Source organism: Bradyrhizobium sp. CCBAU 21365, assembly GCF_015291305.1.
Taxonomy (GTDB): Bacteria; Pseudomonadota; Alphaproteobacteria; order Rhizobiales; family Xanthobacteraceae; genus Bradyrhizobium; species Bradyrhizobium elkanii.
In genome coordinates this window covers 4,732,613-4,786,356 of the sequence record NZ_CP030036.1, presented here as the reverse complement: position 1 = coordinate 4,786,356, position 53,744 = coordinate 4,732,613, and the positions used below count along the sequence as shown (strand labels likewise).

Annotated in this window: 62 protein-coding genes and 3 pseudogenes (2 of these 65 running past the window's edge); 26 read left to right on the top strand and 39 right to left on the bottom strand. The window is 64.2% G+C overall.

Features of this window, described 5'->3' with window-relative positions; translation table 11 throughout:
• The 7 genes and pseudogenes from XI02_RS21940 to XI02_RS46415 form a co-directional block, all read right to left on the bottom strand.
• Positions 1–683: the 5' portion of a phage portal protein gene (locus XI02_RS21940; protein WP_194483133.1), read on the bottom strand. The gene continues 529 nt to the left of window position 1, outside the view; only the first 683 of its 1,212 coding nucleotides appear in the window; it begins with the start codon at positions 681–683; its stop codon lies off the left edge, out of view.
• Positions 684–954: 271 nt separating this feature from the next.
• Complete coding sequence (locus XI02_RS21935) at positions 955–1,224, bottom strand: hypothetical protein (protein ID WP_246783594.1); 270 nt, start codon at positions 1,222–1,224, stop codon at positions 955–957.
• 45 nt (positions 1,225–1,269) lie between these two features.
• Positions 1,270–2,151 carry a hypothetical protein gene (locus XI02_RS21930; protein ID WP_194483131.1) on the bottom strand — a complete coding sequence of 294 codons (882 nt, stop codon included), beginning with the start codon at positions 2,149–2,151 and terminating at the stop codon, positions 1,270–1,272.
• Complete coding sequence (locus XI02_RS21925) at positions 2,151–2,492, bottom strand: hypothetical protein (protein WP_194483130.1); 342 nt, start codon at positions 2,490–2,492, stop codon at positions 2,151–2,153. The genes XI02_RS21930 and XI02_RS21925 overlap by 1 nt, the downstream gene beginning before the upstream one ends.
• On the bottom strand, positions 2,489–3,334 hold the full coding sequence (locus tag XI02_RS21920; protein ID WP_194483129.1) for a hypothetical protein: 846 nt from the start codon (positions 3,332–3,334) through the stop codon (positions 2,489–2,491). Before XI02_RS21920 ends, XI02_RS21925 begins: the two co-directional genes overlap by 4 nt.
• On the bottom strand, positions 3,331–3,582 hold the full coding sequence (locus tag XI02_RS21915) for a DUF6074 family protein (protein ID WP_194483128.1): 252 nt from the start codon (positions 3,580–3,582) through the stop codon (positions 3,331–3,333). The genes XI02_RS21920 and XI02_RS21915 overlap by 4 nt, the downstream gene beginning before the upstream one ends.
• 217 nt (positions 3,583–3,799) lie before the next feature.
• A pseudogene (locus XI02_RS46415) lies at positions 3,800–3,991 on the bottom strand (hypothetical protein); the annotation flags it as partial.
• Between the two features lie 365 nt (positions 3,992–4,356).
• Here XI02_RS46415 and XI02_RS21905 point away from each other — a divergent pair.
• Positions 4,357–5,730, top strand: coding sequence for a methyltransferase (locus tag XI02_RS21905; protein WP_172648000.1), 1,374 nt, complete (start codon positions 4,357–4,359; stop codon positions 5,728–5,730).
• Between the two features lie 763 nt (positions 5,731–6,493).
• On the top strand, positions 6,494–6,625 hold the full coding sequence (locus XI02_RS46015) for a hypothetical protein (RefSeq protein ID WP_256438746.1): 132 nt from the start codon (positions 6,494–6,496) through the stop codon (positions 6,623–6,625).
• 364 nt (positions 6,626–6,989) lie between these two features.
• Here the strand turns inward: XI02_RS46015 and XI02_RS21895 are convergent, their stop codons facing one another.
• The 6 genes from XI02_RS21895 to XI02_RS21870 all read right to left on the bottom strand — a co-directional run bounded on the left by XI02_RS21895 (position 6,990) and on the right by XI02_RS21870 (position 10,225).
• A complete protein-coding gene (locus XI02_RS21895; RefSeq protein ID WP_016846121.1) occupies positions 6,990–7,226 on the bottom strand; it encodes a hypothetical protein in 237 nt (78 codons plus the stop codon).
• Positions 7,227–7,371: 145 nt separating this feature from the next.
• A complete protein-coding gene (locus tag XI02_RS21890) occupies positions 7,372–8,277 on the bottom strand; it encodes a ribonuclease Z (RefSeq protein ID WP_172648001.1) in 906 nt (301 codons plus the stop codon).
• Between the two features lie 213 nt (positions 8,278–8,490).
• On the bottom strand, positions 8,491–8,685 hold the full coding sequence (locus XI02_RS21885; RefSeq protein WP_018271578.1) for a hypothetical protein: 195 nt from the start codon (positions 8,683–8,685) through the stop codon (positions 8,491–8,493).
• A gap of 52 nt (positions 8,686–8,737) precedes the next feature.
• Positions 8,738–9,676 (bottom strand): hypothetical protein, encoded by a 939-nt coding sequence (locus tag XI02_RS21880; protein WP_194483127.1) that lies wholly within the window; start codon positions 9,674–9,676, stop codon positions 8,738–8,740.
• A 35-nt stretch (positions 9,677–9,711) separates the two neighbouring features.
• On the bottom strand, positions 9,712–9,876 hold the full coding sequence (locus XI02_RS21875) for a hypothetical protein (RefSeq protein WP_016846117.1): 165 nt from the start codon (positions 9,874–9,876) through the stop codon (positions 9,712–9,714).
• 88 nt (positions 9,877–9,964) lie between these two features.
• Positions 9,965–10,225: a DUF3551 domain-containing protein gene (locus XI02_RS21870; protein ID WP_026192748.1), complete on the bottom strand. Its 261-nt coding sequence runs from the start codon at positions 10,223–10,225 to the stop codon at positions 9,965–9,967.
• A 333-nt stretch (positions 10,226–10,558) separates the two neighbouring features.
• On the opposite strand from XI02_RS21870, the gene XI02_RS21865 reads away from it, so the two are divergent.
• A complete protein-coding gene (locus XI02_RS21865) occupies positions 10,559–11,350 on the top strand; it encodes a hypothetical protein (protein WP_172648002.1) in 792 nt (263 codons plus the stop codon).
• Positions 11,351–11,506: 156 nt separating this feature from the next.
• Here the strand turns inward: XI02_RS21865 and XI02_RS21860 are convergent, their stop codons facing one another.
• Entirely contained in the window at positions 11,507–12,358 is an 852-nt protein-coding gene (locus XI02_RS21860) for a 3-hydroxybutyryl-CoA dehydrogenase (protein ID WP_018271573.1), read from the bottom strand.
• Positions 12,359–12,930: 572 nt separating this feature from the next.
• On the opposite strand from XI02_RS21860, the gene XI02_RS21855 reads away from it, so the two are divergent.
• The 7 genes from XI02_RS21855 (at position 12,931) to XI02_RS21825 (ending at position 17,135) form a co-directional block, all read left to right on the top strand.
• Positions 12,931–13,080 (top strand): hypothetical protein, encoded by a 150-nt coding sequence (locus XI02_RS21855; protein ID WP_172648003.1) that lies wholly within the window; start codon positions 12,931–12,933, stop codon positions 13,078–13,080.
• A 214-nt stretch (positions 13,081–13,294) separates the two neighbouring features.
• Positions 13,295–13,510: a hypothetical protein gene (locus XI02_RS21850; RefSeq protein ID WP_172648004.1), complete on the top strand. Its 216-nt coding sequence runs from the start codon at positions 13,295–13,297 to the stop codon at positions 13,508–13,510.
• Between the two features lie 128 nt (positions 13,511–13,638).
• Entirely contained in the window at positions 13,639–13,896 is a 258-nt protein-coding gene (locus XI02_RS21845; protein ID WP_016846113.1) for a hypothetical protein, read from the top strand.
• Between the two features lie 164 nt (positions 13,897–14,060).
• A complete protein-coding gene (locus XI02_RS21840) occupies positions 14,061–15,350 on the top strand; it encodes a hemolysin family protein (protein WP_172648005.1) in 1,290 nt (429 codons plus the stop codon).
• Between the two features lie 133 nt (positions 15,351–15,483).
• Positions 15,484–16,083, top strand: coding sequence for a formyltransferase family protein (locus tag XI02_RS21835; RefSeq protein WP_018271570.1), 600 nt, complete (start codon positions 15,484–15,486; stop codon positions 16,081–16,083).
• A 193-nt stretch (positions 16,084–16,276) separates the two neighbouring features.
• Positions 16,277–16,636: a hypothetical protein gene (locus XI02_RS21830; RefSeq protein ID WP_016846110.1), complete on the top strand. Its 360-nt coding sequence runs from the start codon at positions 16,277–16,279 to the stop codon at positions 16,634–16,636.
• Complete coding sequence (locus XI02_RS21825; RefSeq protein WP_018271569.1) at positions 16,581–17,135, top strand: hypothetical protein; 555 nt, start codon at positions 16,581–16,583, stop codon at positions 17,133–17,135. Before XI02_RS21830 ends, XI02_RS21825 begins: the two co-directional genes overlap by 56 nt.
• 90 nt (positions 17,136–17,225) lie before the next feature.
• Here XI02_RS21825 and XI02_RS21820 read toward each other — a convergent pair whose 3' ends face one another.
• The gene (locus XI02_RS21820) at positions 17,226–17,624 is read right to left on the bottom strand and encodes a RidA family protein (RefSeq protein ID WP_016846109.1); all 399 of its coding nucleotides are present in this window, start codon (positions 17,622–17,624) and stop codon (positions 17,226–17,228) included.
• Positions 17,625–17,767: 143 nt separating this feature from the next.
• Between XI02_RS21820 and XI02_RS21815 the strand changes: the two genes are divergently transcribed.
• Positions 17,768–18,643 carry a DMT family transporter gene (locus tag XI02_RS21815; RefSeq protein WP_172648006.1) on the top strand — a complete coding sequence of 292 codons (876 nt, stop codon included), beginning with the start codon at positions 17,768–17,770 and terminating at the stop codon, positions 18,641–18,643.
• 75 nt (positions 18,644–18,718) lie between these two features.
• On the opposite strand, the gene XI02_RS21810 is transcribed toward XI02_RS21815, so the two are convergent.
• Both XI02_RS21810 and cysK read right to left on the bottom strand, forming a co-directional pair.
• The gene (locus XI02_RS21810; protein WP_018271567.1) at positions 18,719–18,958 is read right to left on the bottom strand and encodes a BrnA antitoxin family protein; all 240 of its coding nucleotides are present in this window, start codon (positions 18,956–18,958) and stop codon (positions 18,719–18,721) included.
• An 18-nt stretch (positions 18,959–18,976) separates the two neighbouring features.
• A complete protein-coding gene (cysK, locus tag XI02_RS21805; RefSeq protein WP_018271566.1) occupies positions 18,977–19,951 on the bottom strand; it encodes a cysteine synthase A in 975 nt (324 codons plus the stop codon).
• A 226-nt stretch (positions 19,952–20,177) separates the two neighbouring features.
• Between cysK and XI02_RS21800 the strand changes: the two genes are divergently transcribed.
• Complete coding sequence (locus tag XI02_RS21800; RefSeq protein ID WP_026192745.1) at positions 20,178–20,393, top strand: hypothetical protein; 216 nt, start codon at positions 20,178–20,180, stop codon at positions 20,391–20,393.
• 9 nt (positions 20,394–20,402) lie between these two features.
• On the opposite strand, the gene tgt is transcribed toward XI02_RS21800, so the two are convergent.
• Entirely contained in the window at positions 20,403–21,536 is a 1,134-nt protein-coding gene (gene tgt, locus XI02_RS21795) for a tRNA guanosine(34) transglycosylase Tgt (RefSeq protein WP_172648007.1), read from the bottom strand.
• Positions 21,537–21,739: 203 nt separating this feature from the next.
• Between tgt and XI02_RS21790 the strand changes: the two genes are divergently transcribed.
• From XI02_RS21790 to XI02_RS21775, 4 genes are all read left to right on the top strand, one after another.
• Complete coding sequence (locus tag XI02_RS21790) at positions 21,740–22,912, top strand: patatin-like phospholipase family protein (protein WP_370143555.1); 1,173 nt, start codon at positions 21,740–21,742, stop codon at positions 22,910–22,912.
• A 96-nt stretch (positions 22,913–23,008) separates the two neighbouring features.
• The gene (locus tag XI02_RS21785; RefSeq protein WP_018271563.1) at positions 23,009–23,758 is read left to right on the top strand and encodes a TetR/AcrR family transcriptional regulator; all 750 of its coding nucleotides are present in this window, start codon (positions 23,009–23,011) and stop codon (positions 23,756–23,758) included.
• A 307-nt stretch (positions 23,759–24,065) separates the two neighbouring features.
• Positions 24,066–24,638, top strand: coding sequence for a PepSY domain-containing protein (locus tag XI02_RS21780; protein WP_018271562.1), 573 nt, complete (start codon positions 24,066–24,068; stop codon positions 24,636–24,638).
• Between the two features lie 268 nt (positions 24,639–24,906).
• A complete protein-coding gene (locus XI02_RS21775; protein WP_018271561.1) occupies positions 24,907–25,944 on the top strand; it encodes an aspartate-semialdehyde dehydrogenase in 1,038 nt (345 codons plus the stop codon).
• Positions 25,945–26,020: 76 nt separating this feature from the next.
• Here XI02_RS21775 and queA read toward each other — a convergent pair whose 3' ends face one another.
• From queA to coaD, 5 genes are all read right to left on the bottom strand, one after another.
• Positions 26,021–27,097, bottom strand: coding sequence for a tRNA preQ1(34) S-adenosylmethionine ribosyltransferase-isomerase QueA (gene queA / locus XI02_RS21770; RefSeq protein ID WP_172648008.1), 1,077 nt, complete (start codon positions 27,095–27,097; stop codon positions 26,021–26,023).
• 115 nt (positions 27,098–27,212) lie between these two features.
• The gene (locus XI02_RS21765; RefSeq protein ID WP_016846097.1) at positions 27,213–27,677 is read right to left on the bottom strand and encodes a peptidylprolyl isomerase; all 465 of its coding nucleotides are present in this window, start codon (positions 27,675–27,677) and stop codon (positions 27,213–27,215) included.
• Positions 27,653–28,093: a hypothetical protein gene (locus XI02_RS21760; RefSeq protein WP_172648009.1), complete on the bottom strand. Its 441-nt coding sequence runs from the start codon at positions 28,091–28,093 to the stop codon at positions 27,653–27,655. The genes XI02_RS21765 and XI02_RS21760 overlap by 25 nt, the downstream gene beginning before the upstream one ends.
• Before the next feature lie 6 nt (positions 28,094–28,099).
• Positions 28,100–28,663 (bottom strand): peptidylprolyl isomerase, encoded by a 564-nt coding sequence (locus XI02_RS21755; RefSeq protein WP_016846095.1) that lies wholly within the window; start codon positions 28,661–28,663, stop codon positions 28,100–28,102.
• 46 nt (positions 28,664–28,709) lie between these two features.
• Entirely contained in the window at positions 28,710–29,207 is a 498-nt protein-coding gene (gene coaD / locus XI02_RS21750; protein WP_016846094.1) for a pantetheine-phosphate adenylyltransferase, read from the bottom strand.
• Positions 29,208–29,474: 267 nt separating this feature from the next.
• Between coaD and XI02_RS21745 the strand changes: the two genes are divergently transcribed.
• From XI02_RS21745 to XI02_RS21735, 3 genes are all read left to right on the top strand, one after another.
• Positions 29,475–29,732 (top strand): hypothetical protein, encoded by a 258-nt coding sequence (locus tag XI02_RS21745; protein ID WP_016846093.1) that lies wholly within the window; start codon positions 29,475–29,477, stop codon positions 29,730–29,732.
• A gap of 167 nt (positions 29,733–29,899) precedes the next feature.
• Positions 29,900–31,798 (top strand): potassium transporter Kup, encoded by a 1,899-nt coding sequence (locus XI02_RS21740; protein WP_050994263.1) that lies wholly within the window; start codon positions 29,900–29,902, stop codon positions 31,796–31,798.
• A 20-nt stretch (positions 31,799–31,818) separates the two neighbouring features.
• A complete protein-coding gene (locus tag XI02_RS21735; protein ID WP_069278390.1) occupies positions 31,819–32,790 on the top strand; it encodes a phosphotransferase family protein in 972 nt (323 codons plus the stop codon).
• A 55-nt stretch (positions 32,791–32,845) separates the two neighbouring features.
• On the opposite strand, the gene gyrA is transcribed toward XI02_RS21735, so the two are convergent.
• The 3 genes and pseudogenes from gyrA to XI02_RS21720 form a co-directional block, all read right to left on the bottom strand.
• Entirely contained in the window at positions 32,846–35,572 is a 2,727-nt protein-coding gene (gene gyrA, locus XI02_RS21730) for a DNA gyrase subunit A (RefSeq protein WP_038381109.1), read from the bottom strand.
• Positions 35,573–35,796: 224 nt separating this feature from the next.
• Positions 35,797–36,194 (bottom strand): annotated as a pseudogene (locus tag XI02_RS21725) (DUF2306 domain-containing protein).
• A 258-nt stretch (positions 36,195–36,452) separates the two neighbouring features.
• Positions 36,453–36,944: a single-stranded DNA-binding protein gene (locus tag XI02_RS21720; protein WP_018271556.1), complete on the bottom strand. Its 492-nt coding sequence runs from the start codon at positions 36,942–36,944 to the stop codon at positions 36,453–36,455.
• A 447-nt stretch (positions 36,945–37,391) separates the two neighbouring features.
• On the opposite strand from XI02_RS21720, the gene XI02_RS21715 reads away from it, so the two are divergent.
• The 4 genes from XI02_RS21715 to XI02_RS21700 all read left to right on the top strand — a co-directional run bounded on the left by XI02_RS21715 (position 37,392) and on the right by XI02_RS21700 (position 42,804).
• Positions 37,392–38,138 carry an outer membrane protein gene (locus XI02_RS21715; RefSeq protein WP_018271555.1) on the top strand — a complete coding sequence of 249 codons (747 nt, stop codon included), beginning with the start codon at positions 37,392–37,394 and terminating at the stop codon, positions 38,136–38,138.
• Positions 38,139–38,394: 256 nt separating this feature from the next.
• Positions 38,395–39,054, top strand: coding sequence for an outer membrane protein (locus XI02_RS21710; RefSeq protein WP_172648010.1), 660 nt, complete (start codon positions 38,395–38,397; stop codon positions 39,052–39,054).
• A gap of 350 nt (positions 39,055–39,404) precedes the next feature.
• Positions 39,405–42,392, top strand: coding sequence for an excinuclease ABC subunit UvrA (gene uvrA, locus XI02_RS21705; RefSeq protein WP_172648011.1), 2,988 nt, complete (start codon positions 39,405–39,407; stop codon positions 42,390–42,392).
• A 10-nt stretch (positions 42,393–42,402) separates the two neighbouring features.
• Positions 42,403–42,804: a barstar family protein gene (locus XI02_RS21700; protein WP_172648012.1), complete on the top strand. Its 402-nt coding sequence runs from the start codon at positions 42,403–42,405 to the stop codon at positions 42,802–42,804.
• 82 nt (positions 42,805–42,886) lie between these two features.
• On the opposite strand, the gene XI02_RS21695 is transcribed toward XI02_RS21700, so the two are convergent.
• The 6 genes and pseudogenes from XI02_RS21695 to XI02_RS46405 all read right to left on the bottom strand — a co-directional run.
• Entirely contained in the window at positions 42,887–43,162 is a 276-nt protein-coding gene (locus XI02_RS21695) for a hypothetical protein (RefSeq protein ID WP_197971314.1), read from the bottom strand.
• A 227-nt stretch (positions 43,163–43,389) separates the two neighbouring features.
• A complete protein-coding gene (locus XI02_RS21690) occupies positions 43,390–43,722 on the bottom strand; it encodes a PRC-barrel domain-containing protein (protein ID WP_172648013.1) in 333 nt (110 codons plus the stop codon).
• Between the two features lie 276 nt (positions 43,723–43,998).
• Positions 43,999–44,937, bottom strand: a complete 939-nt coding sequence (locus XI02_RS21685) for a cytochrome D1 domain-containing protein (protein WP_172648014.1) — start codon at positions 44,935–44,937, stop codon at positions 43,999–44,001.
• 103 nt (positions 44,938–45,040) lie between these two features.
• Positions 45,041–45,580, bottom strand: a complete 540-nt coding sequence (locus tag XI02_RS21680) for an SRPBCC family protein (RefSeq protein ID WP_028340757.1) — start codon at positions 45,578–45,580, stop codon at positions 45,041–45,043.
• A 156-nt stretch (positions 45,581–45,736) separates the two neighbouring features.
• Positions 45,737–46,219 (bottom strand): AAA family ATPase, encoded by a 483-nt coding sequence (locus tag XI02_RS46410; protein WP_370168832.1) that lies wholly within the window; start codon positions 46,217–46,219, stop codon positions 45,737–45,739.
• A 78-nt stretch (positions 46,220–46,297) separates the two neighbouring features.
• Positions 46,298–46,393, bottom strand: a pseudogene (locus XI02_RS46405) (AAA family ATPase); the annotation flags it as partial.
• Positions 46,394–46,664: 271 nt separating this feature from the next.
• Between XI02_RS46405 and XI02_RS21670 the strand changes: the two are divergent.
• Positions 46,665–47,090: a PaaI family thioesterase gene (locus XI02_RS21670; protein ID WP_244980682.1), complete on the top strand. Its 426-nt coding sequence runs from the start codon at positions 46,665–46,667 to the stop codon at positions 47,088–47,090.
• A gap of 4 nt (positions 47,091–47,094) precedes the next feature.
• Entirely contained in the window at positions 47,095–47,418 is a 324-nt protein-coding gene (locus XI02_RS21665; RefSeq protein ID WP_172648016.1) for a hypothetical protein, read from the top strand.
• A gap of 295 nt (positions 47,419–47,713) precedes the next feature.
• On the opposite strand, the gene XI02_RS21660 is transcribed toward XI02_RS21665, so the two are convergent.
• The 5 genes from XI02_RS21660 to XI02_RS45435 all read right to left on the bottom strand — a co-directional run bounded on the left by XI02_RS21660 (position 47,714) and on the right by XI02_RS45435 (position 51,971).
• Complete coding sequence (locus XI02_RS21660) at positions 47,714–48,589, bottom strand: PCC domain-containing protein (RefSeq protein WP_172648017.1); 876 nt, start codon at positions 48,587–48,589, stop codon at positions 47,714–47,716.
• Between the two features lie 4 nt (positions 48,590–48,593).
• Entirely contained in the window at positions 48,594–50,234 is a 1,641-nt protein-coding gene (locus XI02_RS21655) for an acyl-CoA synthetase (protein WP_075968960.1), read from the bottom strand.
• Positions 50,235–50,444: 210 nt separating this feature from the next.
• Positions 50,445–50,846 carry an SPW repeat protein gene (locus XI02_RS21650; protein WP_016846072.1) on the bottom strand — a complete coding sequence of 134 codons (402 nt, stop codon included), beginning with the start codon at positions 50,844–50,846 and terminating at the stop codon, positions 50,445–50,447.
• A 181-nt stretch (positions 50,847–51,027) separates the two neighbouring features.
• A complete protein-coding gene (locus XI02_RS21645; protein WP_244980683.1) occupies positions 51,028–51,771 on the bottom strand; it encodes a lipopolysaccharide assembly protein LapB in 744 nt (247 codons plus the stop codon).
• Positions 51,768–51,971 (bottom strand): hypothetical protein, encoded by a 204-nt coding sequence (locus XI02_RS45435; RefSeq protein WP_244980684.1) that lies wholly within the window; start codon positions 51,969–51,971, stop codon positions 51,768–51,770. The genes XI02_RS21645 and XI02_RS45435 overlap by 4 nt, the downstream gene beginning before the upstream one ends.
• 100 nt (positions 51,972–52,071) lie before the next feature.
• Here XI02_RS45435 and XI02_RS21640 point away from each other — a divergent pair, with 100 nt between their 5' ends.
• Positions 52,072–52,344, top strand: coding sequence for a GNAT family N-acetyltransferase (locus XI02_RS21640; RefSeq protein ID WP_038381101.1), 273 nt, complete (start codon positions 52,072–52,074; stop codon positions 52,342–52,344).
• A gap of 112 nt (positions 52,345–52,456) precedes the next feature.
• Here XI02_RS21640 and XI02_RS21635 read toward each other — a convergent pair whose 3' ends face one another.
• On the bottom strand, positions 52,457–53,248 hold the full coding sequence (locus tag XI02_RS21635; protein ID WP_172648018.1) for a fumarylacetoacetate hydrolase family protein: 792 nt from the start codon (positions 53,246–53,248) through the stop codon (positions 52,457–52,459).
• A 105-nt stretch (positions 53,249–53,353) separates the two neighbouring features.
• Positions 53,354–53,744 carry the 3' portion of a DUF3597 domain-containing protein gene (locus XI02_RS21630; RefSeq protein WP_038387103.1) on the bottom strand. Its footprint extends 23 nt past the window's final position, so 391 of the gene's 414 nt are visible here — the last part of the coding sequence; its start codon lies beyond the right edge, outside the window; the stop codon is at positions 53,354–53,356.

Here is a 53,744-nt window from a genome sequence, read left to right as displayed (position 1 = left end):
CGCCACGACTTCTTGAGCCTGGCATACGCGACGTCGGTCAGCTTGCTCTTTGCCTTGATGACACCGGAGGGACGCGCGCCGTTGCCGAGGATCCTAGATGCATGCCGCTCCAGCGCAATCGCGAGACCGATCGCCTCCGCGCAGTCGCGGACCGCGGACCGCTTATTCCAGGACGAGATGTGCAGTATGTCGCGCCAGCTATACTCGCGCGCCGGGCCGGCCGACACGGTGACGCGGTACGTCGGCTCCATTGTGATCAGATCGAAAGTGACAGCGACGGAGGTTGGGTCGAGGCGGATCAGCTCAATGATCTTGCCGTTGACGCGATTGGCGAAGGCGTAGCCGTGGCCGTGATCGATGACGTCGTTCTCGAGCGCGGTGATGAATTCAGTCGCAGACGTCCATCCGTTCGGACGGTCATGCAGGAGGCTGTACAGGGGGTGGTCGATGGCCTCTTCGCTGGCATCGCCATTGCGGCGGTAGAGCTTCAGCGAAAGAGTCGCGAGGGTTTCGCAGCGGATACGCTTGCCGGCGTGAACGGCCGGACACCGGTCCGCAAGGCGCGGAGATACGAGAATGCCCGCAGCGGTCTGCGCGCCAAAATCAATTAGCGCCTGCCAGCTTGCAGGATCATAGAGGGACTTCTGGCCGAAGCCCAGGATGTGTTTCAGACGATCGAACAAATGCGCTATCTTCTCCGCCTACATCAGGTGTAGTTCGGAAGCGCGCGGGACCGCTATTTCTGAAATCTGACATTACCTGCCAAAACCTGCCAAAACCTGACAGTCAGGCTTCCTTCTGGCCCACGCGCGTAGCTCAGCCCTGAACGCATAGTATCGTCCACACGGCTTGTAGATCGGCGCATCCGGCTCCTCTGCCCGCCGGTAAACGGTCCGAATTGAGCAGCCCATTTCAAAAGCGATCGCCTTTGCTCCGACGACCTTGTCGTCGCCCTCACGCATTGCGACCTCGCTTAATCCGGTTGCTGCGCCGAGATTTGCGAGCAGCCGCCCGTGCCGACCTGCGGCTAGCCGCAACATCTCGTTGTTCCTTCTCGATTTGGATGACGTCGATTTGCGTGATCTCCGGCCATGTGCTGCGCGGGCTTACAACGAGGCGAAGCGGCGCTAGGCTGTCCACGTCGAAACTGCGGCGGTGAACGGTGCCGCGGTTGTCGAACCATACGCACTGCGCTTCTCCATGAGACTGATCGATGATTTTCATCAAAGGTCCGCCGCTCTCAGCGCGAACCATTTCACCTGTACGCATTCAAGTGCCCCAGTTGTCGTCGGCGTCGTAGTGATCGAGGATGGTGTCTTCGCCGCCGCGAAAAACGGGTGCAGTGAGTGATCTTCCTTCAAATCTCGCCTTGTCGAAGTAGGGCTTCGCGATCTTGTTGAGCGCCTTCGCCGTGATGTCGTCCTTGTCCAATTTGCCAGACAGGATCGCGACGATAACGTCCGTGATGACGTCTTCCCGGAATGTGTCGAGGCGATTCGGCACTGCCGCCGCAACCTTGCGGTATAGATCGTTAGAAAACAGGGTTCGCTTGAACTGATGTTCGCGCCGATCGTTACGAACCAGCGGCGCGATCTTGACTGCAGATGCCCGATCGGCCCGGCAAGCCCGCAGGCTTTCATACCAACGCAGCCGCTCAGGATCTTTCTTCACCCAAGCACTGAGTACGATCGGCGTCATGTCGACAGGCAATGCTGCCACTGCGGAGCCGATCGTTTCTCCGCGATCTATGCGGCGTTTGACCTCGTCGAAGTAAGGTCTGATCCTCGATCGGTTCGGCTTTGCTTCCTCGAGACGTTGCTCCAGGTCGGGGTGTGCGAGCATGTAGATGCGGAATTTCGACCTACATGGAAATTTTGGATTCGACGCGAGCGCCTGACCTATGGTCTTCCCGCCCGCAACGAGGGCGATGATTTCATCAGCATATCTGGCACAGCGACCCAGTTGAGAGCCGCTGTCCTGAGCTTCCTCGAGCCTTTTTCTCCGCTCAGGAAACCTACTGTCGTAAACGTAACACTTCCAAGTGTGGACGCAGGGAAAGTGCGGGTTTGCTTTCAGTATCCTCGGGATCGACATTCCGCTTCCGACGAGAGCGATAATCTCGTCAAAGTACTGGGCAACCTTGCTGACCATCAACGACGCTTCCAGCGACGAAAGCGCGTCGATCGCTTGGTCTGAACGTCCTTGTGCAATTGAGACGTGATCTCGAAGACTGCGGCCGTTGCATCCCGGATGTAGAGTTTGCTGACGTGAACCCTGACCTTCTGCTGTCCGTCACCCTTCGACCGGGTGTAGACGGTCGAGTAGCAATCGCTCCTCGTGCTCGACCACGTCCATGGGAACGACCGCGTCCAGCCGTTGCCGACGTGGGTGTACGCCGTAGCGAGGAAGTTCGGCTTGCCGGTCGCTAGCGCGGTGCTAGCGCTGTCCACCGGACATTCCACCTGACAGGCCGTGGCCGCTTCGATGTTCATGCTGCTTTCCTCTTTAGGTGCGCGAGCCGAAGTTCCACGAGAACTGGCTCACCCAATTCGCCGCGGTCCTGCAGCGCCGTCAGATTTCGGAGATGGTCGGGTTCGAGGTTTTGCAGGATCTGCCAGCCGATCGCGCCGCCAAGCCGCGCTGCTATCGTGGCGTGGAGAATGTCGTCCCGCTGAGTCGGCGCGTTGCTGGGTGCCGCCGCGCCGCTCGCTACGGCGCCGTGTGGGGGGCGCGCTTCGCGGCGCGGCTGTTCTGTATCCTCACCCGAGATATAGATAGTAGTGGGGTTTTTCCCCGATTCCGGTAGTGGGGTTTTTCCCCGGTTCGTGGCCTGTTTCAGTGGGGAATCCCCACTGTCCCGGGTAATTTCCCCCACCAGAGAATCTGTTTTTTGCCTCGACAGCTTGGCGATCCGGCGGGCTTCGTCGAGGGCATCCTCGCCCTCGAGACCAGCGGCTATCCGGCGCCATTCGTGGGTCCCGTCGCCCTTCCGATCGGTCGGGAGGGGCCTGTACGTCAGCCGGAAGTAATTGGGGCGGCGTCGGTTGGCCTGCCCCTGTCGACCCCGCTCGGTGACCTCGATGAAGCCCAGCGCCTCCGCCTCGTTGATGGCCGGCGCAATGGAATGCCGGTCAATGCCGTATTCCTGAAAGTCGTCGAACGTCACCGGCAAGCGGCCGTTGTCGTTGCCGCCGTGGTTGGCCAGCTCGATCTCGATCCGGCTGATCAGCCGGTGAGCGGCCAGGCTAAGAACACGGTAAGCTGGCGATGCCTGCATTTCGATCAGGCGCGCTGAAAACTGCCCCGAGATCGTGTTGTTTTTCCGCTTCTTCATGCCTGCTCCGGCATGTCGAAGGTCAGGCGCCACATGGCTGCCCGGATGGCGGTTTCCATGCCGGCGAGCTCACGCTGGATGAGGTCGGGCGCGACGCCGCGGCGGACAAGGGCATCTGCCTGGCATTGGAGCTGGCGCTGGATATGCTGTTCCGCCTTCTCGGGCCGAAGGCAAAGGGCGTATTCGGCCTGCCGTTGGATGAGGTGCAGCCGCCGCGCAAGCGGGAACGGGATCACTGCGGCGGTCACCGCCGTCACCCCACTCGACCTTGGTGATTTGCATTCCGACAAGGCCAAATTCTCCTTTCCGATCAATGCCGGAACGAAGCGTGAAGATGTCGGAATGGGGATTGAAACTGCTAGGCTGTCGCCCGGCTTTTAATCATGGGGTCGAGGGTTCGAGTCCCTCCGCGCTCACCAAATTCACAGAACTGTCCAGCCCGGCGACATGGGTAACAGGTCGTACCTAAGACATGGGTGACAACCTCGTGCCGAACGGGTTGTCGAGAGGTTGCAGGGTTTTCTGCTCCAGGTCGAAGTATCCAAGACCATCGTGCATGAAGCTTGCGAGCCAAATACCGTCATCGACTTCCTTGATGCCGAGTTGTTGGCCGGCCAGCATGGTGGAGATGTTGATCCGCTTGCGGTGCAGGCAAAGCGCCCGACGCTTGATGGAGCTCGAGCCGATCCGGGGCGGCCCACGAGAGCGGACGTTCGCGCGGATGCTCCAGTCTGGGAAAGACCTGTTCGCCTGGGCTGTCCCATACATTCGGAGTACCTCATCTAGTGGAGCTAAAGCCACGAGCCCTTGGCGTTTCGCACGTCCCATTATCCATCGGGAATTTGCACTTTCTTCCTCGGGCTAGGCCGGCGCCGCCCGCATGCATTTCAAGCGGACGGCGTCGGGCGTTCTCGCCATGCGGATGATTGACCAGGCGCCGAAAGAAGCTTGGGATAGCATCTGCCCGGCTCCTCCAAGGTCGGGCGCCCATCCCACGGCGAAACACCCGAGGACGATCTCTAATGGAAACGGCCACGCTTCTTTCGGTTCTCCGCGACCGGAACGTCAGAGTATGGGTCGAAGGGGACCGCCTTAAGTGCAGCGCCCCCGCTGGCGCGCTTGACGCAGAGTTACGCGCGACACTGGCCGACCGAAAGCAAGAACTGCTCGCGTGGCTTCGGCAGACGGAGACGCTGAAGAGCGGTCCGGCCGACTCCCTGCCGATCGAGCGCGAGGACGGGACAAGAGCGCTCCTGCCGACAGTTTCCAGGGAAGTTCCGCTGCCGATGATCCCGGCACAGCGTGAACGCATGAGCCGCTTCGTCAGGGAGCTCCGGAGTTGCGGTTACGACCTCGCAAGCTGTGCCGAACGTCTTGAGGTCCTTCCTCGCCTCGGCGTCAATTTCTGGCAAAGAATGCGAATGTCCTGGACTCCTCGGAAGAACGATCCGATCGACAATCTCATTACGCTCTTCATCGATGGCCAGCAGGTGAGCGCAGACGTGATCGCGAAGCAGATTTCGTCGTTCTTTGTCGATGCGGCGCTCGAAATGAGATTGGCTGAAAAAAACGGCGACTTGTTGCAATCGAACTTCTGTTTGTTCCCATGCTATGGGAAATACCTGGTCACCGATCAAGCCGAGAAGAACACCGCAACCAATCAAGTCATGTGGTTGTGGGGAGAGAGCTTTATGCTGGGCGGCTTTGTGAAGAGGATCCCTCGCAGGCGCGCCATTGATCTCGGAACCGGCTCCGGAGTGCACGCTATTCTGGCAAGCGACCATTCTGCGACAGTCGTGGGCGCAGACGTCAGTCCACGCGCCATCGCATTCTCCAACTTCAATGCAGCGCTAAACGAAAAGAGCAACATCGATTTTGTTACAAGCGATCTCTTCGATTCGATCGACGGGACATGTGATCTGCTGGTATGTAATCCTCCTTACGCACCGGACACTGCCGCCAAGGCGAGCGATAATTTTTGGAGCGGTGGAATAGAAGGCACTGAGCTTCTGCGGAGGGTCGTCGAGGCTCTTCCCACGAGGTTGGATGCGGACGGAACAGCCTACATCAATGCTCTGTTTCCGAATCCTCCGGGAACGAAAATCAGGGATCATTTCGATGCCTGGCTTGAAGGCAATCTCACGGAGTGGGACGTGCTGGATCACACCTGGCCGGTGCCGGGATATCAAGATTTGTTCTCCGAGCAACCATTCCAAGGTGATATGAGCGCGTGGCGCTTTGGCGTGGTGAGTATGCGTCGATCTCGGACTGGCCGGGGTTGGTGGAACGAAGTCGCGGGCAGTGGCCTGTTCTTCCGAGAGGACGGAAGCTGCAGCGTAATCGCTGATCACGATGCCTACGGGTCACCTGCTGGACCACCGCCGAACAACTCGTAGGACACGGTGGAGCACAGCATCATTCCCGGCAGACGTCCGTCATGGCCTCCCCGTCCCGCAGACGGGCGACAAAGCGAAGGCGCTCTTCCATCACCGAACCCGCTTTCCAAGGCATCCACACCTCCCGCACAACAAAAGCGGAACGTGTAACCCATGTGTGCGGTACGGGACGTCACCTATGTCTCGGGCCGCTCAAACCATTTGAGCCAAGTGGTCAGCCTGCAAAACATTCCGCGCGGCAGTGACATCGCTCGCGTGGTGTTTGGAAGCCGGCCCGGGCCCTGGCGCCGGCTCTTCTTAATTTTATGTGAACCAAGCCACAGTTGTTCGGCGTGATCTTTAGTAGGTTTTCGGCGCTGGGGATTTCAGGGCCCAGAGGCTGGAAGAACAGGGCGCCGCCGGGACAACTCATTTCGGGCCTGGCGGCGTAATTTTTAGGAATGCTCAGAACTGCAATCCCAATGCTCGGACCAGACGCATTCGGACGCCAACGGCTCGTTGCTCTCCCTGCCGCAGTCATAACGTTCGGCGTCGCCGGCGTCGAGCCTGCCTGCGGTTCTCCGGACCGGTCGGAGGCGCGCGTATTCCGGCATGAGCCTTGCTCTTTAGGTGGCGCAGGAAATTTCAGTGTCCCGGTTCAGGAACAAGCTGTCGCCGGATGTGTCTTTTGGAGACGAGCAGCTGGATTCATTGGGAGGTATCGTTGAGATACGCAGCGCCCCTACAGTCAAGGTTTGTCGTTCGGAGAGGAAGCACCGACTGGATGGTTTATGATCGGGAGCTCAAGGGGCCAGCGCAGTTGAAGAAAGACGGGCACTTCGCCGAGAAGCTGACGAAGGAACAGGCCGAACACATAAAGCAGGCCTTGACGGACGCCCTGAAGCCGGAGCCGTAGGCAGAGCGAGCTCGAATACCCCGATCGGTGGCGACACAAACCGCGAACAGATGACATCTGTGTTACCTCGTAAGGTATATGAACAGAGTTGGGCAGGGCGAACAAGGCGCGGCAAAACCGCGGCGCATCAGCGGAGCAAATTAGGCTGTTGCGGAATTCAGCTTTGGCCACTGGACGTTCTGATCGGGCCAGCGTCGCCGTTGGGAGGGAACGATCGGGGAACAGCTCAAGGCACATCGAAAGCCGCCCGCGTCAGAAAGGTCACCCTCGCGCCGAGGGGTGGAGCGCGACGCATGACGGCGCAAGCGCGCCGTTCAGCGCACAATTCGGAACGAACATTCGGAGCGCTGCAACACTTCAGCCGTCAAGCCAACGGCAGCTCGCCCTGACCGCCTGTCCAGTCGATGATGTCGACCTGGAGCCCTCGCTTCAGCATCTCGGCTTCGAGGCTGCCGGCATGCCGTTTCCACTCGGGCGTTGCACGGACGCGGAATCTTGGATCTTCGCCGTTGGCCTCGAATTGGTCGTCGGCTTTGAGCGCGCCGCGGACCGCTTCGTACATCATCTTCAGGCTGGCGTCGGTGAAGGCGCCGTAGTCCATCGGTCGTCTCCCTTGGCACTGTGGGACGCAAAAGGCCGCCACGTAGTCACTCGTGGCGGCCTTCTGCAAGCGGCCCATCCAGACGGCCTGGGACGACGTTGCGTGAGTCGGGTTAACGAAATGTTGTTCGTGCGGCGGCGCCCACTCAGATCGCGATGCGATCGAAGTCGATGGCTATCCGGCTGTTCGGGAAAATCCTCGTCGCCTCCGCCAGAATGTCCTCGTCCGGGTAGCGGCCGGAGATGTGCGTGAGCATGAGCTGCTTGACCCCGCTCCGCGCCGCGAGCGCGGCGGCTTCGCTGGCCGTCAAATGCCCGTAGTCGCGCGCGATGGCTGCGTCACGCTCGAGAAACGTCGCTTCGATCACCAGCAGGTCGGCGTCCCCGACGTGTTCGGCGAGCCCCGCGGTGGTTTCGGCATCACCGACGATGACGAGCTTCCTTCGTCCCTGGGCGGGGCCAAGCACCTGCTCCGGATCGATGGTGCGACCGTCGTCCAACTTCACCTGCCGTCCCTCCGCCAGCTCCCGCCGAACGGGCCCATCGGGCACGCGCAGCGCCAGGAGCCGGTCCGGGAGGAGATGCCGGCGCATCGCGCTCTGAAACGAGAAAGCGAAGCTGTCCGTATCCCGGTGGCGGACCGCAAAACAATCGATGGTGAATTCGCCGGCGTCGAGGACTCGCCCCTCGCTCAACGGCACAAGATCAAGCGGGATCGGCGCTCTGCCCTCGCCCCAAAGGCCGGCCAGCATGCGGACGACCACATCGAGCGTGCCGGGTCCGGCATGAATCGTCATCGCATCCGAACTTTGCCGCAACCGGAGGGTCGAAAACAGCCCGGGAATGCCGAGCACATGATCGAAATGCCCGTGGGTCAGCAACAGGCGATCAAGCCGTCGAAAGCCGGCGCCACTCCGCAGCAGCTGGCGCTGCGTTCCCTCGCCGCAATCGACCAGAATACGACTGCCGGCTGCCTCGACGAGGATGCCCGGGTGATTGCGCTCGGGAGACGGCACGCTTGCCGACGTTCCCAGAAAAGTCAGCGAGAACATCGCAGCACCTCGCCTTCCGACTGCCGACGGCGCCATGCCGCCGAGATCGCGCAATCTGATGGCAGCGTCGCCCGGTGTGTTCAAGCACTTCGATGCCGACGACGGTCGAGCGAGGCGTCCTGAAGCCAGCGGCTTTGAGGGCAGACCGCACCCGCGCCATCGGGATCGGTCGTCGTGACCGGCGCGCGGCGCCCTTGTCACGCCCTCAACCGGTCAAAGCCCCAAGCATCGAAACAGTTGCGCGAGCGCGGTGTTGGCGGATTGCGCGCGCCGTTCGACGATTTCGGCCGCAGCGGCGTAGTTGCGCGCCAGGATCTGGAGCGCGCGGCGGGCATCCGGCAGCGTGGATTGCTCCGCCATCTCCAGGCACTGATGCTCGAAATATCTGAGCTCCTCAAGTTCGGTCATTCGCGAATCGTCCGATCGGGTCCTGTAGTTTCGAACTCAGTGCGCCAGCGACCTAGTGAAAGTTTGGCAAGTTTGTTGCGGGAGCCGGGCGATCTGGTCGGAGTGTTTCTGGATGCATGAATTGATAGTCACCGCTCCGTGATCGATGCGAGGGTGAGCCGCGCGGATCGACAACCGCGAGCAATCGTTTCACAATGCGGCGGTCTCGCTTCGCGGGCTTTAGAACACACGCGGTTGATGCGGTATCGAATTGGCTTTGTTGGACCGATGAGGAAACGCGATTGGGCTTTCGTGGCGGCCTGTGTGGCAGGCGCGCTGCTGTTCGGCGTCTGGAGTTTCCAGATGGGCATCGCGTTTCATCGATCCCAGCACGGCGCGACCGACCTCTCCAGTTCGCATCGGCGGAGCCAGGACGGCGCTTCCGCGCGCAGCCCGGCCGGGCTCCAGGCGGATGACGGCGATCAGCAGGCCGGACAGCCGCGATAGGCGCCGCGATCGCGCTCGTCACCGCCACACCGCGTCGGACTAGGGCCAGGCCTGCCATGCCGGCGGCGCCATCGTCATCCGTCTTGGCATGCGTGAGCCGCCTGCGGCGCGGACTGTCCTTGGCACGACGATGACGAGCGCCAAATCTGTGCAGCGCCATCGGCACATGCCCCATCGCGCCGCGAACGAAATCGATGGCCTGCCTGACGACGGCCGCGACCGTCGCAACGCGGGTAAAGAAGCCGATCAGGAAGATCATCGAGAAGATGTCGATATAGGCCAGCACATCGCCAACCAGCATCAGCTCGGGAGGAAGCGGAATCCGGTGCCAGTAGGCGCCGATCACGATGGCAACCGGGATCAGCGCGATCAGCTTCCGTAACGTCAGCCGGTCGAGCAAGGCGGCGAGCTCAACGACCAGGATCTGCCACAGCCAATCGCCAAGTGCGGCCGGCTTGTCGATCGTCCAAGTTTTCCATAACCGCTGCCACACCCGTTTCCCCATCGCAGGGCCCGCCCCCTTGCGCGCATGACCGAGCGCTACGGCTTCGACGACGCCTCGCTGCCGCTACCCTCGTCTGCGGCGCCTTGCGCATCAGCCGGATCGGCCGATGGAAAGATGCGCTCATAATTCGCACGCGCCTCGCGGATCAGGCGCGCACGCTCGCGTTCGGACTTCGAGATGAACCTGATGATCTCGCCCATATTCGCTCCAAGGCAGAAATGATGATCCGACCGTCAGCTAAGCAACCATCGTGCCCGACGGTCGCTTGGCCCGACCTCCTCGCACCGCTCAGCGGAACGCCCGCGGCGCCACCCGCTGCTGGCTGAAGGCAACGCGCGGATTGATGCCGCAATAGGCGTCGCGGCCCGACGCGGATGCCTGGCACTGCTGATAGGTCTGGTAGCCGCAATAGCCGGGATATCCCTCCTGCCGGCCCTGGATGCACCAGGGATAATCATAGGGATCGGCCGCCGCAGGCGACGCGGAACCGACAATCCAGCTCGTTCCGAGCGCCGCGAACGCCAGAATTGCCCAATTCGTCCTGCGCATGATCGTGTTTCCTTGCTCCATCGGCACCCAGCCGCTGATCTAGGTACGCCGGCAGGATCTGCGAGGTTTCCGGGCACCGCCTCAAGAAGCTGTGACGATGGTTCAAAGCCCGGTCGCGGCATGGACCGGCTGACCGGTCATGGCCCTCACGGCCTCCAGACCCGCCGGCCTGCTGCCCGCCGGGCCGCCCAGCGCATGTAGTTAACCGACGCCTAATCGGGGATGTGCGGTTGAAATGTGCGACTTAAGCGCGCCGCAAGGCGGCTGCCCTAGTCTCCCGCGCGGCTCAATGGACGACGACACCCGGAGGGGCTCGTCGCACGGGGGATAATCATGCGCAGCGCGCTCATTGCTTCAATGATCCTGTCACTTGCGGCCGGGCCGGCCGTTGCCGGACCACGAATGTCGGGGCCGTCCGAGGCGGCACCGGGCAGCGTCGAGAAATATCGCGGCTACGTCTTCGATCTCTCCGAGAACGCCGACCGCAAGGACGTCACCAGCATCGCCGACATGGTCCGCCGCCAGCTCGACGCCGTGGAAACCGCGGGCTTCAGCCCGAAGGTGTTGCAGTTCTTCCATCGCGTGCCGATCGTTGCGAGCGAGATGGCGTGTCTCGACGAAGGCGCGGCGGCGGCCTGCTATGGCTTGACGCCGCCGGAATGGGACCGCGGCACGACGCGCGACGTCACCATCTGGGATCACGACAAGCAGCAATGGACCAATTCGGATCCGCTCGCGCTTGCGCTCGATTCCGGGATCGGCATCATCAGGATGCGTCCGAACATGATGCGTTACGCGAAGGAGCCGGTGCTGCTGCACGAATTCCTTCATGCCTATCACGCCCGGCTGATGCCGAACGGCTATGAGAACAAGGGCATCAAGGCTTTCCTCAGCCAGGCCAAATCGAAGGACCTGTTCGCCAAGGAGGCCTACGCGTTGAAGAACCAGCAGGAGTTCTTCGCGGTGACGGCGAGCATCTTCCTGGCCGGCAAGGATTCCGAGCACGAACCCTATACGCGCGCCACGCTCAAGGAGAAGATGCCGGACTACTACAAATATCTCGTCGGCCTGTTCGGCGCCGATCCCGAGGAAACCAGCGTCACGCCGGTCGCATCGGCCGACTGAGCCCGGTATCTCACAAAAAAACGAGGCCCGGTGTGCCTAGGAGACCGGGCCTCGTTTCTGATGTCCCCCGCCTCGTGGCGGATCAGGTGTTGTCGATACGCGACCTTGTCCGCGCGATCCATCCCGGATGATTACGGGGTCAGGCGCGCGCCGGCCTCACTTGCTGTAGCTGTAGAACCCCTGCCCGGTCTTGCGGCCGAGATGGCCGGCATCGACCATCTCCTTCAGCAGCGGCGCCGGCCGGTATTTGGGGTCGTTGAAGCCGGTGTAGAACACCTCCATCACCGACAGCATCGTGTCGAGCCCGATCAGATCGGCAAGCGCGAGCGGGCCGATCGGATGATTGCAGCCGAGCTTCATGCCGGCATCGATCTCCTCGGCGGTCGCAATGCCTTCCTGCAGCGCGAAGATCGCCTCGTTGATCATCGGGCACAGGATGCGGTTCACCGCAAAGCCGGGGCTGTTCTTCGCCGTGATCGCGACCTTGCCGACCCGCTTGGCGAAGGCTTCGGCCTTGGCGACGGTGTCGTCGGAGGTCTGCAAGCCCCGGATCAATTCCAGCAGCGCCATCACCGGCACCGGATTGAAGAAATGCATCCCGATGAAGCGGTCGGGACGATCGGTCGAGGCCGCAAGGCGAGTGATCGAGATCGACGAGGTGTTGGTTGCGACCAGCGCGCTCGGCTTCAGCCCCGCACAGAGATCCTTCAGGATCTTGATCTTCAGCTCCTCGTTCTCGGTCGCGGCTTCGATCACGAGATCGCAGGCGGCGAGCTTGGCCTTGTCGGTGGTCGCGTTGATGCGCCCGAGCGTCGCGTCGCGGTCGGCCGCGGTCATCTTTTCCTTGGCGACAAGCCGATCGAGACTGCTCCCGACCGTTTTCAGGCCGCGCTGGACCGCCGCGTCGGAGATATCCACCATGGTCACGCCGAGGCCTGCCGCCGCGCAGATCTGCGCGATGCCGTTGCCCATGGTCCCGGCGCCGATAATGCCAACCGTCTCAATCATCGCGTTCGTCCTTCGTCGCTTGCGCGGCCGCGCGGCCGCATCGTCAAAAACGGCGGACCGGAGGGGTCCGCGGATGGCGCATGAATAGCAGTCCGGCCGCGCGGCCGATACAGTGGAAGCCGGTATTACGGTGGGGTCTATTCGGGGCGCGGCGGGTGCGGCCGCCGTGGCGGAACGGCTGGCCGCGGCGGCAATTGGGTGCGCGGTGGTTCGGCCGCACGCGACGGTTCGAGCACGCGGTTAAGTCGTACGATCCACCAGGCCAGCCGCCCGTAGCTGCGGCGCAGCGCCGATCCGAATCCCTCGTCGATGTCCTGATCACGATCCATACCCCTATCGTTAACGTGCATCCTTGAAGGAACGGTGAGCGCCATCACGTGCAGCGTCGCCAATCGTTAGCAACCTGGCAACCATCGACGCGCCGGCAGCACGCGGGTGCCGGTAGTCTCCCGGATTGCACCGGGAAGTCTCCGCGCTGCAACATCACAATGCCGGTCCGACTCGCATTTTGTTGATCGAATTTTCCGCCGAGCGCCGCGACATAAGGACATTAGACGACGAGGGCTACGCCCATGCTTGCCGAGAAATTCATCCTGTTGCTCGAGACATTGCTTAACGGCCAGACCCATTCCGACGGAAGTCCCCGCGTGGTGAGCACCTCGCCCCACATTCCGGTCAAGCTTCCCGGTGGAAGCCAATCGCACGGCAGCCTGCCTCGCTAGGCTCCTGCTGCCGGCAGGTTAGGTCGCCGCAAGACTTTCAAGGGCGTCGCAGCCACGTCGGTGCGGAATGCTGGTCGCGACGTTTGCCTCCGCCAGTTTTTCCTGTCGTGACGCGCGAAGCCACTTGGCCGGCGCAATCCCTCGCCCGTGATCCAACTCATAGGTGGTGAAGTCGACCCACGCTACACCGCTCCGGCAACGACGTGGTGCCGCCATGGACGATAAGACCGACAGCAAGACCGATTTCGGAAGCATCGCCGTCACAATCTGCGTCGCCGCCTACATCGCGATCATGCTGGCATATCTCGCCCAATACGATCTCGGCCTGACCGCCGCGCAGACGCGTCATCTCTCCATGCTGGCAGCGCTGTTCCTCGCGCTGCCGGTCGCGCTGGATTTGCTGCGCACCGGACCCCACGACGCCCGCTGATGCGGGCACGAACGTGCCTGCCGCCTCCAATCTCCCCCGCCGCAAACATGCCTGCGCAACATAGCGCTAGGTGAAGCGACGCGAATCAGCGTTAGTTTGCAACTGATCGCTTCGTGGGATTTGGCGGCATGACCCAACCCGACGTGTTTGATCAGAAGGTTCTGGATCAGAACATTCGCGAACTGCAGGAATGGCTGCGCAGGGCCTGGCAGCAACTCGCGGACCCCTCGCTCACCGCCTTCTCCCGCCGCGAATTGCGCAACCAGATGAAGCAATGCAACGCCGATTTGCGCGTGCAACTGCAAGCCGCCTCCAAACGAATGCTGGTGCCGCCCGCCTCGTCGGGCAGGACATTCGCCAAGCCGGCGCTGCGGATCCTCGCCTAGGACATGATGCCAGCGCGCCAAAATGCCGCGATCTCCTGCTGCATGCTGGCCATACGCACCCTCTGCTTGTGCAGAAACGCCCGACAAGGCACAGCAAAACCGCTGCGGTATGCCTATATTGGGCGTCGTGCAGCGGCCAACGCCGCCAATGTTTAGGGACTCCCGTGTTATATCTGGAACTTGCGATCGTGGCGGTCTTGATCGTCGTCAACGGTCTGTTGTCGATGTCGGAGCTCGCGATCGTCTCCTCGCGTCCGGCGCGCCTTGCGGCGCTGGTCGAACGAGGCGTCAGCGGTTCGCGCCGCGCCCTTGCACTGGCCTCCGATCCCGGCAAGTTCCTCTCCACGGTGCAGATCGGCATCACGCTGATCGGCGTGCTGTCGGGCGCCTTCTCCGGCGCAACGCTTGGCCAGCGTCTGACCCAATGGCTGCTTGAACTCGGCGTATCCGCAGGCATCGCCGACGCGGTCGGCGTCGGCCTCGTCGTCGGCGTGATCACCTATGCCTCGCTGATCGTCGGCGAGCTGGTGCCGAAGCAGATCGCATTGCGCGATCCCGAGTCGGTCGCGGTCAAGGTCGCTCCGGCCATGACCATGATGGCGCGGCTGTCGCTGCCGCTGGTGTGGCTGCTCGACCGTTCCGGCAAGCTGCTGCTGTGGGTGCTCGGCCATCGCGAGGATGCGCAGGACCGCGTCAGCGAGGACGAGATCAAAACACTGGTGGTGGAGGCCGAGAACGCCGGTGTGCTCGAGCCCGGCGAAAAGGAGATGATCGCCGGCGTGATGCGGCTTGGCGATCTTCCGGTCGGCGCCGTGATGACGCCGCGCCACGAGGTCAGCCTGATCGACCTCGCCGCCCCCGCAGCCGAGATCCTGGCGACGCTGCAGAAGAGCAGTCACTCGCGCTGCGTGGTGTTCGACGGCAACCGCGATCATGCGCTCGGCATCGTGCAGGCCAAGGACGTGCTCGACGTCTACCTCGCTGGCCAGACGCCCGACATCCGCGCGCTCACGCGCGATGCGCCGATCATTCCAGAGACCGTCGACGCGCGCGACGTGGTCGCGATCCTGCGCGACTCCAGAGTGCATATCGGCCTCGTCCACGACGAGTACGGCACCTTCCAGGGCGTCGTCACCAGCGCCGACATCCTCGAGGCCATCGTCGGCGCCTTCCACACCGAGGAAGGTCCGGCCGAGCCCGCCTATGTCCGGCGCGACGACGGCTCCTATCTGATCTCGGGCTGGATGCCGGCGCTGGAATTCAGCGAACTGCTCGGCATCGCGCTGCCATCGCCGCGGCCGTACCAGACCGCGGCCGGCTTCCTGCTGCATGAATTCGGCGCGATCCCCGATGTCGGCGCGAAAACCACCGCGCAGGGCTGGGAATTCGAGATCGTCGACCTCGACGGCCGGCGCATCGACAAGGTTTTGGCCAGCAAGCAGCCGGCGGCCTGACATTTGCCACCCGGCCGTCCTGTTGATAAGCGGCAAGACAGCGAAACAGGCGGCCGCGGTGTGCTATCGGCATAGCGGCGGCCCGAGCAATCCCCGAGTAAACCCCCGAGTAAACCCTACGGAATAGATTCCCATGCGCATTACCCTTGTCGGTTCCCGCCATTTCGGCGTGACGACCCTGAACATGCTGCGCGAACACCACGTCACGCTGGTCAGGGTGGTCGTCCATGACGGCGAGGACCGGCTGGCGGCGGCGGCCAGAGCGGCCGGCATCGAGGTCGTTGTCCAGGCCGATCCCAAGCTGGTGACGGCCGCCGAGATCGCGCCGGACACCGACCTGATCGTGACCGCCCACAGCCACGCCCGGGTCAGCAGGGAGGCGCTTGCCGCGTCCAGGCTCGGCGGCATCGGCTACCACCCGTCGCTGTTGCCGCGCCACCGCGGCATCGCGGCGGTGGAATGGACCATCAAGGAAGGCGATCCGATCGCCGGCGGCAGCATCTATCACCTCGCCGACCGCATGGACGCCGGCGCGATCGCCGCGCAGGACTGGGTGTTCGTCAAGAAAGGCGAGACCGCCCGCGAGCTGTGGGAGCGCGCGCTGGCGCCGCTCGGCTTGCGTCTGCTCGCCCAAGTCATCGACTATGGCAAGGTCAACGGCTCGCTGCCGGCCAAGGTCCAGGATGAGCAGTTTGCGACCAAGGCGCCGAATCTGAGCCCTGGCAAACACTAACCCGAGCCGGAGTATAATAATACCTCGTTCGGAAAAGCCATGCTCGGATTTTCCGTTCCTGATACGGAACCGAATTCACCATGATGTGTTTGAGTTCACAGGAACATTTGGGGACTCCCGCGACGCAGCAAATTTTGAACACATTGTGACAGGATAAGCCGCGTCATCACACGAAATGACAGGGATTTGATTCATGCGTTCGATCCGCATTCGCGACCTGATTTTGGTCACCTCGGTCGCCTCGGCCGCCGCCCTCACCGCTGCTCCCGCCTCCGCTCAGCAGCCTTATGACGGCCTTTGGAACGTCACCGTCGTCACCAAGACCGGCAGCTGCGAACCGTCGCAGAGCTCGACCGTGACCGTCGCTGAAGGAAAGATCTCGGCACAAGGTGCGGCAATCTCCGGCACCGTCGGCAGCGGGGGACTTGTGCGGGTCTCGATCAATGGTGCATATGCGAACGGACAACTCAGTGGCAACTCCGGATCGGGGAAGTGGAATGGGGCATCAGCTGGCGTACCGTGCAGCGGCCGATGGGAAGCATCCCGTCAGTAAGATCACCATCACATCAAGGTTTTTCGCGATCGCGCGGCGGCCTGCATTTGCGGCCGCCGCGCTTTTCGTGACTGCGTTTGCGAGCACCGCCGGCCATGCCCAGTCCGGCCCGTTCGCAGGCATGGCGGGCACCTGGTCGGGCGGCGGCTCGGTCTCGCTGGACGACGGTTCCAACGAGCGGATTCGCTGCCGCGCGACCTATCAAGTTGGGGGGCCCAGGATGACCATGAACCTCGTCTGCGCAAGCGACTCCTACAAGTTCAACCTGGGCGCCGACGTGCAAGCCCAAGGCAGCGCGGTCAGCGGGTCGTGGACCGAAACGAGCCGCAACATCAACGGCACCCTGCAGGGCCGCGGCGGCGGCGGCAACTTCCAGGTTGTTGCCAGCGCGCCCGGCTTCAACGCCGACATCGCGATGCGCACCAGCGGCAACCGACAGTCGGTGACGATCAGGGCCGACAATCAATTCCGCGGCGCCAACATCACGCTGTCGAAGTAATCAATCAGATCTCGACGAGAACAACCCTCGGTCATCCCCGAGGGCTTTTTTCCGCCTGTGCCGCAATGGCTCGCATGCTTCCCAGCGGTGCTATGCCGCAGGTACGAACGCCGTGACCTCGATCTCGACCTTGGCGCGCTGATCGACCAGCCCGTCGATATAGAGCAGCGTGGACGGCGGGAAATTGCGCCCGAGCGTCTCCTTCCATGCGGCGCCAATGCCGGCGCCCGCGGCCTCGTATTCGCTGCGGCTGGTCAGGTACCAGGTCAGGCGGACGATGTGCTCTGGACCGGCGCCGGCTTCGTTCAGGAGCTTGACGATGCGCTTCAGCGCCGTGCCAACCTGCGCGGCCATCTCGGGCTGATAGTCGCCCTTCTCATCGCCGCCGGTCTGCCCCGCCAGCACGATCCACCTGCCGGGCGCGTCGAACGCGACACCGTGCGAGAAGCCGCGGGGTTTCGACCATTCGGCCGGTTGCAAGACACGCATGAGCAGATCCTCCTGATTTTGATTTCCCGATCTGCTTAGCAGAGATTACGCGGGTGACGCATCACCGCGCAGGCAGAATTGCGCGTTGCAAATTCATGGCAGCTCACCGATACCGGGCACCCCTCCTCCGCTCGTTCCCCGTCATGGATCGCACGCCCTCGAAGACCCGCGCAGCCTTGTGGATGTCCGGCTGGCTCGCGCTGATGCTGATCGTGGCTGTGGCCGGCCGCGAGGCGACGCGCGAGGTCAACGTCTTCCAGCTGATGGCCGTTCGCGGCGTGCTCGGCTTCGCGATGCTCTATCCGCTGATCCACATCAATGGCGGGTTTGCGATCGTGAAGACGGCACGGGTGCACGTCCATATCGCGCGCAACCTGATCCATTTCTGCGCGCAGCTCGGCTGGTTCTTTGCGCTGACATTGATCCCGATCGGCCAGGTGGTCGCGATCGAGTTCACGATGCCGATCTGGACCGCGATCCTCGCGGCGAGCTTTCTCGGCGAGCGGATGACGGCGTGGAAGATCGTCGCGATCGTGCTTGGCCTGGTCGGCGTGTTCGTGATCGTGCGGCCGGCGGCCGGCGCGCTCAATCCGGGCCAGCTGATCGCGCTTGCCGCGGCAGTCGGCTTCGGCATCTCGGTCGCCGTGGTCAAGTCGCTGACGCGGACCGAGCAGACGCTGACGATCATGTTCTGGATGCTGGTGGTGCAATCGCTCGCGAGCATCGGGCCTGCGCTCTACGTCTGGACGTGGCCGCCGCTCTCGACCTGGGGCTGGCTTGCCGTGATCGCATTCTGCGGCACCTTCTCGCACTATTGCATGGCACGCGCCCTGCTCCACGCCGACGCGACGGTCGTGATCCCGATGGATTTCGTCCGCGTGCCGCTGACGGCGATCGCCGGCTGGCTGATCTATGCCGAAAGGCTCGATGTCTACACGGTGCTCGGCGCGGCCATGATTCTGGCCGGCAACCTCATGAACCTGAAACCGACCGCAAGGAAGCCGGCCCGCGCGCGGTAACACCCGTGCGCGTCGCCGCGCCCTGCCAGCCAAGACCCCGGGGATCGTCCCGGGCCCCCTGGTTTCGAAGGCGTGTTACTTTCCGGCGGCCTTGCGCAGCGCCGCGTTGATGCGGTCCTGCCAGCCGGGGCCGCCCGCCTGGAAATACTCCAGCACGTCCTGATCGATCCGCAGCGTGACCTGCTCGCGGACGCCGGGGACAGCAACGGTCTTTGGCACCGCGTCCGCGACCTTGGTGGTGGCGCGCTTGAACGCCGCCTCGGCTTCGCTGCGGGCATCGTTCAGGGTTCGCGGTCGCCTCGGCTGGTCGGCCATATGCTGGATTCCTGTGTCTCAGATTCCTTCAAACAGTACCGTGGACAGATAGCGCTCCGAGAATGACGGCACAATCGCCAGAATGGTTTTGCCTGCCGCTTCCGGCCGCCTGCCGATCTGCAAGGCGGCTGCGATCGCGGCACCCGACGAGATACCGCCGGGGATGCCTTCGTTGCGCGCCAGCTCGCGCGCGGTCTCGATCGCGGTCGCGCTGTTGACCTTGACGATCTCGTCGATCACGGATCGGTCGAGGATGTCAGGGATGAAGCCGGCGCCGATGCCCTGGATCTTGTGCGGCGTGTGCTGGCCGCCCGACAGCACCGGGCTCTCTTCCGGCTCCACCGCGACGACGCGCAATGACGGCTTGCGCGGCTTCAGCACCTGACCAACGCCGGTGATGGTGCCGCCGGTGCCAACGCCGGCGACGAAGTAATCGATGTTGCCGCCGGTGTCGTTCCAGATTTCCTCGGCGGTGGTGCGGCGATGGATCTCGGGATTGGCGAGGTTCTTGAACTGCTGCGGCATGACAGCGTTGGGCGTCGTGCGCACCAATTCTTCCGCGGTCGCGATCGAGCCCTTCATGCCCTGCGCGGCCGGGGTCAGCACAATCTCCGCGCCGAGAAAGGCCAGCATCCGCCGCCGCTCGATCGACATCGATTCCGGCATGACGAGCTTGAGCCGATAGCCGCGCGAGGCCGCGACATAGGCAAGCGCAATCCCGGTGTTGCCCGAGGTCGGCTCGATCAGCACGGTGTCGGCGTTGATGATACCGGCCTTCTCCATCGCCACGATCATCGCCGCGCCGATGCGGTCTTTCACGCTGGCCGCCGGATTGAAGTATTCCAGCTTGGCGAGGATCGTCGCGTTGACGCCAGCCGCCTGCGGCAATCTGCGCAGCCGCACGATCGGCGTGGAGCCGATCGCATCGACGATGGAGTCAAAGACGCGGCCGCGTCCGGGTTGCACTGCACTCGTTGTCGACGGCGCGTCCATCAAGCGGCTCCTGTAGCGGGATGTGCTGGGAATATGCGGTCTTGTCTCATTAGAAGCAGCGCATCATGACGCGCAAGTGAGAAACCGCCGTGGCGCGAATTCGTTGCATTGCAAAATAAGAACCTACGCAAATAACGTAAAACCTACGCATTTGTGTTGCGACAAGGTCAAACAAATGCGTCTATATACTTTCGTCAGGTGCAGCTCAGAACGCAAAGGAGGTCACATGCCAGCTCTCGCTGAAGTTCTGTCGACCACAGCGTCCAGGCCCGATCCGCGCGGCAGCGATTTGCCGACCTGTCCGGTGTGTGCTGACTCCATGGTGGCGGCGGAAGCCTCCGCGTATCTGTTCGACAATCTGATCAGCTATCTCTGGACCTGCGACAACTGCGGTTACGGGTTCGTGACCAAACACGCGGTGAAACCGATCGTGTGCAACTGATCACACAGCTCATCTTGGAGCGATGTCACCGCGCGCCCAACCGGCGCGCGTTTTCGTTCTGAAGTCCTCGAACGTGCCGTTCGCCACCGCAGCGCGGATGCCCTGCATCAACTGCTGGTAATAGGCGACGTTGATTTCGGACAGCAGCATTGCCCCAAGTGTTTCGCCCGATCGCACCAGATGATGCAGATAGGCGCGCGAATAGCCGTTCGCCGCCGGCCACGGGCTCTCGTCGTCGAGCGGACGCGGATCGTCGACGTGCCGGGCGTTGCGCAAATTGATCTGCCCGAAGCGGGTGAACGCCATGCCGTGGCGTCCGTTCCGTGTCGGCATCACACAGTCGAACATATCGACCCCGCGCGCCACCGCCTCGAGGATGTCTTCCGGCGTGCCGACGCCCATCAGATAACGCGGCCGATCGACCGGGAGCGCCGGCGCGGTCTCCTCGATCATCGCCAGCATCACCGCCTGCGGCTCGCCGACCGCGAGCCCTCCGATCGCGTAACCGTGAAAGCCGATGTCGGTCAGCCCGCGCGCGCTGGCGTGCCGCAGATCCGGTACGTCCCCGCCCTGCACGATGCCGAACAGCATGTAGCCGTCCGGCGCCGCCTCGAACGCGTGCTTGGAGCGCTCGGCCCAGCGCAGCGAGAGCTGCATCGCGCGCTCGATGTCGGCGCGCTCCGCCGGCAGCCGGACGCATTCGTCCATCTGCATGGCGATATCGGAGCCGAGCAGCCGCTGCACCTCGATCGAGCGCTCCGGCGACAGCTCGACCTTGGTGCCGTCGATATGCGAGCGGAAGGTCACGGCTTTCTCGGTCACCTTGCGCAGCTCCGACAGCGACATCACCTGGAAGCCGCCGGAATCCGTCAACATCGGGCCGCCCCAGCCGGTGAAGCGCTGCAGGCCGCCAAGCCCGGCAATGCGCTCGGCGCCCGGCCGCAGCATCAGGTGATAGGTGTTGCCGAGCACGATATCGGCGCCGGCATCGCGCACTTCGCGCCAATGCATGCCCTTCATCGCGCCCGCGGTGCCGACCGGCATGAAGGCGGGCGTCCGCACGAGGCCGTGCGGCGTGGTCAGGCGCCCGGTGCGGGCGGCGCCGTCGGTTGCCAGCAGCTCGAAATGATTGGGAAGATTCATGCGGCTGCTTATTGCGTGTCGCCGGTGCCCGATCAACCCGTCGGATAACGGCCCTCGCGCGACTTCGTGAACACGGACAACCGGCCGGACGCTTGCCTTGCATCAGCAGCCCCGTTAAACAAAACGAAACAGTGTCGTTTTATGACGACAATATGGCAACCGGCTTCCGCAGCGACGTCAATCCGCGAACGTGACTGGCAGAGATGGTCTCACCCCCTAGCGTCCGGCCCGCCGGCCCTCGGACGACGGCTGCCCGTGCGATCCGGCAAGCGGTCCTGCTGTGCGGCCTCGCCTTGGCGCTTTCGGCCTGCAGCTCGCTGCCGCGGATGCCCTACACGGCCGCTGATGCCGCCAATTCGCGGGTGCTCGACCTCGACGGGCTGCGCCGCTATGCCGACGAGCCGGCGTCAAAATTCAAGCTCGAGAAGAGCGACCTCGCCCCGATCAAGACCTACCTCGCCCTCTCCGGCGGCGGCGCCGACGGCGCCTATGGCGTGGGCGTCCTCAACGGCTGGACCGCGGCCGGCAACCGCCCGGCCTTTTCGGTCGTCTCCGGCGTCAGCACCGGCGGGCTGGTTGCGCCATTTGCCTTCCTTGGCCCGCGCTACGACGACACGCTGAAGGAGGTCTACACCTCGGGCATCGCGGAAAGCCTGCTGCAGGACCCCAGCCTGATGCGGGTGCTGTTCGGCTCCGGCCTGTTTGGCAACAAGCGGCTGCGCGAACTGGTGGCGCGTTATGTCGGTCCGGACATCCTGAGCGAGGTGGCGCGCGAAAACGCCAAGGGCCGAAAGCTCCTGATCGTCACCACCGATCTCGACACCCAGCGCACGGTGATCTGGGACATGGGACGGATCGCCGCCGTCGGAACGCCCGAGGCGCTGCAGCTGTTTCGCGACGTGATGGCCGCCTCCGCCAGCATCCCGCTGGTGTTTCCGCCGATCATGATCGACGCCGAGGGCCAGGGCCGGCGCTTCCAGGAGATGCATGTCGACGGCGGCGTGACCGCGCCGGTGCTGACATTGCCGGACGCGCTGCTGTTCCGCGAGCGCGGCTGGCCCGCCAATGGCCGCATGAACATCTACATCCTCGTCAACAAGAAGCTCGAAGGCAACTTCGAGCTGGTGTCGAACTCGACGATCGACGTCGCCTCGCGCAGCATTTCGGCGATCACGCAGGCGCAGACGCGCTCCGTCATCCTCTCGACCTATGATTTTGCCCGGCGCAACCGGCTGGGTTTCCATCTGTCCTACATCGAGCGCGACTATCCGGCGCCGGAAACGCAGGGCTTCGACACCGCCTATATGCGCGCGCTCTACCAGTACGGATACGACAAGGCCGCCGCCGGGCAGGCCTGGACCGCGACGCCCCCGTAAGCGGCCTGCTCCCGATACCGCCGAATGGACGAATCCGCACCGCGCGGGTTATAGACCGGACGGACCCGTCCGACGCACAATGAGATGAATGGGCAAATGGGATTGACGGCAACCAAGGCCAAGGTGGCCAAGCGTGGCGTGATCAAGTCACGCGGCGGCCGGCCGACGCGGGACGCTGCGATCGAGCGCGACCAGCGGCTGATCGAGGTCGCCACCCGCCTGTTCCTCGATCGCGGCTTCGATGCGACGTCGATCGACGCGGTGGCCGAGGCCGCCCGCGTCAGCAAGCCCACCGTCTACGGGCAGTATGGCGACAAGCGCGGCCTGTTCGCCGCGGTGCTCCGCCGCGAGATCGCTCGCTGGCTGGCCCCGCTCGCCGCCGCGGCGGCCGAAGCGCAGACCGGCGGCAACTGCGACGGTTCGGTCGAGGAACGGCTGACCGAGCTCGGACGCCAGCTATTGGTGCTCAACTGCAGCGCCGACTCCATCGCCTTCAGCCGGATCCTGACCGCGCAGGCGATCAATTTCCCCGAGGTCGCCAAGCTTGCCGTCGACGAGGGCTGGTCGAAAGCGGTTTCGACCACGGCGGATTTCTTCGATCATCTGGTCGATAAAGGCGTTCTCGATCTCGAGGACACCACGATCGCGGCCGAGACATTCCTCAACATGGTGGTAGGCCATACCCACCGGATGGCGACATTCGGAATTCCGATCGACATGAAGACCGCCGAGACGCGGATGGAAGTCTCGATCCGGCTGTTTCTTGCCGGCGCCGTCGGGCCGCAGGACCGGCTTCGCGATGCGGCCAAGGAAACGACGAAGGCGCGCCGCCGCCCGGCTCGCTGACAGTTTTAGGATCGTTGCATCGCCTCACACGTTGTCGTGATGAGCCTTGAAGGAAACAGAACGAAACCGTATTGTTTAGTTGCAATGAGACGCGGAACCCAAGTTCAGCCCCCCAACGGTTTCGTGTCGCCTTGTAACTTCGATCGTCACGACGGAGCTGCCGCCATCGCTCCGTCTGAACGTTCGGCGGCCGACCTCTGACTAACAAAGGTCGGCCGCACTTTCTCTGCCCGGGCGGCGGTTCGACGCGACGGATGCGACCATGACGACGGGACGATTACACGCACTGCGGCATTGGGCATTCGGCATGCGGCTGCTGGCAACCGCGCTCATTGCCCTGCCCTTCGCGACGCCGGCGTACGCGATCACGAGCTCAACTGCCGCGGCGCTCACCCCGCAAGACAACGACAGCGCGCTCGACGTGCACGCGGTTCGCCGCGAGCTCGACAGCTTCCAGGCCGCCCAGATCTCGCTGCGCAAGGCGATGGCGATTGCGGAGGCGCTGCACTCCGGCTCGATCACCGCCGACATCAGCTTCGACGGCGCGTCGGAGCCCGCTGTCTACCGGGTCAAGACCATGCAGCAGGACCGCATCTGGCGCCACGCCATTGACGCGGCGACCGGCGAAGTCGTGGGTGGCGAGGCCGCCGCGCCGCTGAAATCACTCGGCGCCGAAGACCGTGACAACCTCGTCGTGCTCAGGGCGCTCCGGCATCGCCTCGCCGACGCGGTGCGGGTGGCCGAGCACACGACCTCCGGAAAGGCGATCAGCGGCGGCCTGATGCGCGAACGCGGCAAGCTCAATTTCGTCATCGTCGTGCTCGCCGGCAGCGATCTGAAAGAGGTGATCCTCGAGCCGCCCGGCGCGCGCCGGCGCTGAGGCCCGGCGCGGGACTTGCCAGGTTTTCCATGCCAAGTTCTCCCTCGCCAAGTTTTCGCCCCAAAGCCGTTGACGGACGCCGATCTGTCCCGCATAAGTCCGATCCATGATCACCGCGACCAAACGCACCAGCAAAACCACCAAGCCCTCCGGGGCCTCGGGAGGCGTGCGCGCGTAGTCGGTCGAACCGCATCATCTCTACCCGAAGCCCCGCCTGATGAAGGTCCGGGGCTTTTTTATTGCCTGCAGCACACCCAACGCATCTCAAATGGAGGATAAAGTGAGTAACGATCCCGTCGTCGCGATTGTCGGCGTCACCGGCGCCGTCGGCGCCGAATTCATCGCCACCATGGACAAGCGCGGCTTCCGCGTCGGCAAGCTGAAGGCGCTGGCGAGCGCCCGCTCGGCCGGCAAGACCGTCAGCTTCCGCGGCAAGCCGGTCGTGATCGAGGAACTGACCGAGCGCGCCTTCGAGGGCGTCGACATCGCACTGTTCTCGGCCGGCAGCGGCATCTCCAGGAAGTTCGCGCCGCTTGCCGTGAAGTCCGGCGCCGTCGTGGTCGACAATTCCTCGGCGTTCCGGATGGACCCGAACGTGCCGCTGGTGATCCCCGAGATCAACGCCAACCGCATCCGCGACCACAAGGGCATCATCGCCAACCCGAACTGCGCCGCCATCACCGCGCTGGTGCCGCTGTGGCCGATCCACCAGAAGAACCGCATCAAGCGCGTGATCATCTCGACCTACCAGGCCGCGAGCGGCGCCGGCGCAGCCGCGATGGAGGAGCTCCTCGAGTCCACTCGCGCCAATCTCAACGGTCAGGTCTACACCCCGAAGGTGATGCCGCACCCCTACGCCTTCAACCTGTTCAACCACAACACCGCTGTTGATCCGGAGACCGGCTACAACGACGAGGAGACCAAGGTCATCAAGGAGACCCACAAGATCTTCGAGGACGAGAAGATCGCGGTCGGCGTCACCTGCGTGCGGGTGCCGGTGCTGCGCGCGCATTGCGAGGCGATCACCTTCGAATGCGAGAAGCCGATCACCGAGGACCAGGTGCGCGCGATCATGGCGCGGGCGCCGGGCGTCAAGGTCGTCGACGATCGCGCCAAGAACTACTTCCCGATGCCGATCGACGCCTCCGGCCAGGACGACGTGCTGGTCGGCCGCATCCGCAAGGATCTCAGCGACCCCAGCGGCCACTCGATCTCGATGTTCGTCGCGGCCGATCAGCTGCTCAAGGGCGCCGCCCTCAACGCGGTGCAGATCGCCGAGCTGCTGCCCGAACGCGCGATGGCGTGAATGCGAGAACCGTCATCCCCGCGCAATGGCGCAGCCGTTGCGCGGGGGTGACGGTGAAGCGGCCGTGCTTGCGGAGCTAGCCTCGCGCCCGAAACAGCAAGCACGCATCGCCGTACGAATAGAACCGGTAGCCGTCCCTGATCGCGTGGGCGTAGGCGCGTTGCATCGTCTCGAGGCCGGAGAAGGCCGAGACCAGCATGAACAGCGTCGAGCGCGGCAGGTGGAAGTTGGTCAGCAAAATATCGACCGCGCGGAAGCGGTAGCCCGGCGTGATGAAGATCGAGGTTTCCGCCGCAAACGGCTCGATAGTGCCGTCGGCACTGGCGGCACTCTCCAGCAGCCGCAGCGAAGTAGTGCCAATCGCGACGATCCGGCCGCCTCTTGCGCGCGCGGCATTCAAGGCGGAAGCGGTCTCGGCGGTGATGCAGCCCCATTCGGCATGCATCTTGTGCTCCGAGGTCTCCTCGGTCTTCACCGGCAGGAACGTCCCTGCCCCGACATGCAGCGTCAGGCGGTGCAGCTCGACGCCGCGGCTCTTCAGCGCGGCCTCCAGCGCGGGCGTGAAATGCAGCCCCGCCGTGGGCGCTGCGACCGCGCCTTCATTGGTGGCGAACATGGTCTGGTAGTCGCTGACGTCCTTCTCGTCAGGCGTGCGCTTGGAGGCGATGTAGGGCGGCAGCGGCGTGGCGCCGACATCGGCGATCGCCTGGTCGAGCACCGGACCATGGAACGAGAATGACAGCGTCACCTCGCCCTCCTGCCCCTTGGCCTCGACCTCTGCATCGAGATTGCCGAGCAGGCACACCCTACCCTCATTGCCGAAGCGGATGGTGTCGCCGGGGCTGAGCTTCTTCGCCGGCTTCACCAGCGCCTGCCAGCGCGAGCCGTCGAGCCGCTTGATCAAGGTCGCCTCGATCTTCGGTTCGGTGTCGCGCCCGATCCGGCGGCCCCTGAGCTGCGCCGCGATCACCTTGGTGTCGTTGACGACGATCTGATCGCCCGGCTCCAGCCACCGCGGCAGGTCGGCGATCGCGGCGTCACGCAGCACGCCGTCCGGATGCACCACCAGCATCCGCGCCGCATCGCGCGGGCTCGCGGGGCGAAGCGCGATGCTTTCCGGGGGCAGTTCGAAGTCGAAGAGATCGGTGCGCATGGCGGTGACTAATACTTCAGCGCCGTCATTCCGGGGCACGCGAAGCGTGAACCCGGAATCTGGAGATTCCGGGTTCGATGCTGCGCATCGCCCCCGGAATGACGGAGTATTTGACTTACGCCGCGTCGGCGGCCATGCGCGCCTTGACGATCTTGTCCGGATCCTTCACCGGCTCGCCGCGCTTGATCTTGTCGACGTTCTCCATGCCCTCGGTGACCTTGCCCCAGACGGTGTACTGGCCGTTGAGGAAGGAGGCGTCGTCGAAGCAGATGAAGAACTGGCTGTCGCCGGAATCCGGATTGGCGGCGCGGGCCATCGAGGCGGTGCCGCGGACATGCGGCTCCTTGTTGAATTCGGCCTTCAGCTTCTTGCCGGAGCCGCCCATGCCGGTGCCCTGCGGGCAGCCGGTCTGCGCCATGAAGCCGTCGATCACGCGGTGGAACACGATGCCGTCGTAGAAGCCCTCGCGCACCAGCTCCTTGATCCGCGCGACGTGGCCGGGCGCGAGATCCGGGCGCATCTCGATCGTGACCGGGCCCTGCGTGGTTTCGAGGATCAGAGTATTTTCGGTAGCAGCCATGCTCGCTTCTCCTGGCTTCGGGGTGGATACTTCTTATTCCTGAACGGGATCGCGAATGGGCGGCCGGCGACTGCGCCGCCGAGACTCTCGGTAAATGGCAACGGCGTGCAGCGTTGCAACGCCTCCATCACCGCGACCCGGTATGCAATCCGGTCGTTGTCGGTCGCCTCCTGCGATTCATAGCTGATCCTGGGATGTCCGAGGATCGCGCCCTCGCGGTTGAAGCTGACAATGACGGTGATGTCGATCGGGCCGGCCTTGTCCGCCGCCGGCGGCCGCCAGCAGCGGTGGATGGCAAGAACAACGTCCTTGATCGTATTGAGTTGCTCCGGCTCGGCCGCCGCAGATCCGGTCAGCGCGAGCCACACCAGCAGCGGCGCGGCGAACCAGGCACATGGTTTGCTGCGCGCCGCCATCGCGGATCACTTGATGTCGGATGCGACCTGCACCTTCACCATCTTGTCGGGATCAGTGACGGCTCCGCCAGGCGAGCCCGCAGACGCCTTCTTCAGCTTGTCGACCACGTCCATGCCCTGCACCACCTCACCGATCACGGTGTACTGGCCATTCAGGCTCGGTCCGTCGGCGAACATGATGAAGAACTGCGAATTGGCGCTGTCGACGCTGTCGCCGCGCCGGGCCATGCCGACGATGCCGCGCTTGAACGGCACCTGGGAGAATTCCTGCTTCAGGTTCGGATATTTCGAGCCGCCGGTGCCGTTGAAGTTCTGGCCGTCGCCGGTCTGCGCCATGAAGCCGTCCATCACGCGATGGAACGGCACGTTGTTGTAGAAGCCCTCGCGCGCCAGCTGCTTGATGCGCTCGGCATGCTTGGGCGCAATGTCGGTGCGCAGCTTGATGACGATGCGGCCCTTGGTGGTGTCGATCACGATCGCATCGGCCTTGTCGAGATTGGCCGGCAGCGACTGCGCGACCACGGGCACGGCGCAGAGCAGCGCGGCAACGAATGCAAGAATGCGGATCATGGCAACTCCGGAGCTTTAACGATCGGGGTGTGGCAGGCCGCCGGGATCAGCCGGCGAACTTGGCCTTCAGGCTAGCGGCAACCGATGACGGCACGAATGCAGAGAAGTCGCCGCCCATCTGGGCGATTTGGCGCACCAGTGTGGCGGTGATCGGGCGGACCGCGACCGACGCCGGAACGAACACGGTATGCACCTCGGGCGCCATGGCCTCGTTCATGCCGGCAAGCTGCATCTCGTAATCGAGATCGGTGCCGTCGCGCAGGCCGCGAATCATCAACGTGGCCTTGGTCGCGCGCGCCGCCGCCACCGTGAGGTTGTCATAGGTCGCGCTCTCGAAGGCGCAGCCCGCCTGCTGGGCGATGGGGCCGAACACCTCATGGACCATGGCCAGCCGTTCCTCGGTGGAAAACAGCGGCTTCTTGCCGGGATGGACGCCAATGGCGACGATCAGGCGGTCGCAGAGGAAGACTGCCTGTTTCACCACGTCCAGATGGCCGTTGGTGACGGGATCGAAGGAGCCAGGATAGATCGCGATACGGGACATGGTCCCTCCTAACCCGCCCGGCTCTCCCCGGCAAGCCGCCCGGGTTCCATCGCCTGCTCGAAACAAATTTCCAGTCGTCCGGTGAACGAGTCCTGGGATGCCAGCGTCTACGGGGGTGAATGTTTCGTCGGCCGTTGGCGGACGAAACAAAACCGGCCCGTGACGAAACCATTTCCCGGGGTGGCGAAGACACCAGGAAACTTGCGGCCGGTAGACATTCGACAACGAAACGATGGGCCCGGGCGGCCCGATCAACTGGGGACCGTCATGATCAAGGCACTTTCCGCCGTCGCTGTGGCCGCGTTCATTGCCGCCGCGCTCACCGTGCTGCCGGGCTTTGCGCCGCAGGTCGAAGCCTCCACCCCGCAGCCGCTGGCCAAGAGCGACCGTCTCGACGTCCACCCGATCGGCAAGGACTGCTCGCAGCAGGCCTGGCCGAATTTCGAGGCCTCGTGCCTGCGCACCGCCGGCAACAAGACGGTGGTTCGCGAAGCCCGCCTGGTCACCGCAGACCGTACCCCGTAGCGCGTATTCAAGCGAAGCCGGTCGTCAGCCTGGCGTAAGGTCGGGCCGTCACACAAAACCCAATGGTAATTTGCGACGTCCCGTCGCAGACTATCGTCTAAGGCGCCTGGCCGGATGACCTGGCGCGCGCAAGACATCGGGGGATTGCCGTGACGAGTACGCCCGCCATCGTTTCTTCTGGCCACCCCCCGTCCAGTCCGATCCCGGTTGCCGTCACGCTCGGTGCCCTCGGCGTCGTCTATGGCGACATCGGCACCAGTCCCCTCTACGCCCTGAAGGAAGCAGCCAAGGCCGCCACCCATGGCGGTCCGCTTACCGAGAGCGCGGTGCTCGGCGTGGTCTCGCTGATCCTGTGGGCGCTGATCCTCATCATCTCGATCAAATACGCGATGCTGATCCTGCGCGCCGACAACCGCGGCGAAGGCGGCATCGTCGCGCTATTGGCGCTGCTCTCGGCGCGCAACGCGGCGCCCGGCACCTGGCGCGCCCACCTTCTGGTGGTCGGCCTGATCGGCGCCGCCCTGCTCTACGGCGACGGCGCCATCACGCCGGCCATCTCGGTGCTGTCGGCGATCGAAGGCCTCAAGGTCGACGCGCCCTCGCTGACCCCTGCGGTGGTGCCGATCACCGTCGTCATCCTGATCGGCCTGTTCATGATGCAGAAGCAGGGCACCGGCTTCATCGGGAGGATCTTCGGTCCGGTGATGCTGTTCTGGTTCGCCGTGCTGGCAGCGCTCGGCGTTCACGGCATCGTCAAGGCGCCCGGCGTGCTGGTTGCGCTGAGCCCGCTTTATGCATTCGACTTCCTGATCCATCAGGATTTTCACGTCAGCTTCGCCATCCTCGGCGCCGCCTTCCTCGCGGTCACCGGCGGTGAGGCGATGTATGCCGACATGGGACATTTCGGCCGCTTTCCGATCCGGCTCGCCTGGTTCGCCGTCTGCCTGCCTGCCCTGGTGCTGAACTATTTCGGCCAGGCCGCGCTGTTGATCACCGATCCGACCGCGATCGAAAACCCGTTCTTCCAGCTGTCGCCTGACTGGTCGCATTACCCGCTCGTCCTGCTCGCGACCATCGCTACCGTGATTGCCTCGCAGGCCATCATCTCGGGTGTGTTCTCGCTGACCCAGCAATCGATCCAGCTCGGCTTCCTGCCGCGCATGCACATCGAGCACACCACGAGCGATGCGATCGGGCAGATCTACGTGCCGCTGGTGAACTGGCTGCTCGCCGCGGGAACGCTCGGCGCGGTGCTGGCCTTCGGCACCTCGGACGCGCTCGCCGGCGCCTACGGCATCGCAGTGTCGCTGTTGATGGCGATCACCACGCTGCTTGCAGCGCTGGTCGCGATCCGGTGGGGCTATTCGCCGATCATCGTGATCGCCGTGAACGGCTTTTTCTTCATCATCGACGCGATCTTCTTTGCGGCGAACTCGACCAAGCTGTTCGAAGGCGGCTGGTTCCCGCTGCTGCTTGCGGCCGCCGTTGCGTTTCTGATGCTGACCTGGCGCGGCGGCGTGAAACTGGTCGAGACGGCGCGCAGCAAGCTGCGTCAGCCGGAAGAAGATCTGATCGAGACCGCGGTCAACAAGTGCCACAGCAGGCTGCCGGGCACCGCCATATTCCTCGCCTCCGCCCCTAAAGGCGTGCCGCTCGCCTTGACCCAGTTCGTCAAGCACAACCACGTGCTGCACCAACGCGTGCTGCTGGTCACCGTCCAGATCGAGGAATCCCCGCGCATCTCGGACGAGGATCGCGTTGTGGTTCACGACGTAACCCCGGGCATCATCCGGGTCATCCTGCGTTACGGCTTCATGCAATATCCGACCATTTACGAAGGGCTGAAGCTCGCCTGCCGTCAGGGCAAACTGCCCGGTGTGCGTCTGACCGATGTGACCTACTACATCGGCCGCGAAACCATCATTCCGCGGGAAGACATTCCGGGCATGTGGGTGTGGCGGGAATCGCTGTTCGCCTTCCTGCAGCGCAACGCCGAGCGGTCGGCGGCGTTCTTCGGCGTGCCGACCGGACAGGTCGTGGAGTTCGGGACGGAGATCGAGATCTAGTCCCGCGGCCGGATGCGGACATGTCAGACGATCCGCCTCTTCAGCTGAAGCCGCGGCTGGAGATTTCGATCGACCAGGTGCAGGCGATCATTGATCGGGTTGCGCCGGGATCGCCCGTGGCAGCCATCACCGAACTGCGCGGCGGCAAGATCAGCACGATCCTCGAGATCACGCGGGCCGACGCGCCAAGCTGCATCCTCAAGGTCTATCCCGCCCAGCTGCAATGGAAGATGGCGAAGGAGGTCTATGTCCTTGGTCTTGTGCGCGACGCCGGCATTGCCATTCCCCGCACCCTCATGGCCGATGACAGCCGCGCGCTGATCGACTTCAATTTTGTGCTGATGAGCAAGCTCGACGGCGTCGTGCTCGGCAACCGCGAGGCGGCGCTGACGGATCAGGAGCTGTTTTCGATCTACGCCGCCATGGGCGCGGCGCTCCGCCATATCAATGGCATCACGCTCGACAGCTTCGGCTATATCGGCCCGCACGGCGTCTGGACGTCGCACCCGACCAACCGCGCCTACATGTCCGCGCAGTTCGAGCGGAAGCTGACCGAGTTTTGCACGCGCGGCGGGGACGAAGCGCTGGCCGCGCGGCTGCGGGCCGGCATCCTGGCGCGCAGCGTCCTGCTCGACGCAGCCGACACGCCCCGCCTCTGCCACTATGACTTCCACGCCGGCAACGTGCTGGTGACACCGGAGGGGCAGCCGCGTCTCACCGGCATCGTCGATTTCGAGAATGCCACCGCCGGCGATCCGCTGATGGACGTCGCCAAGGCGCTCTACTACTTCACGCCGAAGGACGCGCCGAAGCGCGACGGATTGCTCGCGGGTTATGGCGCGAGCGACCGTTCTGATTGGGAAGCCACGATCGCCCTCTACCGGCTGGCCTCGACGCTCGAGCTGTGGTGCTGGTTCGCCCAGATCGGGAAGATGGACGCGCTCCCGAAGATCACCGAGGAGTTGGAACGCGCCGCGAATACCTTGGCGTAGCCCGGATTTCGCTTCGCTTCATCCGGGCTACAGGAAATTCAACGGCCCGGCGGCGCTAGCCGCCGTTGCCGTTCTCGCCGTTTTCCTCTTCCGGAATGTGCTCGACCGAGACCACGTGCTCGTCCTCGGCGGTGTCGAACACGATCACGCCCTGGGTTGAGCGGCCGGCGACGCGGATGTCCGCCACCGGGCAGCGGATCAGCTGGCCCTTGTCGGTGACCAGCATGATCTGGTCGGCGTCCTCGACCGGGAACGATGCCACCAGGTTGCCGTTGCGGTTGTTGACGCTCATCGCGACGATGCCTTTGCCGCCGCGGCCGGTGGTGCGGTACTCGTAGGACGAGGTCCGCTTCCCATAGCCGTTGACGGAGACGGTCAGCACGACCTGCTCGGCCGCCGACAGCTCGGCATAGCGCTCCTGCGACAGCTGGATCGCATTCGCGGTCTCCTCGCCTTCGGCCTCGACCGGCTCCTCGGCCGCGGCTTCGCCGGCCACGGCGCGGCGCATCTTCAGGTAGGCCGAGCGCTCGTCCGAGGTGGTCTCGACATGGCGCAGGATCGCCAGCGAGATCAGCTTGTCGGCCTCGGCCAGCGCGATGCCGCGCACGCCCATCGAGGTGCGGCCGGTGAAGACACGCACATCGGTGACGGGGAAACGGATGCACTGGCCGCCGGCGGCGGTCAGCAGCACGTCGTCGCGCTCGGTGCAGATCTGCACGTCGACGATCGCCTCGCCTTCACCGAGCTTCATCGCGATGATGCCGGAGCGGCGGACGTCGACGAAATCAGACAGCTTGTTGCGGCGAACCGTGCCGCCGGTCGTCGCGAACATCACGTCGAGATTGGCCCAGGAGGATTCATCCTCCGGCAGCGGCATGATGGTGGTGATGCGCTCGCCCTGCTCCAGCGGCAGGATATTGATCAGCGCCTTGCCGCGCGCGTTCGGCGCTGCCATCGGCAGCCGCCAGACCTTTTCCTTGTAGACCTGACCGCGCGACGAGAAGAACAGCACCGGCGTGTGCGTGGACGCCACGAACAGGCGCGAGACGAAATCCTCGTCGCGGGTCTGCATGCCGGCGCGGCCCTTGCCGCCGCGGCGCTGCGCCCGGTAGGTCGACAGCGGCACGCGCTTGACGTAGCCCGCGTGCGACACGGTCACGACCATGTCCTCGCGCTGGATCAGGTCCTCGTCCTCGACCTCGCCTTCCTGCTCGATGATCTCGGTCTTGCGCGGCGTGGCGAACTGCTGCTTCACCTCGGCGAGTTCGGTCTTGACGATGCCCTGCACGCGCGCACGCGAGCGCAGGATGTCGAGATAGTCGGCGATCTCGGCGGCGAGCTTGTCGAGCTCTTCGGAAATCTCGTCCCGCCCCAGCGCGGTCAGGCGCTGCAGCCGAAGGTCGAGGATGGCCCTGGCCTGCTCCATCGACAGCCGCAGCGTGCCGTCCTCGTTGATGCGATGCCGGGGATCGTCGATCAGCGTGATCATCGCCTCGACGTCGCGCGCCGGCCAGTCACGCGACATCAGGGCCTCGCGCGCGGTGTTCGGATCGGGCGAGGTCCGGATGACGCGGATGATCTCATCGATGTTGGCGACCGCGATCGCGAGGCCGACCAGGATGTGGGCGCGGTCTCGCGCCTTGCCGAGCAGGAACTTGGTCCGCCGGGTCACCACCTGCTCGCGGAACGCGACGAAGATGGTGAGCAGGTCCTTCAGATTCATCGTCTGCGGACGGCCGGAATCCAGCGCCAGCATGTTGGCCGGGAAATTGGTCTGCAGCGGTGTGAACCGGTAGAGCTGGTTCAGCACCACGTCGGGCACCGCTTCGCGCTTCAGTTCGATGACGACGCGATAGCCGTCGCGATCGGACTCGTCGCGCAGGTCCCCGATGCCCTCGATCTTCTTCTCTTTGACGAGATCGGCGATGCGCTCGACCATCGTCGCCTTGTTCACCTGATAGGGAATCTCGGTGATGACGATCGCTTCACGGTCCTTGCGGATGGTGTCGATCGTCACCTTGCCGCGCATCACGATCGAGCCACGGCCGAGATGGTAGGCGCTGCGAATGCCCTGGCGGCCCAGGATGACGCCGCCGGTCGGGAAGTCCGGTCCGGGAATGATGTCGATCAGTTCGTCGATCGTGAGCGCCGGATTGTCGATCAGCGCCACGCAGGCGTCGACGACCTCGCCGAGATTGTGCGGCGGGATGTTGGTCGCCATGCCGACGGCGATGCCGCCGGCGCCATTGACCAGCAGGTTCGGGAACCGGGCCGGCAGAACCGACGGCTCCTTCTCGGAGTTGTCGTAGTTCGGCTGGAAATCGACGGTTTCCATGTCGATGTCGGCCAGAACGGCAAGCGCCGCCCGGGTCAGCCGCGCTTCCGTATATCGATAGGCGGCCGGCGGATCGCCGTCGACCGAACCGAAATTGCCCTGGCCGTCGATCAGCGGCACGCGCAGCGAGAAATCCTGCGCCATGCGGACCATCGCGTCGTAAATCGACTGGTCGCCATGCGGGTGATATTTACCGATCACGTCGCCGACGACGCGCGCGGATTTCACGTATTTCTTGTCCGGCGTATGTCCCTGCTCATGCATCGAATAGAGGATGCGCCGGTGCACCGGCTTGAGCCCGTCGCGCGCATCGGGCAGCGCACGCGACACGATCACGCTCATCGCGTAATCGAGGTAGGACTTCTTCATCTCGTCGAGAATGGAAACGGGACGAATATCTGAGGGTCCCGGCGGCTCGCCGGGCTTGTGGTCGTCGTTATCGGACAAAGGGGAAATCCGGTCGGTTCTACTGGGGAATCATATAGCCCATCGGAGGCCTGATAACCACCCTCGGGCGGCTCCGGCAAGCCGTTTTTCCGTTCGTTTTTTCATGCACTTAGGGGTTGGACACCGAGGTTCCGGCTGCTTGGTCGGGAAGCGTGCAGCGAATGGCGAAGAGCGAACGGAAAAATCCCTATTCGCCACTCGCCATAGGCTGCTCGCCTCTTCCGTCACTGGCCGAAAACCACCGCATGCATGATCCGCCCGGGCATCAAGGTGAACAGTCCGGCGATGAGCAGTGCGCCGAAGAAGATGCCGATCATCGTGAACCTGTGGCGGCGGACATTGTGGCTCCGAGCCGCCATTACGCCGAGCACCAGCATCGCCAGCGAGAAGATCGACAGCAGGTGGATCGGGCTCCAGGGACCGACCAGCTGGATCTGATGGATCCAGAACGAGCTTCCAGCGACCACCAGCATCAGGATCACCCAGATCCGCCCAGGGTCCGGTGCGGCAGCGTGCCTTTGGGGGCGGCGAGCTGGATAGAGCCGAGCACGAAGGCGGCCATCGCGGCAAAGGCGTGGAGCGGGATCGCAGGCGTGGCGTCGAGCAATGGCGCGAGGCTCATGATGGCGGCCCTCGAGTGAAGCTCGCGGCCAGACATCAATTGCCGCAGGCAAATGTAAATATCATTTACATTCACCTGTGTCAAAGTCCAAGGAACCCGCATCACTGCACGGAGGATCAGCGCCGTTCCGACAGATAGTTACCGGGTTATCTTCATATTCCACACGAGGAAATTGCTACTCCGGATCGCAACAACCGTTCCGGAGAATGATCTTCACGGAACGGCGCCTGACGGAACGGATGGAAGCGCGACCGCTCCTCAGAACGGGATGTCGTCGTCCATGTCGCTGTTGCGGCTGCCGCCACCCGCGGCGACGGCGCGGCGCGGCGCCGAGCTGACCGGTCCGGACGAGCCGAAATCGCTGCCGGCATCATCAGAGAAGCTGCCGCCTCCGCCGCCCCGCCCGTCGAGCATGGTGAGGTTGGAGTTGAAGCCCTGCAGCACGACTTCGGTCGAGTACTTCTCGACGCCGCTCTGGTCGGTCCATTTGCGGGTCTGCAGCTGACCCTCGATGTACACCTTGGCGCCCTTCTTCAGATACTGCTCGGCGACCTTGCAGAGGCCCTCGTTGAAGATCACGACGCGGTGCCACTCGGTCTTTTCCTTGCGCTCGCCGGTGCCCTTGTCGCGCCAGGTTTCCGAGGTGGCGATGGAAAGGTTTGCGATCGGACGGCCGTCCTGCGTCCGCCGGATTTCCGGATCCTTGCCGAGATTTCCCACCAGGATCACCTTGTTCACGCTTCCTGCCATCGCATCATCTCCACTCAAAAACCGGGCGTCCGGACATCGGCCGCCACTCTCAACCTTCGCCACTTGCGTCGCAGGCGTCGTGGATGACCCTATACGCCGGTGCCGGCTCGCCGCCTTTGCCCTCACGCCGGTTATCCACGATATTCAAGATATAGCATCGCATCCGGAATTGTTCCAGTTTTGTTCGCACAACCAGCCGTAGAAACGGCCAGTGCCGACCGAGCGGCAGTCGATCTCGGCACCGGCCGACACCCGGCAACGAGATTTAGAAAAACAACAAACAAATCAGCACCTTGCCTTACTGTTACTTCTCCCGGGAGTGTTGCATTTGGGAGACTGCGTTTCCGGTTGAATCAGCGTATAGCTCCAATCATGGCGCGGGCGCTCGCGTCTGGGATCGTGCTTCGGGACCGTTTGGAAGCCGATCGGGGAATTGGGGGACTGATAATGAAGAAGTTTTTGCTCGGTACGGTTGCTCTGATTGCGTTTGCTGCGCCTGCCGCGGCCGCCGATCTCGCTGCGCGCCCCTACACCAAGGCGCCGCCGCCGGTGGTTGCCCCGATCTATGACTGGACCGGTTTCTACATCGGCGCCAACGGCGGCTGGGGCTCGAGCCACAATTGCTGGGACCAGCTCCCGGCCGGCATCTTCCTCGCCTCGGACGGTTGCCATGACGCTACCGGCGGCGTCGCCGGTGGCCAGATCGGCTACCGCTGGCAGGCCGGTGCCTGGGTGTTCGGCCTTGAAGCGCAGGGCGACTGGGCTGACCTGAAGGGCAGCAACGGCAGCGCGATCTTCCCGGGCCTGTTCACCAACCAGTCCAAGATCGACGCGTTCGGCCTGTTCACCGGCCAGATCGGCTACGCCGTCAACAACGTGCTGCTCTACGCCAAGGGCGGCGCGGCGCTGACCGATAACCGCTTCAACACCTACTTCACCCCGACCGGCGTGCTGGTCGGCAGCGCCAGCGACACCCGCTGGGGCGGCACTGTCGGCGCCGGCATCGAAGTCGGCTTCGCACCGAACTGGACCGCGGGCATCGAATACGACCACCTGTTCATGCAGGACAAGACCTACAACCTGATCGCCCCCAACGGCACGCTGAACAGCACCATCCGTGATCGCCAGGACGTCGACCTCGTCACCGTCCGCGTGAACTACAAGTGGGGTGGCCCGGTCGTCGCGCGCTACTGATCGCGCCAGGCCGATTGATCCAGACGAAAGGCCGGCCTCGCGCCGGCCTTTTTGTTTGTGCCTGTTTGTGCGCCGGCTTTTTCGTTGCGTGTGCACGCGCACTTCACCGGGGCCGTTTTCGGTGCGTTGTGGTTTCGCGGATACACACGTTCCGGCATTTCTCTGTAGAAGCGCCAGCACGTCACGCGACACTGCTGTGACGCTCTCTTCAATATCTCTGAAGGGACAACAAGAAGATGGGACTGGGACTTTGAAAATGAGGACTGTTTTGCTGGCCTCGGCCGGCATGTTTGCACTGAGCGCTTTTGCACCGGCGATGGCCGCCGACATGGCGGCGCGCGCGCCTTACGTGAAGGCTCCGCCGCCGGTCGCGATCTACAACTGGACCGGCTTCTACGTCGGCGGCTTCGGCGGCTACGCCAGCGAGAACTCCGGCACCCCGAGCATGGAAGGCGGCTTCGGCGGCGGCACCATCGGCTACAACTGGCAGGCCGGCAACATCGTGTACGGCCTCGAGGTCGACGCTGCAGGCGCTGACATCGACGCGTCGGTCTCCGCGCTCGGCGTCACCGCCCGGAGCAAGATCGACTCGCTCGGCACCGTGCGCGGCCGCCTCGGCTTCGCCGTCGACAAGGTGCTGTTCTACGGCACCGGCGGCTACGCCTGGGTCAACAACGAGGTCAGCGTCACCGCGCTCGGCGTGACCGCCTCGCAGAGCAACTTCCACTCCGGCTGGACCGTCGGCGCCGGCGTCGAAGCGTTCATCGCGCCGCAGTGGTCGATCAAGGGCGAATACCTGTATCGCAGCCTCGACAGCGAAAACTATTTCGGCGTGCCCTCCGGCACGCTCGAGCTGCACAGCGCCCAGTTCGGCGTCAACTATCACTTCGGCGGCCCGATCGTCGCCAAGTACTAAGATCGATCTGCGATCCGATCGCGCGGAAAGGCCGGCCTCGCGCCGGCCTTTTTGCGTAAGAGCGTTTTTGAGCGAGGTGGATTCCGGTTCGCGTCAAGAAAACGCGTCAAAGCAGGAATCAGGAGCCCCCGTTCCGATTCGATCGGAACGGCAAAAGGCTCTGGCGGAACCGGCGCTGCTGACGGCTGCTGCCATCAGGCAAACTATCCGTTGATGGACGCGACTCAGCACTGGAAATTGTTGGCCGTTCTTCCTACGTTCCAGTCTTCACTCCCCATCGGCGCAAGGTCCCGGCATCACCGGCGATGCGCGCCCAAAAGGCGCCCAAGCATGCGCCCGGAACTGTCGCTATGGATGAAGTGCTCAAGGCGAAGCGCCAACAGAACGCCGGCTCCTCATCGCGCGCCATCACGATCCGTGGCGCGCGCGAACACAATCTGAAGAACATCGACGTCGAGATTCCCCGCGACAAGCTCGTGGTGTTCACCGGCCTGTCCGGCTCCGGCAAGTCGTCGCTCGCGTTCGACACCATCTATGCCGAGGGCCAGCGCCGCTACGTCGAATCGCTGTCGGCCTATGCGCGCCAGTTCCTCGAGATGATGCAGAAGCCGGATGTCGACCAGATCGACGGCCTGTCGCCGGCGATCTCGATCGAGCAGAAGACCACGTCGAAGAACCCGCGCTCCACCGTCGGCACCGTCACCGAGATCTACGACTACATGCGCCTGCTGTGGGCGCGCGTCGGCGTGCCCTATTCGCCGGCCACCGGCCTGCCGATCGAGAGCCAGATCGTCTCGCAGATGGTCGACCGCGTGCTGGCGCTGCCGGAAGGCACCCGCCTCTACCTGCTGGCGCCGGTCGTGCGCGGCCGCAAGGGCGAGTACAAGAAGGAGCTCGCCGAGTATCTCAAGAAGGGCTTTCAGCGCGTCAAGATCGACGGCACCTTCTACGAACTGTCCGAGGCGCCCGCGCTCGACAAGAAATTCCCGCACGACATCGACGTCGTGGTCGACCGCATCGTGGTGCGTCCCGACCTCGCCCAGCGTCTTGCGGAAAGCTTTGAGACCGCGCTGAAGCTCGCCGAGGGCCTCGCCGTGATCGAATACGCCGACGCGCCGGCGGCGGCCGCGCAGGACGACAAGAAAGAGGACAAGAAGAAGACCGCGAAGATCCACGACAAGAGCGGTCCCGAGCGCATCCTGTTCTCGGAGAAATTCGCCTGTCCGGTCTCCGGCTTCACGATCCCCGAGATCGAGCCGCGCCTGTTCTCGTTCAACAACCCCTATGGCGCTTGCCCGGCCTGCGGCGGCCTCGGCGTCGAGCAGCATATCGACGAGGACCTCGTCATCCCCGACAAGGACCTGACCTTGCGCAAGGGCGCGATCGCGCCCTGGGCGAAATCGTCCTCGCCCTATTACATCCAGACCCTGACCGCGCTCGGCAAGCACTACAAGTTCACGCTCGACACCAAGTGGAAGGACCTCACCAAGAAGGTCCAGAACGCGCTGCTGCACGGCTCCGGCGACGATGAGATCAAGTTCTCCTATGAGGACGGCGTCCGCTCCTACGACACCAAGAAGCCGTTCGAGGGCGTCATCACCAACATCAACCGCCGCTACCGCGAGACCGAGAGCGAGTGGGCGCGCGAGGAGCTCGGCAAGTATTTCTCCGACGTGCCTTGCGCCGGCTGCAACGGCCACCGGCTGAAGCCGGAGGCGCTGTGCGTCAAGATCGGCGGCAAGCATATCGGCGAGATCTCGGAGCTCTCGGTGAAGCGCGCCGGCGAATGGTTCGAGACGGTGCCGGAGGCGCTGAACGCCCAGCAGAACGAGATCGCGACGCGCATCCTCAAGGAGATCCGCGAGCGCCTGACCTTCCTGCTCGACGTCGGCCTGAACTACCTGACGCTGTCGCGCTCGTCCGGCACGCTGTCGGGCGGCGAGAGCCAGCGCATCCGCCTCGCCTCGCAGATCGGCTCGGGCCTCACCGGCGTGCTCTATGTGCTGGACGAGCCGTCGATCGGCCTGCACCAGCGCGACAATGCCCGCCTGCTCGACACGCTGAAGCGGCTGCGCGACCTCGGCAACACCGTGGTCGTGGTCGAGCATGACGAGGACGCCATCCGCCTTGCCGATTACGTGCTCGATATCGGGCCCGGCGCCGGCATGCATGGCGGCCACATCGTCGCCGAGGGCACGCCCGACCAGATCATGCGCAACCCGAAATCGCTGACCGGCAAGTATCTGACCGGCGAGCTTTCGGTCCCGGTGCCCGACCGGCGGCCGCCGAACCACCGGCGCACCATCAAGGTCGTCAACGCCCGCGGCAACAATCTGAAGAACGTCTCGGCCGAGATCCCGCTCGGCCTGTTCACCTGCGTCACCGGCGTCTCCGGCGGCGGCAAGTCGACGCTGCTGATCGACACGCTGTACCGCGCGATCGCCCGCAAGCTCAACAATGCCAGCGAGGGCGCCGCGCCGCACGACCGCATCGAGGGCCTCGAGCACATCGACAAGATCATCGACATCGACCAGTCGCCGATCGGCCGCACGCCGCGTTCCAACCCCGCGACCTATACCGGCGCCTTCACGCCGATCCGCGAATGGTTCGCCGGCCTGCCGGAAGCGAAGGCGCGCGGCTACGAGCCCGGGCGCTTCTCCTTCAACGTCAAGGGCGGCCGCTGCGAGGCCTGCCAGGGCGACGGCGTCATCAAGATCGAGATGCACTTCCTGCCCGACGTCTACGTCACCTGCGACACCTGCAAGGGCAAGCGCTACAACCGCGAGACCCTGGAGGTGCTGTTCAAGGGCAAGAGCATCGCCGACGTGCTCGACATGACGGTCGAGGAAGCTGCCGAATTCTTCAAGGCGGTGCCGCGCGTGCGCGAGACCTTCCAGACCCTGCACCGCGTCGGCCTCGACTACATCCATGTTGGCCAGCAGGCGACGACGCTGTCGGGCGGCGAAGCCCAGCGCGTCAAGCTCGCCAAGGAACTGTCAAAGCGCGCCACCGGCCGCACGCTCTACATCCTGGACGAGCCGACCACCGGCCTGCACTTCCATGACGTCGCAAAACTGCTCGAGGTGCTGCACGAGCTGGTCGCCCAGGGCAACACGGTGGTGGTGATCGAGCACAACCTCGAAGTCATCAAGACCGCCGACTGGGTGATCGACCTCGGCCCCGAAGGCGGCGACGGCGGCGGCGAGATCGTCGCCTGGGGCCCGCCCGAGGACATCGTCAAGGCACCGCGCAGCTACACCGGCAAGTTTCTGGCCCCGGTGCTGAAGAAGGCGAACAGCAAGCCAAGGAAGAGCTCAGCAAGCGAGGCGGCGGAGTGACATTGGTAGGGTGAGCGGGCTGCAAACAAGCTTCGCGCTCGAAGATGACAGCGCTCCACACACCGCTGCGGCGCGCGCAGACATTCCCGAAAACGTGACAAGCAAAGCAGCGCTCTTGGCAACGCTCGCAGCGCAGCTCCGACTCCCCGATTACTTTGGCAACACTTGGGATGCGTTCGAGGAATGTATTCGCGATCTCTCATGGTTGCCCCACGGTCCCGTATTCGTAGCGCATGCGGACGTGCCCCTGATTAGCGACGTGTCGAACGCCATGACCTATGTGGCAATTCTGAATGACGCTGTCTGCAAGATGTCGCGATCGGCGGACCATCCGCTTTCTGTCGCATTTCCACCCCAGTATCGCGACCAGGTCATGTGGTTGCTTCGAGCGGACCACGCCCGTCGCACGTAGCGCGCAGGATGGGCGGAGCGAAGCGAAACCCATCGACTCATCTCGCGGCTTGAACGATGGGTATCGCTTCGCTCCACCCATCCTACGGATTGCTGCGATAGGTAGCGATCTGCCAGACGTTTGCCCATGAATCCCGAACTGTCGCTCGTCTGTCACCATAAGGCGTATCCGCAGGCAGCTCGATCGATTCAGCGCCTGCCGCGATCGCTCGCCGGTAGGTCTCGTCCGTGTTCTGAACATAGACGTAGAGAAACGCCGGCATGGCCTCGCGCACGCCTCCGCCATCGCTGATCAGCGATGACCGAGTCTTCGATCCGGATTTCCGTCGGCGCTCCGGAGCGGACATCGCCCTGCGCATCGAAAACGTCTCGAAGGAATCTGGCCAACCCGGTGAGGTCGCTCGTGATAATTCGCGGTATGACGGAAGGCCAGCCGGCGGGCTTGAATTGGGGCATGTATACCTGTCTTGAACTAAGCAAGTAGCCCGCATGAGCGAAGCGATATGCGGGGTCTATCAGCCGAACAAGTTGACCGCTCCCGCATGTCGCTTCGCTCATGCGGGCTACGGCAGGCCTCAACTACGCCCTACACCGCCCAATAGTTCGGGTGCGTATACGATTGCGAGCGGTCGCCCCAGTCGAACTCGTCGCCGTCGAACTCCGACGGCCCTGCGCGCAAATCCTCCAGCGTCACCTCGGCCTCGAAGGCCTGGCGGACAGGATCGAATCGCAGCGCGGCCCATCTGACGGGATAGTGGTGGTGGGTACTCAGCACGCCGCCGGTCTTGATGATGGCGTAGGCCACCGTTCCGCTCACCTTGTCGAGCATCAGCCGCTCGATCGACCCAAGTTTCGTCCCGTCGCGCCCGAAGACGCAGACGTGTTCGACCCGGTCACTGGGCACCAAGGTATGATGCATGGCATCCTCCCTGTTTCCTGGTGTTTACCTGATAATATAGGCCTGCCGCGCTGGTGAGCCAATGGGTCGCAACTCGGCGACAGGTCGCAGGGCGCGGTTGGCTCTATCCTGCGGCGGCGGACGCTTGCACAATTTCGGAATAATAAAAACGTACCGCTGATTTGCCCGACGCGTCAAGTCGCTTTTCCCGAGTGGCCGTGTCGAATGCCGGCTCGCCGCCGGCTACTGTGCATGGGGTTGTTTTCGATATTTTGGGACACCCCACGCACGTTCCACCTACTCCGTCCTCCTCAGAAACGCCCCGAACGCTCTTGGGCCGTCGCCGACCTTGACCTCGCCAGTTACCTTCAGCTCGGCGGCGTCGATCACGCTCAGCGTGTTGCTCTCCCAGTTCGCGACCAGGATGCGCTTGCCGTCGGCGGTCGCCTCGATGCCTTCGGGGTAGTCGCCGACCGTGATCCGCTTCACGGGCTGCAACGTCGCGAGGTCGAACACGCTGACCTTGCCGTCATACTGGTCGGTGACGAAGCCGCGGCCCTGCGCCAGCGCCACCGCGTAGGGGCGCAGGCCGACATGCACGCGGCCGACCTCGCGGGCGGTCGCGATGTCGATCACGGAGACGTCGTTGGTGCCGACATTGGCGGTGTAGGCGCGCTTGCCGTCGGCATCGATGGTGACCCCGAACGGCCGCGTCCCGACCTTCACGATCCCCCGCCGCTCGCGCGAGGCGGCGTCGATGATGGAGACGCTGTCATCGTCGCGATCCGCCGACAGCAGCAGCAGCCCATCCGGCGTCACCGCCAGCCCGGACGGCGATGCACCGACCGCGATACTTGCGGCGACACGCCGCTCTCTGGCATCGATCACCCGCACCACGGCGGCGTACCAGTCGGCGACATAGACCGTCGCGCCGTCGGGCGCGACCGCGATGCCGAGCGGCCCGCCGCCGACATCGACCCGACCGACGACCTTTCGCGTCGACGCGTCGACCACGGTGACCGCCTTGGCATCCGGACTGGTCACATAGGCGAAGCGGCCGTCATTGCTGACGGCAACGCCGGCGGGCTTGCCGCCGATCGCGATGGTCGCGACCGGCTTCGAGGTCGCGAGATCGACCACCGTGAGGTCGTCGCTGAGCTGGTTGGTGACGAATGCCTCCTCGGCGCGCGCGGCGCCGAGGCTGGCGAGCAGCGCGACGAGCACAATCGCGCGCATCGCTAAAGCCCGATGAGATTGGGGCGAACCATGATCGCGCTCTAGCTCCTTGTTTTGAGCATGATCCTGTCGGAAAACCGCTTCGCACTTTGCCGGATCATGCTCAGGTCCCGCTCTCGATCTTCTTCTTCAGCGCTTCGAGCCCGGCCTTGTAGAGCCCGCTCACCGCCTTCACCGCGGCCTCGTCACTCAGCTCCGGCGGCGGATCATTGTTCGGAAAACCGCGGTAGAACGCGCCGGCCCATTCCAGCTTCGACTTGCCGTCGGGCGCCGGCGACACCGTCAGCGTCGAGGAATAGTTGGTGACCGGCAGCACCTTCACGTCGACCGCCGTGATCCGGTACGAATAGCTCATCATCTCCGGTTCGTATTTGTAGAGTTCCTCGTCGACGGTGGCGCCGGGCCCCAGCGTCAGCCGCCGCGTGGCGCCGATCTCGTTGCCCTTCTCGCCCTCGGTCTTGGTGACGCCGGCGAGCCAGCTCATGTCCTGGAAATTGCCGATCACCGCCCACACCTTGGCCTGCGGCGCGTCGATCTCGATCGATTCCCGCACCTTCTGGCGGGTCGGCCCGTGAGCCCACGCGGCCCCCAACACAGCCAATGCCGCCACCACGACGCAAGCTCGCGCGATCGTTCGCCTCATCCTTGTTCTCTCCCGATATGTGTCGGCCATCCGCCGTCTGGCGCATGCCGCAGTTTATGGTCCGGGTTCTAGACTAGATCGGGGACCGGCTTCTTGCACCAGAGCGAAGTCGCAGCCGGCGGCTTCCCCGGGAGGCAAGCCGGCCGGGCGGTGGGTTCACCCCTCGATCGCCGCCTCGACGAACCCTTTCGGATCGTCGCAGAACTCGCGCATGACCTTGTAATGATCTGTGTCCCTCAGGTTCACCGGCTCGAGCCCGTATTTCGTCAGCCGCAGCAGCGTCGCATTCGGATAGGCCATCAGCACCGGTGAATGCGTGGCCATGATCACCTGGCAGTGGCCGGTGCCGTTCATCCGGTGCAGCAGCTTGAGAAATTCGATCTGGCGCGACGGCGACAGCGCGGATTCCGGCTCGTCGAAGATGAAGATGCCCTGCCGCTGGCAACGCTCGTTGAAGAAGCGCAGGAAGCCCTCGCCGTGGGAATAGGACAGGAAGTTCGGCGGCACGTCCCCGACATCCAGCGCGGCCTCGTCGACATAGCGCGCCACCGAGAGAAAGCTCTCGGCGCGGAAGAACCAGCCATTCGTGATCTTAGGTAGCCAGCTGGCACGCAGCGCCGACGCAAGCGAGCCGCCCATCTTCTCAACGGCATTGCTGTGGTCGACCGCGCGATAACCCTTGCCGCCGCCGGCATCGTCATAGCCGGCCATCACGGCGATGCCCTCCAGCAGCGTCGACTTGCCGGTGCCGTTCTCGCCGACGATGATGGTGATCGCCTTGTCGAAGCTGAGCTCGAAATCGTCGCGCAGCAGCGGCAGCACGAATGGATATGCGTTGCGATTGGGAATGCGCGCGGGATCGAGCCAGACGCGCCTCAGATACGGCGCGGGCATGTTGATCGGGCGGTGTCGTCCTCTGGCCATTCGTCCTGCTTCCGGCACGCCGCGGCGGCGCCAACCACGATCCCAAATCGAGGTGAATCCGTCAAGAACACAACAAGAACACGCGAACTGGTCTGGCGCGCATGTCGGTGCACAATGCTAGGTTCAATGTCCCGCGCATACGACGCGGAATCAGCAAGCCTTGTTTGGGATCCCCGAAATGAAAACCTCGCCTCCGGAAGGGTTCAAGCTCCTGCCGAGCCGCCCAGGATTCATCGACCATAATGGCCCCTACTACTGGCGTGAGACCGGCGACGCCGCGCCTGAATGGGGGTTTCAGAGCGACGACCGGCACGGCAATCCCTACGGCTACATTCATGGCGGGGCGATCCTCGGCTTTCTCGATACCGCCCTCGGCAGTGCCGTGTTCATGGCAACCAAACGCAAATGCGCGACCGTTTCGCTGGACACGCGCTTCGTCGGAGGCGCCGCGCCGGGTCCACGGATCATCGGCCGCACGACCGTGAAAAAGGTGACGCGGACTTTCGCTTTCGTCGATGCGGAAGCCTTCGCCGACGACAAGCTACTGGTGACAGCCGCCGCCGTCTTCCGCGTCTTCGACGACTGAGCCGATGCCAAGTCGCGCCTACATGCTTTTCCGCAAGGCGATCCTCACCGAGCAGCAGGTCGTCTGCATCTATGACGGCCGGCCGCGCGAGCTCTGCCCGCACATCATCGGCCACAGCAAAAGCGGTGAAGAGGTCGTGCTGGCCTGGCAGTTCGCCGGCGAGAGCTCGGGCAAGCTTCCGCAATGGCGCTGCCTGCGGCTCGCCAATGTCAGCGACATCAGCCTGCGCAAGGGCCGTTGGCACGAGGGCGGCTCGCATCGCACCGAGCAACGTTGCGTCAGCGTCATCGACCTCGACATCAACATCGATGTCCGCAAGCGGCGGTGAGCGGCCCATACATCTGAGTTGCTTGACGGCGCAAGCACCGCTTTCCCTGCACCCTCCGCTCAAGCGAGGGCGGAGCGAAATGCAACGCTCGGGCAAACATGTCGCGAGAATACGGATGTGTGACGCGCAGGCGGCATGACACACTCCCTGTCGTCCCGGCGCGAAGGCCGGGACCCAACCACGAATGAGTATTGTTGCTCGACGCTGGAACGACGAGTCCCTCTCACAACAACTGCTGCGGAGTATGGGTCCCGGCCTTCGCCGGGACGACGCGGGGATGGGGTATGCCATGCCCCTACGGCTGCTCCGCCTCCGCCAGCACCTCCAGCGCCAGCTCCATCGTCATCAGCACCGGGTTGTCGCCGCGCACCAGGCGTCCCTCGGCGATGCCGCCGAGATAGTCGACCAGCGCGATGTCGAGCTCGGCATGCAGCCGGCCATCCGCGTCCGGTGCGATCTCGCCCGCGGTCACCGCGAGCTCGGTCGCGAACGGCACCACGCTGTGGCCGTCGGTGAAGACGGCCCCGATGGTCGAGCCGACGCCGCCATGCAGCCGCGCGCGCAGGATGCCGTGCTGGCGGCAGAAGCCTTCCAGCGCGCAGGCAAAATCCTGGTTCGGCCGGAGCCGGAGCGCGAAGGCATGGCTCGTGGTCTTCGCCCCGCGCGGCGCGCTGGCGACGGGGCCGAACAGCTTGAAATTGGTCTCGCTGTCCGCTTTGGCCAGGAACGTCGCGCCGTCGATCCCGAACGCGTTGACCTCGAACGGCTCGGCGACAATGGTTTCATCCGGCAGCATGTGGCCGCCGTTGAAGCGGCCATCGGCCTCGGTCCACAAGCCGTGGCAATGAAAGAACGGCGCGCCGTCGCGTTCGCCGAAGGTCAGCGCCGCAAGCTTGAGGCGTGTCACACCGTCGGGACGGAACGTGTCGCTGTAGAACGCGGCGTTGACGCCGTCCTTCGACAGCGCCGGCATCACATAGGCGAACGGCCCGACCGCGCCGCCCCTGGCGCTCAATACGCCGCCGGAAAATCCTTCTGCCGCAAAGCCGCGGCGCACGGCTTCGAGCAACGGAATGCCGGCCTCGAGCACGAATGAAAAGGCGCGGCCGCGCGCGCTGACCCATTGGATGCGCTCTGGATGCGGAGCGCCGGGCTGGGCGATGCTGCGCATCGCCTCACGCGCCCGTCGATTTGGCGATCACCTCGAGCAGCCCGCGCGCCTCGAGCTCGTCGCGGATCAGCCGCTTCGGCACCTTGCCGTAGCCGGACTTCGGCAGCGCCTCCCAGAAGAAGAAGCGCTTCGGCATCTTGTAGCGCGGCACTTTCGGCGCGAGATAGGCGGCAAGCTCCGCCTCCGCGACCGCCTCGGTGCCCTCGCGCGCGACGCAGACGGCGACGCCGACCTCGCCCCAGAACGGATCGGGCACGCCGAGCACCGCGACCTCGCCGACCGCGGGATGCGTCAAGAGCTTCTCCTCGATCTCGCGCGGATAGATGTTGGAGCCGCCCGAGATGTACATGTCGGAGGCGCGGCCGGTGATGTAGACGAAACCCTCCTCGTCCATATGGCCGAGGTCGCCGGTGCGGAACCAGCCGTCGCGAAACGCCTTCGCGTTGGCCTCGGGATTGTCGTAATAGCCCGCGAACACGCCGGGACCGATCACGCAGATCTCGCCGGTCTCGTGCGCCTTCAGCTCGCTTCCATCGTCGTCCTGGATCGAGACCTGCATCCCGGTGCGCTCGAAGCCGCAGGTGCCGATCCGCGCACGCGGCCCGTCCTCGGGATCGTGCAGGCCGGGCGGCAGCACCGTGATGTTGCCGGTGACCTCGCCGAGGCCGAAATATTGCACCAGCACGCCGCCGAGCTTGTGCAGCGCCGCCTTCTGGTCCTCGCGATACATCGGCGCGCCGGCATAGATGATGTAGCGCAGCGAGGAATGGTCGTGCTGGTCGGCGGCGGGATGCTCGACCATCATCTTCAGGATCGTCGGCACCGTGAACATGTTGCTGACGCGATGCTTGGCGATCAGCCGGAAGGCTTCGGCGATGTCGAACTTCTCCGACGGCAGCAGGATGGTCGGCACGCCGCGCGCAGTCTGCACCAATTGATGCACACCGGCGCCATGCGACAGCGGCGCCACCACCAGCGAGGCGTCCTCTTCCGTCGTGCCGGGCATCAGGTCGGCGAGATGGTTGGTGATGACGAAGGCCATCTGGCCATGGGTCAAGACGGCGGCCTTGGAGCGGCCGGTGGTGCCGGAGGTGAAGAAGAACCAGCAGGGATCGTCGTAGTCCACGGCAACGTTCTCGACCACAGCGCGGGCGTGTCTGGCGATGACATCACCGACGGTCGCCTCGCCGAACGTGCCCTCCTCCCCGATCCGCCAGACGAATTCGAGCGCGGGATTGGCGGCCGCCTTGGCATGTTCGGGGAAGTCGGCGTGGCAGAGAAATGCCTTGGCGCCGGAGGCTTCCGCGAGATAGGCGACCTCGTCCGGCATCAGGCGGAAATTGGTCGGCACCCACACCGCGCCAAGCCGGAAGGCCGCGAACATCGACCAGAACATCTCGTCGCAGTTCTTGGAATGCACCAGGATGCGGTCGCCCTTGACGATGCCGCGCGCGGCCAGCGCCGCCGCCAGCGCCGAGACGTTCTGGTCGATGTGACGCCAGGACCAGGCCTTCTCGTTCCAGATGAAGCCGGGTCGATCCCCGTGGCGGCGGGCGTTCTGGGTCAGGATGTAGGCGAGGTTCATCACCCGGCGCGACACCCGCGCGATCCCGCCGCGCGGAGCGGCAGCAGCCGTCCCGCTCATTGCCGCCCCGCCGATACGCACAACAGACAGGGCAAGGTCAGGACGGTCATCGGGTATTTCCTCGGTCAGAACCGGGCGTCTTCAAGCGCCGCAAGGGGTCGGTCCCACTTGGTTTATCGCCAAGCCGCCGCCTTCGGCAAGGCCCGCCGGGCGCACCCCGATGATACCGCGCGCCGGCGGCGGCCAACCCGTTGTTTTCTGCCCAGGCCGCTACTGCGGGTGCTTGGCGAGTTCCTGCTCGCTCAGGTTCCAGTCCTGCCACAGCTGCAACGCGCCTATAAAGGCGACCAGTGCGCCGAGCAGGATGTGCCAGAACTGCAGCCAGTGGTCCTCGGCATAACCGAAGACCAGGGGCGATGCCATCAGCCAGAGGCCGAGCAGGATGCTTGCGACCTCCTCCCAGCGGTGCAGCGCGACATATTCGAGCTGGGCGATGCCGAGCACCAGCATGCCGACCATGAAGCTGTTGAGGACGAGGTGGCTGCGCTCGATATCGACGGCGCCGCTCACCTGCATCGGAAACCAGGGCGAGACCATGATCAGCACGCCGAGCAGCATGCCGACCCAGTCCTCCCAGGGACGGTGTGTGTTGAAGAAACGATTGTCCGACATGACGAACCTCCTCCGACAAGAGGCATACGTTCGGCGGCCGGCTCCGCCACTCCGTACCAGACGACCATCCGGCCGCATCAGGGGCGTATGTCTGACATCAAACCTAATCGAACTGCATCCGTCCGCAAGGCCCGTCCAGCGGGTGTGCGACGCGGCAGCGGCGATCGTGGCCGGCAGGGTGTCACCGGGCCCCACCGAGCCGCGCCAGTGCCCCCTTGGCGCTTTGCAGATCGGGCTGCAGCTCGAGCGCCTTGCGGAAATCGGCCGCCGCACCCTTCTTGTCGCCGAGCCGCAGCTTGGCCTGGCCGCGATTATTCCAGGAATAGACGTCGTTCGGATCGTATTGCAGCGCCTTGTCGTAATCGGCGAGCCCGCCCTTGTTGTCACCCTGATAGAGACGGATCATGCCGCGGTTGCGCCAGCCGCGCGCATCGGTCGGCGCGATCCTCGCCGCCTCACCGTAATCGGCGGCTGCGCGATCGAGCTGCTCGGTATCGCGATAGACATTGCCGCGGTTGATATAGGCGAGCACGTTGGGCTCGAGCCTGATCTCCGTGGTGAAGTCGGCGATCGCATGCGCAGCGTCGCGCTTGCGGTAGTAGACGAAGCCGCGATTGCCGTAGGCGGTGGCGAGCTGCGGATTGTATTTGATGGCGAGGCTGAGATCGGCCAGCGCGCGGTCGAGATCGCCCTTGTTGAGCCAGGCATCGCCGCGATTGTTGTAGGCCAGCGCGAACGCCGGATCGATGCGGATCGCCTCGTCGTAATCGGCAATCGCATGATCGAGATCGCGCTTGAAGGCGTAGACGCGGCCGCGATTGGTGTAGGCGCAGGCATAGGCGGGATCGAGCTTGATGGCCTCGTTGAGGTCGGCGAGCGCTGCATCGAGCTCGCGCTTCTCGGTCAGCCCATGGCCGCGATTCAATAGGCGCCGGCCAGCCGCTTGCCGGTCTCGGTCTTGCCGTCGATCACCGTGGTGCAGGCGGCCACGCGGTCGCCGGGCGCTGTCGTCAGGCCGACGCAGGTCTGCCAGTTCGGATCGTCGCCGGCGGCGGCTTTCGGCGGGTTTGGAAGCGTCAGGGCGGCGCCGAGCAATACGGCGGTCAGGCAGGCCAAAATGCGCATATCGTCAATCCACAAATGCCAATTTGCGGGTTGGTCGCGGCTTTGCACCGGCGGGTTCACACGCTTACATCAGGGCCTGTCAATCAACCGGGATTTTGCGATGACCGCCGTGCGCGACAACAGGGATCAAAACCGCTTCGAGCTCGACACCGAGGCCGGCACAGCCTTTGCGAACTACCGGCGGACGCCCGCGGTCGTCATCATCACCCATACCGAAACACCGCACGCCCTGCGCGGCCGCGGAATCGCATCGGAGCTGGTCAAGGGTGCGCTTGAGCTGATCCGCGCCGACGGCCGCAAGGTGATCGCCGGCTGCGGTTTCGTGGTGGATTACCTCGACAAGCATCCGGAATACGCGGACCTTGCCGGCTAGAGCCCGTTCCGTTCCGATGGAATCGGAACGGGGCTCTAGCCGCTCCTTATGACGCGTTCTCTTTACGCGAACCGGTATCCACTTCGCTCGAAAACGCTTTTGCCCGCGTTCGTCAGACGATCTTGATCGACATGTCGGGCAGGCCCTCGAGCTTGCACAGCAGCACGTCGCCCTTGACCACAGGGCCGACGTTCTCCGGCGTACCGGAATAGATGATGTCGCCGGCCTTCAGCTCGAATGCCTCGGACAGCTTTGCGATCTGCTCGGCGACGCTCCAGATCATGTTCTTCAGATCCGAGCTTTGTCGCACCGTGCCGTTGATCGCGAGCGAGATCGCCCCTTGCGTGAAATGGCCGGTCTTATCAGCCGGATGGATCGGCCCGAGCACCGCGGCATGGTCAAAGCTCTTGCCGATCTCCCAGGGCTTCTTCTCCGCGGCCATGCCGTTCTGCAGATCGCGCCGCGTCATGTCGAGGCCGAGCGCGTAGCCATAGACGTGATCGAGCGCCTTGTCGGCCGGAATATTGGTGCCGCCGGACTTCAACGCGGCGACCAGCTCGACCTCGTGGTGATAGTTCTTGGTCAGCGACGGATAGGGATGATCGGCGACGGTGCCGATCGCGACATTCTGGATCGCATCCGTCGGCTTCTGGAAGAAGAACGGCGGCTCGCGCGTCGGGTCCGAACCACGCTCGATCGCGTGCGCGGCGTAGTTGCGGCCGATGCAGTAGATGCGGCGAACCTGAAACACCTCGCTGGCGCCGACGATCGGGATCGTCACGGCCGCGACCGGAAACATCGCCTTTGGCGCGGCCTCGGCATGGACCGGCGCGGATTGCGCGGCGGCACCGGCCAGTGCGAGGGCGCCGGTCGCAAGCATCGTCCGGCGATCGAGATCAGTCATGGGCGTTCTCCTCGTTGTTGTTGGCCGATCTATAGATGCTCGCCGGTCGATAAAAAAGGGCCCGCGCTGGCGCGAGCCCTGGCTATGCGCGGGAGGATGATCCCGTCAGTGCTTGATGTCGGGGGGCAGCTTGCCGCCATTTGCCGCGAGCTTCGTCATCACCTGCTTGTGCAGCCAGATGTTCATGCTGGCGGAATCGTTGGTATCGCCGGTGTAGCCGAGCTCCTTGGCGAGCTCCTTGCGGGCCGACAGGCTGGAGTCGATGTCGAGCGCCTTCATCAGGTCGACGATCGAGGTCCGCCACTCGAGCTTCTCGCCCTTCGCGGCAACCGCCTTGTCGAGAATCGGGGCGACGTCAACCGACTGCGCCGGCGCCGCACCGGCGGGCACCGCGGCGGGAGACGACGATGCGCTGCCGGATCCACCGGCGGGAGCTGCGCTTGTGGCCGTTCCGCCGGCGGGCGCGGCGCTGGCGCTACTGCCGAAGATCGCGCCC

What these genes read in the sequence shown, in the direction of transcription:
- XI02_RS21735 (WP_069278390.1), top strand. Translation starts at nt 31,819, where the DNA reads ATGTCAGACGATCCGCCTCTTCAGCTGAAGCCGCGGCTGGAGATTTCG.
- XI02_RS21720 (WP_018271556.1), bottom strand. Translation starts at nt 36,944, where the DNA reads ATGGCAGGAAGCGTGAACAAGGTGATCCTGGTGGGAAATCTCGGCAAG.
- XI02_RS21845 (WP_016846113.1), top strand. Translation starts at nt 13,639, where the DNA reads ATGACCCAACCCGACGTGTTTGATCAGAAGGTTCTGGATCAGAACATT.
- XI02_RS21775 (WP_018271561.1), top strand. Translation starts at nt 24,907, where the DNA reads ATGGAGGATAAAGTGAGTAACGATCCCGTCGTCGCGATTGTCGGCGTC.
- XI02_RS21755 (WP_016846095.1), bottom strand. Translation starts at nt 28,663, where the DNA reads ATGATCCGCATTCTTGCATTCGTTGCCGCGCTGCTCTGCGCCGTGCCC.
- XI02_RS21905 (WP_172648000.1), top strand. Translation starts at nt 4,357, where the DNA reads ATGGAAACGGCCACGCTTCTTTCGGTTCTCCGCGACCGGAACGTCAGA.
- uvrA (WP_172648011.1), top strand. Translation starts at nt 39,405, where the DNA reads ATGGATGAAGTGCTCAAGGCGAAGCGCCAACAGAACGCCGGCTCCTCA.
- XI02_RS21715 (WP_018271555.1), top strand. Translation starts at nt 37,392, where the DNA reads ATGAAGAAGTTTTTGCTCGGTACGGTTGCTCTGATTGCGTTTGCTGCG.
- XI02_RS21875 (WP_016846117.1), bottom strand. Translation starts at nt 9,876, where the DNA reads ATGGGCGAGATCATCAGGTTCATCTCGAAGTCCGAACGCGAGCGTGCG.
- XI02_RS21685 (WP_172648014.1), bottom strand. Translation starts at nt 44,937, where the DNA reads ATGCGCGCGATTGTGCTCGTCGCGCTGCTCGCCAGCCTCGGCGCCGCG.
- cysK (WP_018271566.1), bottom strand. Translation starts at nt 19,951, where the DNA reads ATGGACGCGCCGTCGACAACGAGTGCAGTGCAACCCGGACGCGGCCGC.
- queA (WP_172648008.1), bottom strand. Translation starts at nt 27,097, where the DNA reads ATGCGCACCGATCTCTTCGACTTCGAACTGCCCCCGGAAAGCATCGCG.
- XI02_RS21815 (WP_172648006.1), top strand. Translation starts at nt 17,768, where the DNA reads ATGGATCGCACGCCCTCGAAGACCCGCGCAGCCTTGTGGATGTCCGGC.
- XI02_RS21930 (WP_194483131.1), bottom strand. Translation starts at nt 2,151, where the DNA reads ATGGTCAGCAAGGTTGCCCAGTACTTTGACGAGATTATCGCTCTCGTC.
- XI02_RS21680 (WP_028340757.1), bottom strand. Translation starts at nt 45,580, where the DNA reads ATGAGGCGAACGATCGCGCGAGCTTGCGTCGTGGTGGCGGCATTGGCT.
- XI02_RS21865 (WP_172648002.1), top strand. Translation starts at nt 10,559, where the DNA reads ATGCGCAGCGCGCTCATTGCTTCAATGATCCTGTCACTTGCGGCCGGG.
- XI02_RS21690 (WP_172648013.1), bottom strand. Translation starts at nt 43,722, where the DNA reads ATGCATCATACCTTGGTGCCCAGTGACCGGGTCGAACACGTCTGCGTC.
- XI02_RS21785 (WP_018271563.1), top strand. Translation starts at nt 23,009, where the DNA reads ATGGGATTGACGGCAACCAAGGCCAAGGTGGCCAAGCGTGGCGTGATC.
- XI02_RS21650 (WP_016846072.1), bottom strand. Translation starts at nt 50,846, where the DNA reads ATGTCGGACAATCGTTTCTTCAACACACACCGTCCCTGGGAGGACTGG.
- XI02_RS21745 (WP_016846093.1), top strand. Translation starts at nt 29,475, where the DNA reads ATGATCAAGGCACTTTCCGCCGTCGCTGTGGCCGCGTTCATTGCCGCC.
- XI02_RS46410 (WP_370168832.1), bottom strand. Translation starts at nt 46,219, where the DNA reads ATGGGCGGCTCGCTTGCGTCGGCGCTGCGTGCCAGCTGGCTACCTAAG.
- XI02_RS21660 (WP_172648017.1), bottom strand. Translation starts at nt 48,589, where the DNA reads ATGCGCAGCATCGCCCAGCCCGGCGCTCCGCATCCAGAGCGCATCCAA.
- XI02_RS21860 (WP_018271573.1), bottom strand. Translation starts at nt 12,358, where the DNA reads ATGATTGAGACGGTTGGCATTATCGGCGCCGGGACCATGGGCAACGGC.
- coaD (WP_016846094.1), bottom strand. Translation starts at nt 29,207, where the DNA reads ATGTCCCGTATCGCGATCTATCCTGGCTCCTTCGATCCCGTCACCAAC.
- XI02_RS21890 (WP_172648001.1), bottom strand. Translation starts at nt 8,277, where the DNA reads ATGTTCTCGCTGACTTTTCTGGGAACGTCGGCAAGCGTGCCGTCTCCC.
- XI02_RS21870 (WP_026192748.1), bottom strand. Translation starts at nt 10,225, where the DNA reads ATGCGCAGGACGAATTGGGCAATTCTGGCGTTCGCGGCGCTCGGAACG.
- XI02_RS21895 (WP_016846121.1), bottom strand. Translation starts at nt 7,226, where the DNA reads ATGGACTACGGCGCCTTCACCGACGCCAGCCTGAAGATGATGTACGAA.
- XI02_RS21920 (WP_194483129.1), bottom strand. Translation starts at nt 3,334, where the DNA reads ATGAAGAAGCGGAAAAACAACACGATCTCGGGGCAGTTTTCAGCGCGC.
- XI02_RS21855 (WP_172648003.1), top strand. Translation starts at nt 12,931, where the DNA reads ATGCTTGCCGAGAAATTCATCCTGTTGCTCGAGACATTGCTTAACGGC.
- XI02_RS21635 (WP_172648018.1), bottom strand. Translation starts at nt 53,248, where the DNA reads ATGACTGATCTCGATCGCCGGACGATGCTTGCGACCGGCGCCCTCGCA.
- XI02_RS21835 (WP_018271570.1), top strand. Translation starts at nt 15,484, where the DNA reads ATGCGCATTACCCTTGTCGGTTCCCGCCATTTCGGCGTGACGACCCTG.
- XI02_RS46015 (WP_256438746.1), top strand. Translation starts at nt 6,494, where the DNA reads ATGGTTTATGATCGGGAGCTCAAGGGGCCAGCGCAGTTGAAGAAAGAC.
- XI02_RS21850 (WP_172648004.1), top strand. Translation starts at nt 13,295, where the DNA reads ATGGACGATAAGACCGACAGCAAGACCGATTTCGGAAGCATCGCCGTC.
- XI02_RS21885 (WP_018271578.1), bottom strand. Translation starts at nt 8,685, where the DNA reads ATGACCGAACTTGAGGAGCTCAGATATTTCGAGCATCAGTGCCTGGAG.
- XI02_RS21640 (WP_038381101.1), top strand. Translation starts at nt 52,072, where the DNA reads ATGACCGCCGTGCGCGACAACAGGGATCAAAACCGCTTCGAGCTCGAC.
- XI02_RS21825 (WP_018271569.1), top strand. Translation starts at nt 16,581, where the DNA reads ATGGGGCATCAGCTGGCGTACCGTGCAGCGGCCGATGGGAAGCATCCC.
- XI02_RS21820 (WP_016846109.1), bottom strand. Translation starts at nt 17,624, where the DNA reads ATGCGTGTCTTGCAACCGGCCGAATGGTCGAAACCCCGCGGCTTCTCG.
- XI02_RS21810 (WP_018271567.1), bottom strand. Translation starts at nt 18,958, where the DNA reads ATGGCCGACCAGCCGAGGCGACCGCGAACCCTGAACGATGCCCGCAGC.
- XI02_RS21780 (WP_018271562.1), top strand. Translation starts at nt 24,066, where the DNA reads ATGCGGCTGCTGGCAACCGCGCTCATTGCCCTGCCCTTCGCGACGCCG.
- XI02_RS21830 (WP_016846110.1), top strand. Translation starts at nt 16,277, where the DNA reads ATGCGTTCGATCCGCATTCGCGACCTGATTTTGGTCACCTCGGTCGCC.
- XI02_RS21765 (WP_016846097.1), bottom strand. Translation starts at nt 27,677, where the DNA reads ATGGCTGCTACCGAAAATACTCTGATCCTCGAAACCACGCAGGGCCCG.
- XI02_RS21935 (WP_246783594.1), bottom strand. Translation starts at nt 1,224, where the DNA reads ATGAAAATCATCGATCAGTCTCATGGAGAAGCGCAGTGCGTATGGTTC.
- XI02_RS21710 (WP_172648010.1), top strand. Translation starts at nt 38,395, where the DNA reads ATGAGGACTGTTTTGCTGGCCTCGGCCGGCATGTTTGCACTGAGCGCT.
- XI02_RS21695 (WP_197971314.1), bottom strand. Translation starts at nt 43,162, where the DNA reads ATGCGCAGGGCGATGTCCGCTCCGGAGCGCCGACGGAAATCCGGATCG.
- XI02_RS21760 (WP_172648009.1), bottom strand. Translation starts at nt 28,093, where the DNA reads ATGGCGGCGCGCAGCAAACCATGTGCCTGGTTCGCCGCGCCGCTGCTG.
- tgt (WP_172648007.1), bottom strand. Translation starts at nt 21,536, where the DNA reads ATGAATCTTCCCAATCATTTCGAGCTGCTGGCAACCGACGGCGCCGCC.
- XI02_RS21925 (WP_194483130.1), bottom strand. Translation starts at nt 2,492, where the DNA reads ATGAACATCGAAGCGGCCACGGCCTGTCAGGTGGAATGTCCGGTGGAC.
- XI02_RS21790 (WP_370143555.1), top strand. Translation starts at nt 21,740, where the DNA reads ATGGTCTCACCCCCTAGCGTCCGGCCCGCCGGCCCTCGGACGACGGCT.
- XI02_RS21665 (WP_172648016.1), top strand. Translation starts at nt 47,095, where the DNA reads ATGCCAAGTCGCGCCTACATGCTTTTCCGCAAGGCGATCCTCACCGAG.
- XI02_RS21880 (WP_194483127.1), bottom strand. Translation starts at nt 9,676, where the DNA reads ATGGGGAAACGGGTGTGGCAGCGGTTATGGAAAACTTGGACGATCGAC.
- XI02_RS45435 (WP_244980684.1), bottom strand. Translation starts at nt 51,971, where the DNA reads ATGCGCATTTTGGCCTGCCTGACCGCCGTATTGCTCGGCGCCGCCCTG.
- XI02_RS21800 (WP_026192745.1), top strand. Translation starts at nt 20,178, where the DNA reads ATGCCAGCTCTCGCTGAAGTTCTGTCGACCACAGCGTCCAGGCCCGAT.
- XI02_RS21655 (WP_075968960.1), bottom strand. Translation starts at nt 50,234, where the DNA reads ATGAGCGGGACGGCTGCTGCCGCTCCGCGCGGCGGGATCGCGCGGGTG.